37 protein-coding genes, 1 other RNA gene and 1 pseudogene are annotated in these 44,326 nt (G+C 67.8%); 22 read left to right on the top strand and 17 right to left on the bottom strand.

Annotation, left to right across the window (positions count from 1 at the left end; all coding sequences use genetic code 11):
• Nucleotides 1-233: 233 nt before the first annotated feature.
• Nucleotides 234-869 (top strand): inorganic diphosphatase, encoded by a 636-nt coding sequence (locus ACOZHM_RS19340; RefSeq protein WP_421570934.1) that lies wholly within the window; start codon nt 234-236, stop codon nt 867-869.
• Nucleotides 870-968: 99 nt separating this feature from the next.
• On the opposite strand, the gene ACOZHM_RS19345 is transcribed toward ACOZHM_RS19340, so the two are convergent.
• Entirely contained in the window at nt 969-2,045 is a 1,077-nt protein-coding gene (locus ACOZHM_RS19345; protein ID WP_421570935.1) for a catalase family protein, read from the bottom strand.
• 204 nt (nt 2,046-2,249) lie between these two features.
• Here ACOZHM_RS19345 and ACOZHM_RS19350 point away from each other — a divergent pair, with 204 nt between their 5' ends.
• Together ACOZHM_RS19350 and ACOZHM_RS19355 are read left to right on the top strand one after the other, a co-directional pair.
• A complete protein-coding gene (locus ACOZHM_RS19350) occupies nt 2,250-3,659 on the top strand; it encodes a cryptochrome/photolyase family protein (protein WP_421570936.1) in 1,410 nt (469 codons plus the stop codon).
• Between the two features lie 118 nt (nt 3,660-3,777).
• Entirely contained in the window at nt 3,778-4,473 is a 696-nt protein-coding gene (locus ACOZHM_RS19355) for an OmpA family protein (RefSeq protein WP_421570937.1), read from the top strand.
• A gap of 91 nt (nt 4,474-4,564) precedes the next feature.
• On the opposite strand, the gene ACOZHM_RS19360 is transcribed toward ACOZHM_RS19355, so the two are convergent.
• On the bottom strand, nt 4,565-5,587 hold the full coding sequence (locus ACOZHM_RS19360) for a LysR substrate-binding domain-containing protein (RefSeq protein WP_421570938.1): 1,023 nt from the start codon (nt 5,585-5,587) through the stop codon (nt 4,565-4,567).
• A 141-nt stretch (nt 5,588-5,728) separates the two neighbouring features.
• Between ACOZHM_RS19360 and ACOZHM_RS19365 the strand changes: the two genes are divergently transcribed.
• The 7 genes from ACOZHM_RS19365 to ACOZHM_RS19395 all read left to right on the top strand — a co-directional run bounded on the left by ACOZHM_RS19365 (nt 5,729) and on the right by ACOZHM_RS19395 (nt 13,925).
• A complete protein-coding gene (locus ACOZHM_RS19365) occupies nt 5,729-5,956 on the top strand; it encodes a hypothetical protein (RefSeq protein WP_421570939.1) in 228 nt (75 codons plus the stop codon).
• Nucleotides 5,953-6,726: an SDR family NAD(P)-dependent oxidoreductase gene (locus ACOZHM_RS19370; protein ID WP_421570940.1), complete on the top strand. Its 774-nt coding sequence runs from the start codon at nt 5,953-5,955 to the stop codon at nt 6,724-6,726. Before ACOZHM_RS19365 ends, ACOZHM_RS19370 begins: the two co-directional genes overlap by 4 nt.
• 91 nt (nt 6,727-6,817) lie before the next feature.
• Nucleotides 6,818-8,020, top strand: coding sequence for an efflux RND transporter periplasmic adaptor subunit (locus ACOZHM_RS19375; RefSeq protein ID WP_421570941.1), 1,203 nt, complete (start codon nt 6,818-6,820; stop codon nt 8,018-8,020).
• A gap of 130 nt (nt 8,021-8,150) precedes the next feature.
• On the top strand, nt 8,151-11,321 hold the full coding sequence (locus ACOZHM_RS19380; protein ID WP_421570942.1) for an efflux RND transporter permease subunit: 3,171 nt from the start codon (nt 8,151-8,153) through the stop codon (nt 11,319-11,321).
• Between the two features lie 25 nt (nt 11,322-11,346).
• A complete protein-coding gene (locus ACOZHM_RS19385) occupies nt 11,347-12,084 on the top strand; it encodes an SDR family oxidoreductase (RefSeq protein WP_421570943.1) in 738 nt (245 codons plus the stop codon).
• Nucleotides 12,078-13,508: an efflux transporter outer membrane subunit gene (locus tag ACOZHM_RS19390; RefSeq protein ID WP_421570945.1), complete on the top strand. Its 1,431-nt coding sequence runs from the start codon at nt 12,078-12,080 to the stop codon at nt 13,506-13,508. Before ACOZHM_RS19385 ends, ACOZHM_RS19390 begins: the two co-directional genes overlap by 7 nt.
• Before the next feature lie 150 nt (nt 13,509-13,658).
• Nucleotides 13,659-13,925, top strand: a complete 267-nt coding sequence (locus tag ACOZHM_RS19395; protein WP_421570946.1) for a hypothetical protein — start codon at nt 13,659-13,661, stop codon at nt 13,923-13,925.
• Between the two features lie 29 nt (nt 13,926-13,954).
• Here ACOZHM_RS19395 and ACOZHM_RS19400 read toward each other — a convergent pair whose 3' ends face one another.
• The 3 genes from ACOZHM_RS19400 to ACOZHM_RS19410 all read right to left on the bottom strand — a co-directional run bounded on the left by ACOZHM_RS19400 (nt 13,955) and on the right by ACOZHM_RS19410 (nt 23,555).
• Nucleotides 13,955-14,821 carry an endonuclease/exonuclease/phosphatase family protein gene (locus ACOZHM_RS19400; RefSeq protein WP_421570947.1) on the bottom strand — a complete coding sequence of 289 codons (867 nt, stop codon included), beginning with the start codon at nt 14,819-14,821 and terminating at the stop codon, nt 13,955-13,957.
• A 94-nt stretch (nt 14,822-14,915) separates the two neighbouring features.
• Nucleotides 14,916-15,641, bottom strand: coding sequence for a hypothetical protein (locus tag ACOZHM_RS19405; RefSeq protein WP_421570948.1), 726 nt, complete (start codon nt 15,639-15,641; stop codon nt 14,916-14,918).
• A 75-nt stretch (nt 15,642-15,716) separates the two neighbouring features.
• The gene (locus ACOZHM_RS19410; protein WP_421570949.1) at nt 15,717-23,555 is read right to left on the bottom strand and encodes a deaminase domain-containing protein; all 7,839 of its coding nucleotides are present in this window, start codon (nt 23,553-23,555) and stop codon (nt 15,717-15,719) included.
• Nucleotides 23,556-23,806: 251 nt separating this feature from the next.
• Between ACOZHM_RS19410 and ACOZHM_RS19415 the strand changes: the two genes are divergently transcribed.
• Complete coding sequence (locus tag ACOZHM_RS19415; protein ID WP_421570950.1) at nt 23,807-24,118, top strand: hypothetical protein; 312 nt, start codon at nt 23,807-23,809, stop codon at nt 24,116-24,118.
• A gap of 15 nt (nt 24,119-24,133) precedes the next feature.
• On the opposite strand, the gene ACOZHM_RS19420 is transcribed toward ACOZHM_RS19415, so the two are convergent.
• The 4 genes from ACOZHM_RS19420 to ACOZHM_RS19435 form a co-directional block, all read right to left on the bottom strand.
• The gene (locus tag ACOZHM_RS19420) at nt 24,134-24,712 is read right to left on the bottom strand and encodes a TetR family transcriptional regulator (RefSeq protein WP_421570951.1); all 579 of its coding nucleotides are present in this window, start codon (nt 24,710-24,712) and stop codon (nt 24,134-24,136) included.
• Entirely contained in the window at nt 24,709-25,053 is a 345-nt protein-coding gene (locus ACOZHM_RS19425) for a DMT family transporter (RefSeq protein ID WP_421570952.1), read from the bottom strand. The genes ACOZHM_RS19420 and ACOZHM_RS19425 overlap by 4 nt, the downstream gene beginning before the upstream one ends.
• 135 nt (nt 25,054-25,188) lie before the next feature.
• Nucleotides 25,189-25,581: a transfer-messenger RNA gene (gene ssrA, locus ACOZHM_RS19430) on the bottom strand.
• 112 nt (nt 25,582-25,693) lie between these two features.
• Nucleotides 25,694-26,050, bottom strand: a complete 357-nt coding sequence (locus tag ACOZHM_RS19435) for a hypothetical protein (RefSeq protein WP_421570953.1) — start codon at nt 26,048-26,050, stop codon at nt 25,694-25,696.
• A 217-nt stretch (nt 26,051-26,267) separates the two neighbouring features.
• Here ACOZHM_RS19435 and ACOZHM_RS19440 point away from each other — a divergent pair, with 217 nt between their 5' ends.
• Entirely contained in the window at nt 26,268-27,485 is a 1,218-nt protein-coding gene (locus tag ACOZHM_RS19440) for a hypothetical protein (protein ID WP_421570954.1), read from the top strand.
• A 61-nt stretch (nt 27,486-27,546) separates the two neighbouring features.
• Here ACOZHM_RS19440 and smpB read toward each other — a convergent pair whose 3' ends face one another.
• Nucleotides 27,547-28,050 carry an SsrA-binding protein SmpB gene (gene smpB / locus ACOZHM_RS19445; RefSeq protein WP_421570955.1) on the bottom strand — a complete coding sequence of 168 codons (504 nt, stop codon included), beginning with the start codon at nt 28,048-28,050 and terminating at the stop codon, nt 27,547-27,549.
• A 56-nt stretch (nt 28,051-28,106) separates the two neighbouring features.
• Here smpB and ACOZHM_RS19450 point away from each other — a divergent pair, with 56 nt between their 5' ends.
• Nucleotides 28,107-28,535: a type II toxin-antitoxin system RatA family toxin gene (locus ACOZHM_RS19450; RefSeq protein WP_421570956.1), complete on the top strand. Its 429-nt coding sequence runs from the start codon at nt 28,107-28,109 to the stop codon at nt 28,533-28,535.
• A gap of 3 nt (nt 28,536-28,538) precedes the next feature.
• Nucleotides 28,539-28,796 (top strand): RnfH family protein, encoded by a 258-nt coding sequence (locus ACOZHM_RS19455; protein WP_421570957.1) that lies wholly within the window; start codon nt 28,539-28,541, stop codon nt 28,794-28,796.
• Between the two features lie 99 nt (nt 28,797-28,895).
• Here the strand turns inward: ACOZHM_RS19455 and ACOZHM_RS19460 are convergent, their stop codons facing one another.
• Nucleotides 28,896-29,291, bottom strand: a complete 396-nt coding sequence (locus tag ACOZHM_RS19460; RefSeq protein WP_421570958.1) for an outer membrane protein assembly factor BamE — start codon at nt 29,289-29,291, stop codon at nt 28,896-28,898.
• Nucleotides 29,292-29,395: 104 nt separating this feature from the next.
• On the opposite strand from ACOZHM_RS19460, the gene fur reads away from it, so the two are divergent.
• Complete coding sequence (gene fur, locus ACOZHM_RS19465; RefSeq protein ID WP_014646807.1) at nt 29,396-29,812, top strand: ferric iron uptake transcriptional regulator; 417 nt, start codon at nt 29,396-29,398, stop codon at nt 29,810-29,812.
• 78 nt (nt 29,813-29,890) lie between these two features.
• On the opposite strand, the gene ACOZHM_RS19470 is transcribed toward fur, so the two are convergent.
• Nucleotides 29,891-31,120 carry an SGNH/GDSL hydrolase family protein gene (locus tag ACOZHM_RS19470; protein WP_421570959.1) on the bottom strand — a complete coding sequence of 410 codons (1,230 nt, stop codon included), beginning with the start codon at nt 31,118-31,120 and terminating at the stop codon, nt 29,891-29,893.
• Between the two features lie 94 nt (nt 31,121-31,214).
• Here ACOZHM_RS19470 and ACOZHM_RS19475 point away from each other — a divergent pair, with 94 nt between their 5' ends.
• Nucleotides 31,215-32,132: a LysR family transcriptional regulator gene (locus ACOZHM_RS19475; protein WP_421570960.1), complete on the top strand. Its 918-nt coding sequence runs from the start codon at nt 31,215-31,217 to the stop codon at nt 32,130-32,132.
• A 43-nt stretch (nt 32,133-32,175) separates the two neighbouring features.
• On the opposite strand, the gene recN is transcribed toward ACOZHM_RS19475, so the two are convergent.
• Complete coding sequence (gene recN / locus ACOZHM_RS19480; protein WP_421570961.1) at nt 32,176-33,840, bottom strand: DNA repair protein RecN; 1,665 nt, start codon at nt 33,838-33,840, stop codon at nt 32,176-32,178.
• A 153-nt stretch (nt 33,841-33,993) separates the two neighbouring features.
• On the opposite strand from recN, the gene hrcA reads away from it, so the two are divergent.
• From hrcA to ACOZHM_RS19510, 6 genes are all read left to right on the top strand, one after another.
• Complete coding sequence (gene hrcA / locus ACOZHM_RS19485) at nt 33,994-35,061, top strand: heat-inducible transcriptional repressor HrcA (RefSeq protein WP_421570962.1); 1,068 nt, start codon at nt 33,994-33,996, stop codon at nt 35,059-35,061.
• A gap of 82 nt (nt 35,062-35,143) precedes the next feature.
• The gene (gene grpE / locus ACOZHM_RS19490; RefSeq protein WP_421570963.1) at nt 35,144-35,656 is read left to right on the top strand and encodes a nucleotide exchange factor GrpE; all 513 of its coding nucleotides are present in this window, start codon (nt 35,144-35,146) and stop codon (nt 35,654-35,656) included.
• A gap of 158 nt (nt 35,657-35,814) precedes the next feature.
• Entirely contained in the window at nt 35,815-37,749 is a 1,935-nt protein-coding gene (gene dnaK / locus ACOZHM_RS19495; protein WP_421570964.1) for a molecular chaperone DnaK, read from the top strand.
• Nucleotides 37,750-37,910: 161 nt separating this feature from the next.
• Nucleotides 37,911-39,038, top strand: a complete 1,128-nt coding sequence (gene dnaJ / locus ACOZHM_RS19500; protein WP_421570966.1) for a molecular chaperone DnaJ — start codon at nt 37,911-37,913, stop codon at nt 39,036-39,038.
• 76 nt (nt 39,039-39,114) lie between these two features.
• Nucleotides 39,115-40,023 (top strand): pyridoxal kinase, encoded by a 909-nt coding sequence (gene pdxY, locus ACOZHM_RS19505; protein WP_421570968.1) that lies wholly within the window; start codon nt 39,115-39,117, stop codon nt 40,021-40,023.
• The gene (locus ACOZHM_RS19510) at nt 40,020-41,132 is read left to right on the top strand and encodes a prephenate dehydrogenase (protein WP_421570969.1); all 1,113 of its coding nucleotides are present in this window, start codon (nt 40,020-40,022) and stop codon (nt 41,130-41,132) included. Before pdxY ends, ACOZHM_RS19510 begins: the two co-directional genes overlap by 4 nt.
• A gap of 226 nt (nt 41,133-41,358) precedes the next feature.
• On the opposite strand, the gene ACOZHM_RS19515 is transcribed toward ACOZHM_RS19510, so the two are convergent.
• The 4 genes and pseudogenes from ACOZHM_RS19515 to ACOZHM_RS19530 all read right to left on the bottom strand — a co-directional run.
• On the bottom strand, nt 41,359-41,556 hold the full coding sequence (locus ACOZHM_RS19515; protein WP_421570970.1) for a hypothetical protein: 198 nt from the start codon (nt 41,554-41,556) through the stop codon (nt 41,359-41,361).
• 71 nt (nt 41,557-41,627) lie between these two features.
• On the bottom strand, nt 41,628-43,394 hold the full coding sequence (locus ACOZHM_RS19520) for an ABC transporter transmembrane domain-containing protein (RefSeq protein WP_421570971.1): 1,767 nt from the start codon (nt 43,392-43,394) through the stop codon (nt 41,628-41,630).
• Nucleotides 43,387-43,995 (bottom strand): IMPACT family protein, encoded by a 609-nt coding sequence (locus ACOZHM_RS19525; RefSeq protein ID WP_421570973.1) that lies wholly within the window; start codon nt 43,993-43,995, stop codon nt 43,387-43,389. Before ACOZHM_RS19525 ends, ACOZHM_RS19520 begins: the two co-directional genes overlap by 8 nt.
• A gap of 34 nt (nt 43,996-44,029) precedes the next feature.
• Nucleotides 44,030-44,326 (bottom strand): annotated as a pseudogene (locus ACOZHM_RS19530) (hypothetical protein); the annotation flags it as partial.

Raw genomic sequence — 44,326 nt, forward strand, 5'->3', positions numbered from 1 at the left:
CCCCCCCCCCCCCCCCCCCCCCCCCCCCCCCCCCCCCCCCCCCCCCCCCCCCCCCCCCCCCCCCCCCCCCCCCCCCCCCCCCCCCCCCCCCCCCCCCGCGCCCCCCCCCCCCCCCCCCCCCCCCCCCCCCCCCCCGCCCCCCCCCTCGGGTGCGCCCCCTGCCCCCCCCCCCCCCCCCCCCCCCCGCTACGCTGTAGAGCCGGGCTCTGCCCGGCTGATTCTTTGGAGACCCCATGCACGCCCACCGCCTTCTGCCCCTGACCGCCGTTGCCGTCGCACTGCTCCTGCTCAGCGGCGCCAGCCTTGCCGGCAATGCCGTACTTCACCCGTTCCTGGCTGCACAGCCAAAGGAAGCACCGGAAGAGGCCAACCTCGCGGTGGAGATTCCCGCCGGCAGCTTCACCAAGTACGAGATCAAGGAAGACGGGCTGGTCCACGTGGACCGCTTCCAGTCGATGCCGGTCGCATACCCGGCCAACTACGGTTCGATGCCGCGCACCCTGGCCGGCGACAACGATCCGCTCGATGCGCTGGTGCTGACCCGCGAGCCGCTGCACCCGGGCGTCATCGTGCGCTTCCGCCCGATCGGCTACCTCAAGATGGTCGACAAGGGCGAGAACGACGAGAAGGTCATCGGCGTACCCACCGACAAGATCGATCCGACCTACGCCAACATCCGCGACCTGCAGGACCTGCCGCTGATCGAGCGCCAGCGCATCGAGGCGTTCTTCCGCGTCTACAAGGACCTGCCCGAAGGCCGCAACCCGGTCCAGCTCAACGGCTGGGGCAACGCGGCGGAAGCAAAGGTGCTGATCCGCCAGTCCATGCAGCGCTTCGACGCACAACAGCGGCGCGCCAAGGGCGATTGATCGAGACCGGCTCGCTGACGTAGAGCCACCCCATGGGTGGCTGCCTGGTTCCGACACCGTGCGCAGCCACCCATGGGGTGGCTCTACGGGCGTTGTGCATCATCTTGGCTCGTGGATCGGGCAACGATTGAACGTGGACCGGAACTGGCGCGATGCGGCCATCACCACGCGGCGGGCGCGGTTGAGGTTGCCCAGCGGCTGGTGGGCGGCCAATGCATGCCACGGAGCGAAGGCCAGGCTGTCTTCGGTCGCCTCGGCGTCGGCACTCCATGAGGACTGCGCACCCACCACGAGGCGGCCGACCGGCAGATAGGGGCTGATCTCTTCCGGCCACACCACCGAGGCGTCTTCAATCGGCATCTTTTCAAGGTCGCGGCAGAGCTGCACCCGCAGTTCCCACTCGGCCACAGCACCGGGCTGCGCGAAGAACGCCGCCACTGCCTCGCGCTGCGTATCCGGTGCCGCGTCGAGCTTCTCCCCGGTCAGCGCCTTCAGCGCCGGCGACACCGGCACCCACGAGAACTTGGCCATGTACGGCCCGTAGCGGAACGGCACCTGGGTGAAGAACGTTTCGCCCAGTGGGTGATGCTGCGGTTCGCCACCCAACGCCTTGAGCGTGGCGCTTTGCCCGCCCACGGCTTCCAGTGCCGCTTCGGTGCCGCGCAGCGTGGCCGATAGCACCTGCTTGGTGCGCGGCATGCGTTCGGTGGTAGCCGCCAGCAATTTCGCCGACCGCAGGAAGCCGCTGATGCCCGGCGTGTTGAAGGCCGGGCCATTGACCATCAGGAAGTCCTGGCTGTGCAGTTCGTCGCCGCCTTCCACTCGCGGCCCCGGCACGTCCAGCAGCTTTACCGCCATCGCGCGCGGCGTGGACACGGTGTCCGGCAGTTGTTCGGCCGGGGGCGATGAAAGCCGCACCAACGCGTTGTACTCGGCCGGCGCGGCGAACAGGCCGTGGCGCAGCTCGGGTGCCAGTCCGTCCAGTACGCGGAAACGCCCGCGCAGCAGTGCGTGGCCCTTGGCGTGGACCGCACGGTGCGCATGGCCCTCGTGGTCGGCCACGACGCCGGCCATGTCGGTGAACACCTTCACCAGTTCGGCGATGGTGGCCTGCTCGTCCGGTTCGGGCCGTTCGACATCGGGGGAATAGGCCACGGCGGGCAGGAGAGGGGACATGGCGATGGCATCCGGAGGCTGGGAGGAGGGCACCCGCAAGCCGGTTGGCGGCCTTGGCTGCGCGTGGCTGGGGCACGTGGCCACCTTGTCGTGTGTGCCGTGCACGCCCGGTGCAGGCAGCATGCCGGGCGCGCGAAGAGCGCGTGCGGAGCCTTCACTGGTGGCCGCTATCATGTGGGCTCCTTTCAAGCGTAGGCGGTGTCCGTGTCGGTAGCTCTGGTCTGGTTTCGCCGCGATCTGCGTCTTCAGGACAACCCGGCGCTGCAGGCCGCGCTCGATTCAGGTCATGTCCCGGTGCCGGTATACATCCATGCGCCGGACGAGGAGGGCGCATGGGCGCCGGGCGGCGCATCGAATGCGTGGCTGCACCGGTCGTTGGCCGCACTCGACGCAGACCTGCGGGCGCGCGGCTCCGCGCTGGTGGTGCGCCAGGGCGACAGCCAGGCGCAGCTGCAGGCACTGATCGAGGAAACCGGTGCGGTCGCGGTGCACTGGAACCGCAAATACGAACCGGCCACCCAGCCGCGCGATGCCCGCATCAAGCGCGAACTGCGCGAACAGGGGATCGATGCGAACAGCCACAACGGCAGCCTGATGTTCGAGCCGTGGGACATCGCGACCCTGCAGGGCGGGCCCTACAAAGTATTCACCCCGTTCTGGCGCAACGCGCTGACCCGCATGCACCTGCCGGCGGCCCCTGCGCTGCCGGCCACGCTGCCCACGCATGACGTGCGGGGTGTGGCGCTGGAAACGCTGCAGCTGGCGCCGCAACTGGACTGGGACAAGCAGTTCTGGGAGCACTGGCAGCCCGGCGAAACCGGGGCCGACGAGGCGCTGGGGGTGTTCATCGACGGCGCGTTGAACGGCTATCGGCAGCAACGCGATCTGCCGGATCGTGTCGGCACCTCGCTGTTGTCGCCGCACCTGCATTTCGGCGAGATATCCCCGTGGCAGATCGTGCGGCGCCTGGAGACCGAACGCAGCGCCAGCCGCGATGCCGACATCGACGGCTATATCCGTGAGCTGGGTTGGCGCGAATTTTCCTACCATCTGCTGCATCACTTCCCGCAGACGCCCGAGCACAATCTCAACCCGCGCTTCGCGGGCTTCAACTGGGCCAAGCCGAACGCGGCGCAGCTGCAGGCCTGGCAGCAGGGACGTACCGGCGTACCGATCGTCGACGCCGGCCTGCGTGAGTTGTGGGCCACCGGCTACATGCACAACCGCGTGCGCATGATCGTGGCCAGCTTCCTGTGCAAGCATATGCGTCAGCATTGGCTGCACGGCGCGCGCTGGTTCTGGGACACGCTGGTGGATGCCGACCTGGCCAACAACACCATGGGCTGGCAATGGGTCGCAGGGACCGGGGCGGATGCGGCACCGTATTTCCGCATCTTCAACCCGGTCACGCAGTCGCAGAAGTTCGATCCGCAGGCCCGCTACATCACCCGCTGGGTGCCGGAGCTGGCGCCGTTGCCGGTGAAGGCGCGGTTCGCGCCGTGGCAGTCGCCGGCGTTGCTGGCCGAGCTTGCGCCCGGCTATCCGGCCGTGCCGCTGGTCGATCTGGCGGCGGGGAGAGAGGCGGCGCTGGCCGCCTATCGCCATACGGGCTAGCGACAGAAACCTGAATGAAATGCCGAATATGTGCGTGTTCATCATGCCGGCATCGCGTTTGCGTGTTTATGCTTCTCGCCGTTCGCACGCCGACCGCCGGCAACTTAGGAGAAAACACATGATCCGATCCGCACCCCGCAACGTGGCCCTGGCCCTGATGACCGCTGCCGCCTTGTCGGCCTGCGCCACCGGCGGTTCCTACGTGCAGAGCGACCAGTACGGCAACCCGACGCAGCAGAAGAGCAACACCGGCCGCAATGCGCTGATCGGCACCGCCATCGGCGTCGCCGCCGGCCTGCTGACCGGTGACAGCGCCACCGAGCGTCGCCAGCACGCGATGGTGGGCGCAGGTATCGGCGCGCTGGCCGGTGCCGGCGTCGGTGCGTATCAGAACAAGCAGGAGCGGGAGCTGCGTGAGCGTACCGCCAACACCGGTATCGACGTGCAGCGCCAGGGCGACAACATCGTGCTGAACCTGCCGGACGGCGTGACGTTCGACTTCGGCAAGTCCGCGTTGAAGCCGCAGTTCTATGGCGCGCTCAACGGGGTGGCCAGCACCCTCAACGAGTACAACCAGACCATGATTGAAGTGGTCGGTCATACCGACAGCATCGGCAGCGATGCGGTGAACAACAAGCTCTCCAAGGAGCGTGCCGATTCGGTGGCACAGTACCTGACCGGCCAGGGCGTGCAGAGCGTGCGCATCGAGACGCTGGGCGCCGGCAAGGCGTACCCGATCGCCGACAACAGCACCGATGCCGGCCGCGCCAAGAACCGCCGCGTCGAAATCCGCGTGATTCCGTTGCAACAATAAAACGCGCCCGCGCGTTTTATTGCATTGCGTCGGCAATGCCGGCGCAATGCGAAAATGCCGCCCCAATGGGCGGCATTTTTGTATCTCGATCCTACCCCGCCGTCACCGTCTCCAGAATCCGCTTCCCGGTCTCCTGCAGCTCCGCCTCCGCTTCCTTCTGCTGCTGCTTGGCAAACTTCGCGTTCGGGCACTGGGCCAGCATGTAGTTGGCGTCGAAGTTGAGCTTCTCCACCAGGAAGTCGACGAACGCGCGCACCTTGGGCGAGACCAGCCGGCCGCCGGCAAACACCGCGTTGAAGTCCACTTCCGGGCCGGTCCAGCCGGCCAGCACGCGGCGCACCATGCCCGATTCCACGAACGGCTTGGCCATCACGTCGCCGGTGAGCAGCAGGCCTTCGCCGCAGACCAGCGCGCCATTGAGCGCGGACGGATCGTTGGCCACCAGCAGCGGATTGACCGGGAAATCACGCAGGTCGCCACCGTTCTCGCCCAGTTGCCAGAAGAACCGGTTGTTGTTGAGGTTGCGCGCCTTGCGCATCGCCAGGATGCGGTGGAACTGCAGTTCATCCGGATGCAGCGGCTCGCCGTAGCGTTCGATGTAGGCCGGGCTGGCGAACACCTGCGTACGCAGGCTGCCCAGCTTGCGCGCCACCAGGTTGGAGTCGGGCAGGGTACCCACGCGCAGCGCCAGGTCGGCTTCGCCCGCGATCAGGTCCAGCTTTTCGTTGCCCAGGTGCATGTCCAACTGGATTTCCGGGTACTGCGCATGGAACTGACCGAGCAGCGGCGCGATCCAGGTGATGCCGATCGAATACGGCACGGTGAAGCGCAACCAGCCGCGCGGACCAGACTGCAGCTGGTTCACCGCACCCTCTGCCTCTTCCAGCTCGCGTGCGATGCGCTGGCAATGCTCGTGGTAGACCGAGCCGGCCTCGGTCAGGCCCAGCCGCCGGGTGGTCCGGTGCAGCAGGCGCGCGCCCAGGCGCGTCTCAAGCTCCTGCACCTTGCGGCTGACGGTGGTCTTGGGCAGGCCGAGCGCGTTGGCAGCCGCAATGAAGCTGCCTTGCTCGACCACCTTGACGAAGATCAGGGTGTCGTTGAGATCGTGGGCCATGGCGATGTCCAAATCGGGGTGGGGATAGGGTGCCCGAAAGATTGTGCCGGGTACGGGACGATTATTCCCCTTAATCCGGACTAATCAAGGGGGAGTTCGAGGACTAATCTGGCGCCATTCCCGAATTGGAGGACGCCAACCATGTGGTTGCAGAACATTCTTGGCCGCGTACTGAGCGGCCGCCAGCCCTCGCTGGATCTTGCCCTGACCGTTGAGAAGCGCCCTTCGGCCTTCTCCCACAAGGCTTTCCGCGAGTTCACTCCCCCCGCCAACATGCAGCGCGGTGGCAGCCTGACCCTGGGCGCCCGCAACGGTGGTCGACTGGGTCGAATTGGGATTATCCCGGTGTCGGGAGTTAAAGTCCCATGAGTGGGACGCTGGCCCCCGAAGTGCTGGTGCTGGGCGGCACCGGTAGCGTCGGGCAGGGCATCGTGGCTGCGCTGCTGGAGGCCGGCAGCCCGGTTCTGGTGGTCGGCCGCGATCCCCAGCGGCTGGCGGCCCTGCAGGAACAGTTCGCCGACGAGCCGGGGCTGGAGACCCTGCTCGGTTCGCTCGGCGACGATGGCTCGGCCCGCACTGTGGCCGAGCGGATGCTGTTGCGCCGTCGTCCGCTGGCGGCGGTGGTGGACGCAATGGGCGGCCCCTACAACCGCGGCCGGGTGACCGACCGCAGCGGCGACGCATTGTTGCAGGCGCTGCAGGCCGACGTGATGCCGCACGTGCACGCCGGCCGCCATCTGCTGCCGCTGCTGCGCGGCGGCGCGCATGCGCGCCGTTATGTGCTGGTAGGCGGCCCGGCGGGCTTCAAGCCCTGGGCCGGGCACGGTGAGTCGTCCATCACCATGTCGGCCACGCGCATGTACGCGCAGGTGCTGCACCAGGAAGCGCAGGCGCTGGGCGTGCGCGCGCAGATGCTGGAAGTGTGCAATCCGGTGTGCACGCCGACCAACGCCGCCAATGCCTGCATCGAATGGCCGAGCGCGCTGCTGGTCGGGCGCCGGCTGGTGTCGCTGCTCGACAACTGTATCGACAACCGCGCCATCGTCCGCTGCGACACCCGCGACGCCGAACTGCCGCGCGGGCTGCTGCATCGGGATTGGCCTCCCCCCCTGTCGCACAACACCGCCGGTGCCGCTTGACCTCTACCAAGGTTGAGGTCTCAAGCTTCGCCACCCACGCTGCCCAGCACGCCCGATTTCGTATCACCACCCCTACGTACGGATGCATGTCATGACCCCAATTTCCACTTCCTCTCGTTTCACCCGACGGCTGGCCATGGCCGGGGTGTCGATCCTCGCCGCGGCCGTGCTGGCCGCCTGCAGTGGCGGCCACGCCGAAGAAGCCGGCATGCCGCCGCCGCCGTCGGTGAGCGCCGCGCCGGTACTGATCAAGCCGGTCAGCCAGTGGGACGACTTCAGCGGCCGCGTTGAAGCCGTGCAGAGCGTCGAGCTGCGTCCGCGCGTGTCCGGCTACATCGACAAGGTCAACTACGTTGAGGGCGAAGAGGTGAAGAAGGGCGATGTCCTGTTCACCATCGACGCCCGCAGCTACCAGGCCGAGTACGACCGTGCCCGCGCCGAACTCGCCCGTGCCCGTACCCAGTCCACGCTGGCCCGCGGCGAATCGGAGCGTGCCAAGAAGCTGTCCGACCAGCAGGCCATTTCGACCGAGACCTGGGAGCAGCGCCGCGCCGCCGCCGACCAGGCCGGTGCCAGCGTGCAGGCCGCACAGGCCGCGCTGGATGCGGCGGCACTGAACCTGGAATTCACCAAGGTGCGCGCTCCGATCGATGGCCGTGCCGGCCGCGCGATGGTCACCGCCGGCAACCTGGTCACCGCCGGCGACAGCGCCAGCGTGCTGACCACGCTGGTCTCGCTGGACAAGGTCTTCGTGTACTTCGATGCCGACGAGGGCACCTTCCTGCGCTACGCCCAGATGGCGCGCAAGGGCGAGCGCCCGAGCGAGCGCGACAGCGACCTGCCGGTGAAGGTGGGCCTGTCGGGCGAGGAGGGCCATCCGCACGAAGGCAAGGTCGACTTCCTGGACAACCAGGTGACCCGCAGCACCGGCACCATCCGCGTGCGGGCGTTGCTGGACAATGCCGACCGCGCCTTCACCCCGGGCCTGTTCGCCCGCGTGCAGCTGCTCGGCAGCGGCGAGTTCCAGGCCATGCTGATCGACGACAAGGCCGTGCTCACCGACCAGGACCGCAAGTACGTGTACGTGGTCGACAAGGACGGCAAGGCGCAGCGCCGCGACATCCAGCTGGGTCGTACCGCCGAAGGCCTGCGCATCGTGCAGCAGGGACTGAAGGCCGGCGACCGGGTGATCATCGACGGCGTGCAGAAGGTCTTCATGCCCGGCATGCCGGTGCAGGCCAAGGCGGTTGCGATGCAGCCGGCGGCGGCTTCGGGTCCTGTTGCGTTGAATTGAAAGCAGCCGACTAACAGTCGGCTCTACCCCGTGTCTTTCAACGCCCCGTGGGGCACTGCTCCCGCTGTCGCCTGCGACAGCGGCAGGGGTGCTGCACGCCGGCGTTGGCGAAAACCCCAGGAATCCGCTAATGGACTTTTCCCGTTTCTTCATCGACAGGCCGATTTTCGCGGCGGTGTTGTCGATCGTGATCTTCGCCGCCGGCCTGATCTCCATACCGATGCTGCCGATCGGCGAGTACCCCGAAGTGGTGCCGCCGTCGGTCGTCGTGCGCACCGTCTACCCGGGCGCGAACCCGAAGGTGATCGCCGAGACCGTGGCCACCCCGCTGGAAGAGGCGATCAACGGCGTTGAGGGCATGATGTACCTCAAGTCGGTGGCCGGCTCCGATGGCGTGCTGCAGATGACCATCACCTTCCGCCCGGGCACCGACCCGGACGACGCGGCGGTGAAGGTGCAGAACCGCGTCGCCCAGGCGCAGGCGCGCCTGCCCGAAGACGTGCGGCGGCAGGGTGTGACCACCCAGAAGCAGTCGCCCACCTTCCTGATGGTGGTGCACCTGACCTCGCCCAACGGCAAGTACGACACGCTGTACCTGCGCAACTACGCCCGCCTGCACGTCAAGGACGCGCTCGCGCGCATCCAGGGCGTGGGTGATGCGCAGATCTTCGGTGGCGGCGACTACGCCATGCGTGCGTGGCTGGACCCGGACAAGGTGGCCGCGCGCGGCCTGACCGCCAGCGACGTGGTGCGCGCCATGCGCGAGCAGAACGTGCAGGTGTCGGCCGGCCAGCTCGGCGCCGAACCGATGCCCAACAGCCAGTTCCTGACCCTGATCAACGCGCAGGGCCGCCTGCGCAGCGAGCAGGAGTTCGGCGACATCGTGCTCAAGGCCGGTACCGACGGTGAAGTGGTGCGTCTGTCCGACGTGGCCCGTGTGGAACTGGGTGCAGGTGACTACACCCTGCGTTCGCAGCTGGATGGCAAGAACGCGGTGGGCATCGGCATCTTCCAGGCCCCGGGTGCCAACGCGCTGGAGATCCGCGATGCGGTGATCGGCACGATGGACGAGATGCAGAAGACCTTCCCCAACGACGTCAAGTACGAGGCGGTGTACGACACCACCATCTTCGTGCGTGACTCGATCAAGGCCGTGGTCTCCACGCTGCTGGAAGCCATCGCGCTGGTGGTGCTGGTGGTGATCCTGTTCCTGCAGACCTGGCGCGCCTCGATCATTCCGCTGATCGCCGTGCCGGTGTCCATCGTGGGTACGTTTGCCGCGCTGTATGTGCTGGGCTTCTCGATCAACACGCTGAGCCTGTTCGGGCTGGTGCTGGCGATCGGCATCGTCGTCGATGACGCGATCGTGGTGGTGGAGAACGTCGAGCGCAACATCGAGGAAGGCCTGACCCCGCTCGCCGCGGCACACCAGGCCATGAAGGAAGTGTCCGGCCCGATCATCGCGATCGCGCTGGTGCTGTGCGCCGTGTTCGTGCCGATGGCGTTCCTGTCGGGCGTCACCGGCCAGTTCTACAAGCAGTTCGCGGTCACCATCGCCATCTCCACGGTGATCTCGGCCATCAACTCGCTGACCCTGTCGCCGGCCCTGGCCGCGCGCCTGCTCAAGCCTCACGATGCCGCCAAGGATGCCCCGACCCGGATCATCGACCGCCTGTTCGGCTGGGTGTTCCGCCCGTTCAACCGCTTCTTCAAGTCCAGCTCGGAGAAGTACGAGCGCGGTGTTTCGAAGATCCTCGGTCGTCGCGGTGCGGTGTTCGTGGTGTACGCGGTGCTGCTGGTCGCCACCGGCTTCATCTTCAAGGTGGTGCCGCCGGGCTTCATTCCGACCCAGGACAAGCTGTACCTGATCGCGGGCGTGAAGCTGCCGGAAGGCTCGTCCATCGCGCGCACCGATGAAATGCTGCGCAAGGTGGCCAAGATCGCGCAGGAAACCGATGGCGTGGCCCACACCATTTCGTTCCCGGGCCTGAACGCGCTGCAGTTCACCAACACGCCCAACACCGGCGTGGCGTTCATTCCGCTCAAGCCGTTCAACGAGCGTCATGGCCGTACCGCCGCGCAGATCAATGCGGAGATCAACCAGAAGATCGCCGGGCTGCAGGAAGGCTTCGCCTTCGCGATGATGCCGCCGCCGATCCTGGGCCTGGGCAACGGCAACGGCTACCAGATGTTCATCGAAGACCGCGGCAACCTGGGCTATGGCGCATTGCAGACGGCGGTGAGCCAGATGCAGGGCGCGGTGGCGCAGACCCCGGGCATGGCGTTCCCGATCACCAGCTACCAGGCCAACGTGCCGCAGCTGGATGCCGAGGTGGACCGGGTCAAGGCCAAGGCGCAGGGCGTGCAGCTGACCGAACTGTTCGACACGCTGCAGACCTACCTGGGCTCGTCGTACGTCAACGACTTCAATGAGTTCGGGCGCACCTGGCAGGTGATCGCGCAGGCCGACGGCCAGTTCCGCAACAGCGTCGAAGACATCGGCAAGCTGCGTACCCGCAACGACCGTGGCGAGATGGTGCCGATCGGCTCGATGGTGACCGTCAAGGAAACCTACGGCCCGGACCCGGTGCTGCGCTTCAACGGTTACCCGGCGGCCGACCTGGCCGGCGAAGCCGACCCGCGCCTGCTGTCCTCGGCCGAGGCGATGAACAACCTGACCGCCATCGCCGCCAAGGTGCTGCCGGTGGGCATGACCACCGAGTGGACCGACCTGAGCTACCAGCAGGCCACCCAGGGCAAGGCCGCCTTCATCGTGTTCCCGGTGGCCATCCTGCTGGCGTTCCTGGTGCTGGCCGCGCTGTATGAAAGCTGGTCGCTGCCGCTGGCGGTGATCCTGATCGTGCCGATGACGCTGCTGTCCGCACTGTTCGGCGTATGGTTGACCGGCGGTGACAACAACGTGTTCGTGCAGGTGGGCCTGGTGGTGCTGATGGGCCTGGCGTGCAAGAACGCGATCCTGATCGTCGAATTCGCCCGCGAACTGGAAATGGGCGGCAAGGGGATCGTGGAAGCCGCGCTGGAAGCCTGCCGCCTGCGTCTGCGTCCGATCGTGATGACCTCCATCGCGTTCATCGCCGGCACCATTCCGCTGGTGCTCTCGCACGGCGCCGGTGCGGAGGTGCGTTCGGTAACCGGTATTACCGTGTTCGCCGGCATGCTGGGCGTGACCCTGTTCGGCCTGTTCCTGACCCCGGTGTTCTACGTGGCGCTGCGCAAGTTCGTGAGCCGCAATGGCGGCGGCAAGCTGGTCGCCCACGGCGAATCCACCCTCCATCATTGATCCCGACCCCCACGAGGACTTACCCATGAATACCGCTACTTCCAAGATCGCGCTGGTCACCGGCGCTACCCGTGGCATCGGCCTGGAAACCGTCCGCCAGCTGGCCCAGGCCGGTGTGCACACGCTGCTGGCCGGGCGCAAGCGCGACACCGCCGTGGCCGAGGCGCTGAAGCTGCAGGCCGAAGGCCTGCCGGTGGAAGCGATCCAGCTCGACGTGGTCGACGCCGCCAGCATCGCGGCTGCCGTGCAGGAGATCACTGACCGCCACGGCCGCCTCGACATCCTGGTCAACAACGCCGGCATCCTGGTCGACAACCCGGCGCTGGCCCCGTCGGCGCAGACCCTGGACACCTGGCGCAGCACCTTCGACACCAACCTGTTCGCGGTGATCGCCGTGACCCAGGCCTTCCTGCCGCTGCTCAACCAGTCGCCGGCCGGCCGCATCGTCAACGTGTCCAGCATCCTGGGCTCGCTCACCCTGCACAGCCAGCCGGGGTCGCCGATCTACGGCTTCGCCGTACCGGCCTACAACGCCTCCAAGAGCGCGGTGAATGCCTGGACCGTGCAGCTGGCCTACGAGCTGCGCGAGAGCACCACCAAGGTCAACACCGTGCACCCGGGTTACGTGAAGACCGACATGAACAGTGGCGAGGGCGAGCTGGAGATCGCCGACGGCGCACGCTCCAGCGTTGGCATGGCGCTGATCGGTGCCGACGGCCCCAATGGCAGCTTCACCTACCTGGGCGAGGTGCTGCCATGGTGATCCGTGTGTTGACCGCCGCCGTCGCCAGCGCGCTGCTGGCCGGCTGCGTCAGCGTCGGCCCCAACTACCAGGCACCGCCGGCGCAGCCGGTGGTCCTGCAGGGCGCGGCCGCGCCGGTTTTCAGCACCACCTCGCCGGTGGCCAGCTGGTGGGCGCAGTTCGATGACCCGGTGCTGGAACAGCTGGTGCATGACGCGCTGGGCGACAACCTCGACCTGCGCATCGCGATGTCGCGGGTGCGCGAGGCACGCGCGGTATTCGTCGAGCAGCGCCTGGACCAGCTGCCGCACGTCACCAGCGGCGGTAGTTACGACCGCCGCAAGCAGCCGGATCTCACCGCCAGCGGTGAGCGTGTCTTCAGCGAGACCTACCAGCTCGGCTTCGATGCCGGCTGGGAGCTGGACCTGTTCGGGCGCCAGCGGCGTGCCGCCGAAGCGGCGCGTGCCGACCTCGGCGCCGAGCAGGACAACCTGGCGGACGCACAGGTCACCGTGGCCGCGGAAGTGGCGCGCAACTACTTCGAGCTGCGCGGTACCCAGAAGCGCATCGACGTTGCCAAGCGCACGTTGGTGAACCTGCGCGACACCCAGAAGCTGACCGAGACCCGCTGGAACCTGGGGGCCGGCAGCGAGCTGGATGTGCAGAGCAGCCGCGCGCGGTTGAAGGCGATCGAAGCCGACATTCCGCTGCTGGAAGTGGCCGAGGTGCAGTCGCGGCATCGCCTGGCGGTATTGCTGGGCCAGCGTCCGGACGCGCTGGACGCGCTGCTGGAACCGCGTGACGTGGCCCCGTATGCCAAGGCATTGCCGTTGGGTGATACCACCGACCTGCTGCGCCAGCGTGCCGACGTGCGCGTGGCCGAGCGTCGCCTCGCCGCCGCCACCGCGCGGGTGGGCGTGGCCACCGCCGACCTGTTCCCGCGGATCAGCCTGAGCGGTTTCGTCGGTTTCCTGTCCGGCGATGCCAGCGGGTTGGTCAACGGCAACAACAAGGCCTGGTCGGTGACCCCGTCGATCAGCTGGGCGGCCTTCGACTTCGGCACGGTCAAGGCACGGCTGCGCGCCAGCAAGGCGCAGGCCGACGGTGCGGCCGCCGAGTATGAGAAGGCCGTATTGCTGGCGCTGGAAGATACCGAGAACGCGTTGACCCGTTACGCCAAGCAGCAGGCCCGGTTGGCGATTGTCGCCGAGCAGGCGCAGGCCGCACGGCGCGCCGAACAGCTGGCGCAGATCCGCTATCGCGAGGGTTCGGAGGACTTCCTGACCCTGCTCGATGCGCAACGTACCCAGCTGGCGGCGGACGACGCGCTGGCGGCGGCGGAATCCACCGTCAACGTCAGCGTGGTGGGTGTGTACAAGGCGCTGGGCGGTTGGGGCCAGCAGCAGGACGCGGCACCGCCTGCGGTGGCCGGCACGATGCGATGAGGTGATGCAGAGGGCGACTTGGGTCGCCCTCTGCCTGTTTTGTAATGGTTCGCCGCGATGGCGTACCGGGGAACCCCGCGCTGACGGCTTTGCCTCTGCCGGGGCCGACCGGCGCAGTGCTAAAAACACCGCCTGCCCGGGAGATGTGGAATGCAACGGAATTGCTGGAAGCCGTCACGCACGGTCCACGAAGTACATGTGCCGATCAACTCGGGTCTGTCGGCCAGCGTGATCGTGCTGCTGGTGGTGGCCGCGCTCGCTGTCAGTCTCGGGTTCGCGCGACTGCCGGATGGCCTGCTTGGCATCGGGGTAGTGGGCGTCGGCGTGTTCCTGGCGATCAGTGCGCGGATCTGCCAGGCCCGCGAACAGCACCAGGCCCTGTGCAGGGCGCTGGATGGGCTGCGACGTGTGCGGTGACGGCAACGGGATGCCTCCACCACTGCCGGTCAGCGCGATACCTTCGCCGGAAACACCAGCTCGGCCATCACCGGATAGTGATCCGACGGCACCACGCCGCCCGGCTTCTGGTCCAGCGTGCTGAAGCGGTTCACGCCGAAGCCGCGCACCAGGATCCAGTCGATCTCGGCCGTCGGCGTATCGCTGAAATTCTGGAACGTCAGGCGCGGTCCCTCGACCTTGCGCGCCAGCTTGCGTGCGTCGCCCAGCGTTTCCGTGAACGCTGCATACGTGGTGCCGCCCGGCTCGCTGTTGAAATCGCCGGTCACGACCACGGGAACGTCCTGCGGCAGCGCAGCCAGCCGCTGGCTGATCAGCCTGGCGCCCAGCACGCGGCGCGGCTCGTCTTCATCGCGGTAGGGCAGGTGCGTGTTGTACAGATAGAAGCGCTTGCCGTCGGCAGCACGCTGGAACAATGCCCAGGTGACCATGCGCGGCATCAGGTTGCCCCAGGTGATGCTGCCCGCAACGTCCGGCGTGTCCGACAGCCAGAAATTGCCCGACTCCACCACCTTCAGCGCGGCGCTGTCGTAGAACACGCCCATGTGTTCTTCATTGTCGCCAGGACCGCGCGGGTCGCCGAACCAGCGGTAGCCGGGCAGGTGCTGCACCAGGTAGTCGGCCTGGTTGGTCTTGAGTTCCTGGGTGCCGAACACTGCCGGGTGCTGCTCGCGCAGCAGCGTCACCATCGCATCCCGACGGTCCTCCCAGCGCTTGTTGGGTTCGGTATCCACCGGCGTGCGGACGTTGAACGACATTACCCGCAACGGCTCGGGGCCCTTGGCCAGGGCGGAGCCGAGCGGCAGGGCCACTGCGATCAGGGCCAGCAGGGCCGGGCGGCGAAAACGAGACAACATGGGAATCCCTCCATTCCGTGAAATCGTTTGCAGAGGGTGCCATGGAAAGGCAGGGCCTGGATATGCGGAGATTGGCGGCAGCGGCGCCGTTGGGTCAGCTGGCCAGCAGCAATACGCCAATGGTCATGTTGATCGCCGCACCCAGCGCGAGCACCCACAGCGTGGACAGAATCGTGTTGAGCCACGAGCGCTGCAGCGCCACCTTCAGCCAACCGGCCTGCACCACCACGAACCAGGCGGCAGACAGCAGCGCGGTGGCGATGCCTATCGTGGTGGAGAGTTCGCCGGGCAGGCGCACGAACACCATGCTGGTGGACAGCGCCACCGCGAACGGCGCGGTGAGGTAGCACTGCATGAAGAACGGGCGGCGCAGCGATTCGCGGGTCAGCGGAACGCGCTTGCGGCGCAGCAGATGTGCGGTCGCCACCAAGGGCCAGATCGCGAACGTGATCGAGCGGTACAGCAGCAGGCTTTCCTCGTTGCCCATCACCGTGCGCGACAGCTCGCTGGTGCCGACCACGGTCTGGTGCATCAGCAGTTCAACGCCATGCGCGGCCAGCACCGCCAGCATCAGGAACATCGGTGGGCTGATCGCATCGTCGAACTGGCGCTCGGCCTTCTCCTTCAGTTCGGTGTTCACGTACTGCGCCATGCGGCGCGGATGAACGATCACCCGGTACAGCGTGCGCGGGAAGAACAGGAACCAGGTGCAGAGCTCGTAGAGGAACTCTTCCAGCGAACGCAACAGCTTGAGGAAATCCATGACCACCTCGGGCGCGGGCAGGGTGGCCGCGCACGCGGCGGCCAGCGTGGCCAGCATGGCGCAGCGGCGGTGCCACGTACAAGGGGCGGCGGTGGCCCCGGCTGCGTCGCGTTGCGCAGCCGGGGCGAGGCCTTACGCTGCCTGCAGGCCGCGCAGCCACTGGCGGTAGTACGTGCGCAACGCGGGATCGGGTTCGGCGGGCGGTTGCGGCGCGGCGACGACGGGGGGCGGCAGTTCCACGACGGTGGTCCCCCGGTACTCGCGCAGGTAGCGGATGGAGAACGTTTCGGCGTTGGGCAGGCGATCGAACAGCTGCGGCAACGTCACGCCCCCGCAGGAGGGGCACATGCTGAGCAGCGAGAACAGCCGGAAGGAGGTGATCTCTGTCTCGTCGACGTCGGGATCATTGGCAATCGCATCGGCAATCGCCACCTCGGAGTCCTTGCCACGGAAGAACACGATTTCCTGTTTGTTGTCGTCCACATCGCGCAGCACCGGAAGACTGGTGTACGTGGGCTTGTTGGGCTTGCCGCGTACGGCCTGTCGTGCATTCACGTAGCGGATATCACCGCGCAGCCGCGAGGCGTCGCGCAGCGTTACCTGTGCAGCCTTTTTGCCATCGGAAAGGGCGTAGTACACCACGCGCCGACCGTCGCGGAGGATCACCTCGGCAAAGGCAAGGTTGACCCCATTGAGTTGATACATCAGCTGGCGGCTGGCCCCATTGGAGAGCAACGTGTTGGCACTCAATGGGGTCCAATCCGCTTGTTTCCCTGCGACGGGCAGCAACTGGTTGAGGATGTCGGTGATGCCCTGGCGCTCTTCGCGCGTGCCGGTGGCCAGCGATCGCCAGTCCGGAATCAGGGTGCGCGCCAGCCGCACGAAGATGCGTTGGGAGCTGGCGCCCGACAGCACGCCGTCGGCATAGCGGATCAACACATTCGCTCGGCCCGTATCCCGGCAGTCATCGCGGTAGGCCTCGTAGCTGGTGTACTGCTCCAGCGATTCGCCGCGGAAGTGCGCTTGCAGGTGACCGAACGCCAGTCGCGCGATGTTCTCGCGGTCCTGCTCCATCGCACCATACAGGCGTGCCATGCGGTATCTCTCCACCTCACGCAGGTAGGCATTGATCGCGCTGCGATCACTGGTGTGCGCATGCACGTCCGGCAGCGCCGGTTGCTCCTCGTCGGCAATCACCATGAAGCCCGGGTCGTGCGCGCGCGCGCCAGTTTCGGGCTGCTGCGCCGAACGCGGGGGCACCGCGGGCGGCGCGTCGCCGCCGCTCACCGGGGGGCAGGGCGCTTCGCTCAACCGGGTGAAGGTCAGCCCGGTTCCGCCGGTCATTTCGGCCGGCAGCGGGGCGCGGTAGAACACGCCCGTGTCCGGTTCCAGGTAGACGTGACCGTCGATCACCACGCCGCGCAGGCGCCGGCCGTCCGCCACGGTGGCCACCAGCGGCCCGACCAGGATCACCGGCATCTGCCGGTAGAGCGCATCGCGCTCGGCCGCGTCCACCGTATCCGGCAGACCCAGCGTGGGGTCGCGCGAGAGGGTGGCGGAAAGCTGCTGTGGGTACTCCACGGCCTGCGGTACGCCCAGTGCGTTCGATTCCCACGCCGACAGCGGAACCAGCGTGTTCACGGCCGGGTTGCGCCGGGTGGCCTGCACGATCCACTTCTGGACCTTGCCCTCGTGAACCATCAGCCGCACTTCGGTGCGGGTGCCGTCCGGCGCGACCACGTACTGCGGAACCAGCATGTATTCGCGACGGGACAGCGCGTGCCCGCCCAGCTCGGTGAGGGTGGGAGCTGCACCCAGTTTGGTCAGCGTATCGGGAACGAAGCGCAGGCGCAGTCCGGTCGAGCACGCGGCAGGTTCCAGGCCGCGTTTTGTGCGGCAGGTGCCGACCGGTTCCAGCGTGCCCGTTTCGTGGGGAAGCGGTTCGTGCGGGTGGCGTCGCAGCCACGGATCCGCGGCATCCAGCCGATACGTCACACCATGGACGACGACCTCCCACTGGGTGGGACTGCGCCGGGTGAACACGGCATCGTCGGTGCTGCCCAGGTTGATCTCCCGTCCATCTTCGGTTGCGTGTACCGGGAAGGCCTGGGGCAGGTGGTCGCCATGCCATTCGAGGTGGGGCAACGCCGGGCCGAAGGGGACCTTGGCGACCGCATCCCAGGGGTACCACTGCAGCCCGTCGGCGCTGACCGGATGGATGCTGCCGTCTGCCAGCCGGGCCAGACCCAGGGAGGGTGTTGCTTCAGTGAGCGCGTGCCATGTTGCGGCGTCGGTCTTCCCTGCAGCCAGCACGTACTCGGTGGTCATGGCAGCGTTGTCCAGCAACGTGCCGCCACGCAGGACCCGACGCAACCACGCGGCGGCATCCAGTGCGCTGTTGAACGCCGTGCTTCCCATCCAGAACGTCGCTCTGGCGACGTCCCGCAGTGCGAACACGCCACTCTGTTCTGCAAGGCCCGCCGCGAGTTTGAGCAGTGCGCTGCCGGCCTCCTCGCACAGGGCATGGATGCTGCGCACGCCGGCGCTGTCCAGCACGCGCACGGTACTGGCCACGAAGCCGCCGAAGGGCAGCAGGGCGAACCCGGCGTCGAGCGTACAGTCGAGCGCTGCCCCGCTGCTGTCCTGGTGGACGATTTCCTCGACGCAGCGGAAGAACGGCACGGCAAACTCCAGCAGCGCCAGGCGCAGCCGCCGGTCTTCCTCGTGCAGGTGTTCCAGGCCGGTCCTGCGCGCCAGCGCGGCCTGCTTCGTGCGTTCCAGGAACGGCTGCCACAGGTGGTTGGCGGCGGCCTTGGCAATCAGGTCCAGCTTGTCCGGACCGTCCCCCTGCACGGCAATCTCCGAGGGCACAAGAGTCACGTCGGGCAGGGCGCGCCAGCGCCCGGGATCCTGTTGGCGGGTAAGCTGGCCGCTCACGAACCCGTCGAGTTCGATCATCTCGCCGTGCTCACCGCTGCGCAGGCGGCGAATCACACCGGCGCTGGGAAACACTTCGAAATGCGCGTCGGGCAGACCGGCATCCGTCGCGATACAGCGCAGCACGATGCCCCGGTCGGCGTCGCGGCCGGCGTGCTGTACGCGCAGGGGAACGCAGGTGGCGTGCATCAGCACCTGGCGATCCTGCGCCGGCAATTCCTCCAGCAGCATGCCGATGATGCTGGCGAGACCGCCTTCGAGGCGCTGCTGATACAGCGTGAACGTGCGCTCGAACAGGGTGGCGGTCGTTGGTGCACCCACCACGCCGTAGGCATCGGACACCAGCAGTGCCTGCAGGCTGTCATAGGCGGTGACATGGGCGGCCACCGGGAAGGGATGGAAGAAGGCGGTCTGCGACGACTCGATCGCGACCTCGCGTTCAATCTCCTCCGAGGGGGCGATGCCATGTTCCACCAGGTAGCCTTCGGGCAGTTCGTCGGGGCGTTGCGCCCAGTACTTCGGGTCGACATCGGCCGTGGTCAGCGTGTGCGCGGCAATCTCCATGCGCTGCGGCGGTCGCGTATCCAGCTGCGCCACGTGCAGCGCATGCAGGCGCTGCCGGGCCTGCAGATGGTCCAGCGCGGTGCGTGCCTGTTCCGCGCTGACCACATCGGTACGCGTCGGCTCGATCACCTCCTCTGCGGTGGCATACAACACGGCGGACGGCAGCATGGCCTTGGCCCAGGCGTCGTGCAGGTCATCCAGATCACCCGCATGATGAGGTGGTCGTGCAAGTTGCGACGGCAGCGCGCAGACGTCGTCGAAATGCGCGCGCTCGGTGGCGCCGGGCTGCAGTGCGTCCAACAGGGTCGCGCCATGGTGGAACGCGGCGGCCTGCAACGAGCGGCCGTAGTACAGCCATTCGGGGATGCCTTCCACCAGCAGTGTCGGCTGCTGCAGTTCGCGCACCAGCATCCAGTACAGCAGGTCGTGTGCCGCGGCAGAGGCATGCGGCTGGCGTTCGGCAATCAGTGTCCTGATGCGGCCGGCCAGCGCCACATAGGTCTCTTCGAGGCTGGCCGGAGAGGCCAGCCGTTCGCGCATCGCCTCGATGTGCGTCATTCCGATGTACTGCTCCAGCATCAGGCGGGCCAGCAGTGCCTGTGCGCCGCGCGGCGAGGCGGCCTGGTCGGTGCCGCCGCCGTACCAGCCGAGCTGCGCCAGCAGGGGGCGGCAGTAGTTGGCGAACTGGCGGGTGCGGCTCATCAGCTCCCATTGCTCCGATGCCCGCAGCGCAGATCCCTCGGCGCTGCCGGGGTCCGGCTGCAGCAATGCGAAGCCGAACCGTTCCAACAACGCATCCGGTGCGTCCAGTTGGAGCGCAGTGGGGAAGGAGATGGGCGAAGGTTCCGTGAGGTTCGATAACACCGGGAACTGCAGCGGGGCGCGGGCCGTCGGGACCGCACGCCCGTCGGCGTCCAGCAGCGCTGTAGCGAAGGCCAGCGCCTCGGCAGCGTCCAACGCGGGATACAGCGCCGACAGCTCGATGGCCAGTGACAGCGCGGGCGCGCCGTCGAGCTCGTTGTTGGTCGCGATCCCTCGCGGCAGTTGCTGCAGCTGGGCCTCTACTGCCGCTGCCAACACCGCGATGCGGGTGGGCGTGGACAGGGGTGCCTGCTGATCGAGACGGGACACCGGCAGGCCACCCGGAACGATGGTACGCAGTACATCCCTAAGCGCCTGTTCACCCACGTCGCTGGCGAGCCATTCGTCCAGCGCGTGCGGCCCGTCGATGATCCGCGTCCAGTGTGCCGGAAGGTCCGTTGCGTTGCGCGCGCGCCACGTTGAGTCCATCGCCGCATGTATCCAGCGCACCAGGCCCTCGCGCGGGTTGGCCATGGTCGGGGTATGCCACGCGCTCGCAAGGGCGTCGGGCGGCTGCAGGGTCAGCCATTCGGCGGGGGACACCTGCCAGTCGGAGCCCCGCAGCAGTTCCGCGCGCCAGTCGCCGAGCGTGCCTGCCTCGTCTGCGTTTGCCAGCAGGCGGAAGAAGCGTCGGGCCAGGTCGGGACCGACGGCGTCGCTGTCGACCTCCAGCAATCGACCGATCAGCTGCCTGCTGCGCTCGCCGCGATGCAGGAGCAGGGTGGCGTGATCGAGTGCTGCGGCATCGGCAGGAAAATCCGAATGACCGAGCAGGTACTGCAGCACCGCCTGCGGCAAGGGCAGGTTTGCCGTGTCTGACGGCAGCAGGGCACGCAACCGCGTCGCGCCCCCCATCACCATGTTCGCATCCAGCCCGATACCGGGATCGGACGACAGCATCGTACCGGCGAGCTCAAAGAAGGCCGTGCAGGTCCGGTAGGCGCTCGCATAGTGCGGATCCACCTCGTCCATCGGCAGATGGACGCTCGTGTACAGGTGCAACAGCGGTTCGACCAGCGCGCGGGTCAGTACCCGCAGATCGTTGACGCCTGTACCGATCGGTGCATCGGTCGATACCTGCAGGTCGTGGTAGCGCCGGAGCGACGCCGCGACCTGCTGGATCAACACGCCAAGCTCCGTCTGCCATGGCGTCCCCTGCAACTTGGCGCGTCGATCAAGATGGTCGCGCCAGTCCTGCGGCGTGGGCGGTGCCTCACGCCACGCCCAGTGCTTTCCGAACCGGTAGTCGTCCAGCTTGCGCCGCAGCGTCACCATGATGTTGGCCAGCAACGCATCGGCCGAGGATAGGCTGGCAAACGTGGCCGGATCGAGGACGGGAGGTTCGCCCTGGACCAGCCAGGCGCGCACGTAAGGCTGGTCGGGCTTGAGTGCAAGCGGCACGCCTTGGGCATCGCGCAGGCGCGCCGCGTGGTCCAGCAGCATCGCCTCGGTCAGGGGGGCAGCGCTGCTGCTCGCGGCAGTCTGGCTGCGTGCAACGATCGGCTCGAACGCGCCCACGAAGGCGTCGGCGGGCGTGCCGTCCAACCCTTGCAGATATCCTACACACTGCGTGGCGATCCGTGAGAGCAGATGCATCGCAGCGCGATCCTCTTCCGTCCCCGTGCTGCGGGTGCGCCGCAGCAGATGCTGCAGCATGAGGGTGAAGGCATACACGCGGATGTCTTCACCACCACGTGCAAGATTGCGCCGGGCGCCTTCGGCGGCGGGGAGCTCACGGATGACATCGAACCAATGCAGGACGGGCGCGGAGGCGAAGAATCCTTCCAATACCTCGAACGACGGCGCGCGCTGATCCAGGGCAATGTTCGCGTGCGCGAACAGATCCTCCACGGCCACGCGCAGCCCAGGCAAGGTGCGCGGCGTCTGCCAGTCGAACGCATTCCACCAGGCCGTGCGCGGAATGCCGTCCAGCAGCGGCACGAGGACGTTCAGTGGCAGGTAGCCCTGCATCGGCACCATGAACTGCGCCGAAGCGCCGTAGGTCATGTGCGGGGTCTGGGCCTGGTTCAAGGTCGGCCGGCCCGGTTCGGTCAATGCGCCCGCCCGGGCACGCGTCGTCGTCCAGGTTTCGGCCGTCGTCGCGATGCGCTCGTCTGCAGATGCCGCTGCAGGCGGCGATGCGTCGGTAGGACGTACAGTGTCCGCCGCGTCGCCGCCGCGGTGCTGAAGCCCGAGGAATGCGCCGATGCCGCGCGTCTGTAGCCGACGCAGCCCGGCCACCCTCCAGGTCGCCTCACGGCACTGCCCGGGAACTGCCAGTGCCGTGCTGGCGGGCGGCCTGCCAAGCAGGGCGCGCGTCGTGGCCGCCTGCGTATCCATGCCGCTGTTGCGCTCTCCGGGCAGGGGTGTGCACAGTGCTGCCGACGCCGGGCGCATCCATGCGTCTGCACGACCGAATGCGTCGGCTGCTTCCGCTACGCGTTCGGGGGAGGGCAGGCGGGTACTGCCCAGTTCACGTGCGGCGACGGTCGCCGCGAATGTGGTATCCCATGCCGCGCCTGCCAACTGGTTCAGCTGCCACGGGCTGCTGAGCAGGCTCACCAGCGCGCGCGACACGCTGTCGTAGCGACCCAGTGGGGTCAGCGCTGGTGCTCTGTCCAGCTGAGCTTGACGGGCGACCTGCAACAGCTGCTCGGCGAGGGCATGGACCAGCAACGGCATATGCACGCCTTGCGCCGTGGAGGTTGCATCGTGGTGAGGTGAAGCCAGGCGCTGGAGCTGCGCGTGGATGGCCGCGATGGAGGCGGGATCCTGCGCATTTTTCGGGTCGCCACACGAAGCATCGAACACGGCGGGCAGGCCCGCACGCATATCCAGCAGACCACCATCGCGCTGTTCGTGCCGGCGGATCAGCCGCATCGCGCGTTGCATTGTTTCCGGCGAGGCGGACGGGGCCAGTTCGCGCAGCTGCCCTTTCACCCATGCATGCCGCTCCGCCGTCGTGCTGCGGGGCAACTGCGCACGCTGGTGCGCCAGCGCAAGGTCGCGGCTGTCCGCGCCGGGTGCGTCCTTGCGCCGCGCGTCGAGCCGTGCCTCCCATTCCGTGCGGCTGACATCGACGGGGCGGTACAGCGCGTCGCGGAGGCGTTGCAGTACCGGGTCGGCCTGCGCTGCGGCCGCGCCCAGTCGGGCGCGCTCGGCTACGCACTCCACTGTCCACGCCGGCGCCGGGAGCGACAGCGCACAACACAACACGCTGCGCCAGCTCGCCTGCTCTTCGGTATCTGTGACGGTCGGAAGCGCACAGCGCTTCGCCAGTTCCTCGGCCATGGCCCGGCCCATTTCGGTATCCGCAACGCCGCCGCGGATCAGCGCGTCCAGCAGCGCGGTATCGATGGTGGCGGCGTTCAGCGCGTTGCTCAACGAGGCCAGTGCATCGCGCGGCACGCTGACCAGCGCAAGCTGGGAGGTGGGTTGCCGAGCAACGCGCGCTGCACGTTCGAAGCGAAACTGCTGCAGCGACGACGGCCCGCCGTTGTGCACACTGCGCAGCCCGCTGTCGGCTTCGGTGCCGAGCGGGGAGGGCGCGTGCGACGACGGCGTTGCCGGCGCGCCGAGGAAGGAGGATGCAGGCGTCGTGCTGGGCATGTTGCGGAGCCGTGGGGGAGGGGGCGCAGAGGCTACGCAATGCATCCCCGCCCGCGCTCAGGTCCGCTGCGCTGTCGTCGTCGAGGCCGCGCGCGGTGAGACGGCAGGCCTTGCGCCACACGGATCTCCGCCGCTGAACGAAACGCCGCCTCGCATAGGCCGCGCTGTCGGGATCGGAATCGTTGTATCGAACGTGCCTATCTCTAGCGTAATCTGGCCTGTCCCCCACTGCCGTACGGCGGGTCCCTCCCATGGATTACCAGCTTGTCATCAAGTTCTGGAGAAAGTCGCTCGACGACGAGGCCTTCCTGGCCACGCTGGAGGCCGAGCTGAAAACGGCGATGGGCAGTGCGGCGACGCTGGACGGTTACGACGTCAGTGCGAAGGAGATCAACCTCTTCATGTTCACTGCCGACCCGCGCCCGGCCTTCCGCCGCGCCAAGGACGTGCTGGAACGGTTGGGCGTGCTGCACAGCGTATCGGCCGCCTACCGGCTGGTCGGCGGCGCGCAGTTCACCTCGGTATGGCCGACCCGCATGGCGCGCAAGTTCACGCTGCCCTGAGGGCGCAACCGCCACCTACGCTGCGCGCGTGAGGGTCAGGATGCAGGCGAGCAGGGCGTCATTCACTGTTGGCGCGCTCTGCGCCGCGGGCTCGCTGAGCATCTGAAGCCAGAACCCATCGGCGGCCAAGCGCGCCGCCCGGTACCGGGGGTCCACGCGTTCCGACGGAACGCTTTCCAACCGCTTGGCAAGCCAGTCTCGCCACAGCTGGGCAAACGCAGGCTCGACCAGCGCGGTCAACGAAAAGGTGGCCCAACGGCGGTCATCGGAGGTCATCGCCCCGGACGTCATCGCCTCGAAAGTGACGATCACGTAGGCCCGGGTGAATCTGCCCGCCTCGACCGGATCGCGCGCCATGCACGCATCCAGTTCACTGTCGAAGCGCAGCAGGCATTCCGCATACGCCGCTTCCAGCAATGCCTGGCGCGTGGGGAAGTGGTGGAACAACGCGCCCTTGCTCACGCTCGCGCGTGCCGCGACGCCGAGCACCGTGACGCTGGCCAGGCCGCCCAGCACCGCTTCCTGGACCACGGCGTCCAGCAGCGCCGCGCGTACGATGGCCGGCTGCTTGCGGCGTTTGAGGTCGGCGTTCAATGCGCTGCCGCCTTCGAAAACGCGTTGATCATGACCACGCCCGCAACGATCAGCCCCACGCCGGCGATGGCCTGCCAGTCCAGCGTCTGCTTGAAGACCGTCACACTGACGATAAGGGTCAACACGATCCCGACGCCGCCCCACAGGGCATAGGCGATGCCCAGCGGCAGGGTTTTCAGCGCGTGGCTGAGCAGATAAAACGACAGCCCATAGAGCAGGGCCATCGTGACCGTGGGCGCCAGCCGGGTGAACTGCTCCGTCTTCTGCAGCAGCATCGTCGCGGTGACTTCGGAGACGATGGCGCCGGACAGGAAGAGGTATGCCGTGAGCAAGGGGGACATGTATGCGCTTTCTTTAAATACCGACCGGACGGTATGTTAAGGTGCGTTGCGGTGAATGGCGCCTGAAAAAGCAAAAAGCCCAGGAACCCTCTACGAGGATTCCCAGGCTTCTTCGGACCCTTGCGGGCCCGTCATTGGTGGAGGTGGGCGGAATTGAACCGCCGTCCGAAGGCACTCCATCCCCGGTACTACATGCTTAGCTCACCGTTGAATCTCGCCCTGTGGCAGCACGGTGTGCAAAGCGCACCCCAGGACCAGCCCGCTTTAGGTTAGGTCGCGACTGACGGGCAGCCATCACAACCGATTCCATGATAATGACCCTACACCGACGAGCACGGACACAAGTGGGTTCGGGGCTCCGCCTAAGTTGGCAGAAGGTAACTCAAACAGCTGTTAGGCTGCGAGAGCGACCGGAGCGTAGTTGTCGTCGTTGGCAACTAAAAGTTTGCTGCTGGATTTACGAGGAAAGCTGCCCCCTCGGCATGCACCAAGTAACTTCACAACCCCCGTCGAAACCAATGCACCCCCGGTTTCTTCAAGAACTGCAAGCCGTCTGCGACCAGACGCTACTTGACGGGGCCGATCCTACTCCAATTCAGCTGAACAGTCACCTGAATCGTGGCGCCGGCCCTCAATCGGCTTACCTGCCTTCGCGCTGGCGCTTGCTGTCGGCCTGGTGCTTGGCCCGGACCTTGCGCTCGTGGTTCTTCTCGTTGCGCTGGGTCATGGCCTGTTTGCGGGCTTCGGGCTGGACCCGGGCCATCAATGCCTCGACCCGGGCGACCAGGCGGCGGTGCTCGAGCGAGTCGTAGGTCTGGCTCTCCGACGCCTCACGCTTGGCGTTGCGCAGCAGGTAGGTCAGCACCTTGAGCAGGGCGGCCGGGTCCATCGCGCGGGCCAGCTCGCCGAAGATCGACTCGTATGCGGCGACATCGGCCTGGAGCTCGGCGATCGGATCGGCGGTTACGACCGTCTCCTGGGGGATTTCCTGTGTCACGCAACGCTCCAGACTGAGTAATAGGCGGGGATTCTGACACTTGTAGGCCTGCGGCGGGAATCTTCGACAAGCCGACGCAACCTGCGGCCAAACCCTGTCCGCCGCCCGAGCCGATGCTGGGCCTGTCGTGGTTGCCTTCGGCAGCGCGATGCGGTGGCGGCGCGTGCACCCCCTAAGCAGGCGCCGCCGCCGCTCCTTCCACTGGCGGAGAACGAGCATGGGCATCATCGATGGACGGCCCCTGGGCCTGGGTGAGGTGGACGCGCGACAGGCGCAGCTGGAATCGGACGTGATCTTCGGCTGCGTGTTCCTGGGCCTGCTGCGCGATGCGCTGCAGGACGGGGTGGTGCTGCGGTGGGACCTGGAGTCGGGCGACCCCGCGGTCACCGCGACCCACGTCAAGGAACTGCAGCAGGTGCTGGGCCGGCTGCAGGACCTGACCGGCGTCGAGGCGCCGCGGATCGAGGCCGGACGCAGCCCGCAGTACGACGACGGGCGGGTGTCGCAGGTGGCCATCGCGGCGACGGCGCGGCCGCTGAGCCAGCAGGCGTCGGACCAGGCCCGCCAGCCGATCGAGTGGTCGCCGAAGGTGGCCAGCCATATCCGCACACTGCTCGATACCCATGAGCTGATGCGCCCGGACGCGCCCAAGGTGCCCGGCACCTTCGCCGGCATTGATGAGGAGTTCGGCGCCTACTACGGCATTGTCGACGCCGCCGACAATGTGCTGCCGAAGGTGATCAGCTCGGTGCGCCGGCTGATTCCCTATGCCGCCGAGGGCGGGCGCTGGAACCGGCAGGTGGCCTGCCACGGGCTGATCGGCTACGACGATCCACGCCGCGCCGGCACGGCCCGGCAGTCACCCAAGCAGGCCGGTTCGATCGAGCCGACCGAGCTGATCAGCCGCTGGGACGGGCAGGGGCAGGTATGTGGCTATTGCCACGGCATGATCTGGGCGGTGGCCGAGGTGCGCTGCGATTTCCCGAAGGGCCGCCCGTTCGAACTGGCGCTGGGTGCAAAAACCCACAAGCTCTCGTCGTGCTTCGGCTGCAGCACGTTCCTGCACGCCAATGGCTATGCGCCCAGTTCCATGCACCTGGGGCGGTCGGATTCGTGGGTGCCGTTGCCCGAGGGGCCGGACGCCACCGCGCCGTTCAGTACCAGTAAGGCCAAGGAAACCGCCGACCGCAAGGTGTTCGCGGGGTTGAACGGCACCTGGGCCGAGAAGGTATCCGGCTGGCTGACGTCCGGTGTGCACCGGGTGGTGGAGGCGCCGGAGGGGCAGTTCCCGTCCGGGGTGGTCAAGACCGCCTGGCGCGTGATGGAGGCCAGCAGCGAGCGCCGGCAGGCGCGCGCAGTGGCCAACCTGTTCCTGGATGCACTGACCGTGCACGAGAAAGACCTGACCCGGTTGAAGCGGTTCGTGGGTCTTTGAGCCAGACAGCCGGGCAGAGCCCGGCTCTACGGCGGCCGGGCAGGGCCCGGCGGTATGGGGATCAGGCGTCGCGGTTGTGGCGGCGCATGGTGCGCGACTTCTCGCGGGCCCAGTCGCGGTCCTTCTCGGCGTCGCGCTTGTCATGGGTCTGCTTGCCCTTGGCCAGCGCGACCTCGAGCTTGATCTTGTTCTTGCTCCAGTACATCGCCGTGGGCACGATCGTGTAACCGTCGCGCTGCACCTTGCCGATCAGCTTGTCGATCTCGTTGCGATGCAGGAGCAGCTTGCGGTCGCGACGGTCGTTGGCCACCATGTGGGTGGAGGCCTGGATCAACGGAGTGATCTGCGCGCCGATCAGGAAGATCTCGCCATCCTTGACGTAGGCGTAGGCGTCGATGATGTTGCCGCGCCCGGCGCGGATCGACTTGACCTCCCAGCCCTGCAGGGCCAGGCCGGCCTCGAACCGGTCCTCGAGGGAGTATTCGTACCGGGCACGCTTGTTGAGCGCGATGGTTTTGTTGGCCGTCGCGCTCTTTGCTTTATCCTTGCCGCTGTTCTTGCTCATTTCCGTATTGTCTCCGATTCGGGCCTCCTTGGTCGATTCGCCAGCCAAGCCATCGCATGCCAACTATCCGACGTAGTGCCCTGGTCGAACATTCGGCTGCCCGCATGTTCGACCTGGTCAATGATATTGATGCCTACCCGCGCCGCTTCCGGTGGTGCTCGGCCGCGCAGATTCTTGAATCCGGTCCGGACCGGCTGCTCGCGCGGCTGGACCTGGGCCTGGGGTCGTTCTCGACCTGGTTCATGACCGAAAACACGTTGCAGCGCCCGAATCACATCGATATGCAGCTGCGCGATGGTCCCTTCAAGCGCCTGCACGGTCGCTGGGAGTTTCATGCACTGGCTGAGGACGCCTGCAAGGTGACCCTCACCCTGGAGTTCGAGCCCAGCTCGCGCCTGCTCGGGCCGGCACTGGCACTCGGCTTCCAGGGCCTGGCCGACCGCATGGTGAATGACTTCGTCCGTGTCGCCGACACCCAGGACTGAGCGGTGATCCAGGTAGAGGTGGTGCTGGCCTGGCCCGACCGCGCGCTGTCATGCCGGTTGCAGCTGGCGGACGGTGCGACTGTGGGCGAGGCCGTGGCCCTGGCCGCGCTCGAAGGCACGCAGGCGTGTCCGGCCGTGGCGGTGCACGGGGTGCTGGCGCAGGCTATCCAGCCATTGCGTGACGGCGACCGGGTGGAGCTGCTGCGTCCGTTGCTGGCCGACCCGAAGGACAACCGCCGGCGACGGGCAAAGGCGCGGTAGTGCCGGGCTCTGCCGCGCCCCGTAGCCCTGACGCAGGGTGTTGATGAACGCGTCGCCACGCGCCCGGTCAATGAATCGCCGGGCGGTAAGCGAATCCGCTCAGCGCCCGCGCTGCTTCTTCTTGTCCTTGGGCAGGTTGCGGCCGAACTGGCGCACGGTGTCCTGGGCAAGCTGGGCGTCACGGTTCGGGAAGAAGTCGCCTTCCCAACGGGTCACCTGGTCATTCTCGAAGAAGACCACGAAGTTCTTCACCTCGGTACGGCCCAGGCGGTCGGTACGCTCGCTGGCGGTGTAATCCCAGCGCTGGGCGTGGAACGGGTCGTCGATGGAGGGTGTGCCGAGCAGGGCGTTGACCTGCTGCTTGCTCTGGCCGACCTGCAGCTGAGCGACGGTCTGCTCCCGGACCAGGTTGCCCTGATAGATGGGTTGCTTATAGATGATGCCGCAGCCCGTGGTGGACAGGGCAACGGCGGCGACCAGCAGGAGATTGCGCATCGGGGAATGGCGTTTTGGGAAATCCAGTCGATGATACACTCCGAACGTGTCGCCGCGACCCAATCCGAGGCAGCTGGCGCTAAATCGCCAATGAACGGAGACCTATGGAAACCCACGACCTGCGCAAAGTTGGCCTGAAGGTGACCCATCCGCGGATGCGGATCCTTGCCCTGCTTGAGCAGCGCAATGCCCAGCACCACCAGCACCACATGACCGCCGAAGACATCTACCGCCAGCTCCTGGAGCACGGTGACGAGATCGGCCTGGCCACCGTATACCGGGTGCTGACCCAGTTCGAGGCTGCGGGCCTGGTGCTGAAGCACAACTTCGAAGGCGGCCAGGCCGTTTACGAGCTGGACCGCGGCGGCCATCACGACCATATGGTGGACGTGGACTCGGGCAAGATCATCGAGTTTGAAAGCCACGAGATCGAAGAGCTGCAGCGCAAGATCGCCGCCGACCACGGCTACGAGCTGGAAGAGCACTCGCTGGTGCTCTACGTGCGCAAAAAGCGCAAATAACGGCGGAGCCGTTACGGTAGGTCCTGACCGTTGGTCAGGACGCTGCTGCTACGAAAACCCGGGCCAAGCCCGGGTTTTTCATTCCCCGAACACCGCCAGGTCCACCGCCTCGGCCATCGCCCGGTTGCCGGCATCGCCCGGGTGCAGGTGATCCCCCGAGTCGAAGGCGGCCGCCAGCCGGGCCGGGTCGGCCGGATCGCGCAGGGCGGCGTCGAGATCGATCACGTCATCGAACGGGGCCTCCTCGCGCAGCCAGGTATTGAGCTGGTGGCGCAGCGCGTCCTTGTCCGGGCGGTAGTAGTCGTCCAGCGGCGTGCCGGGCAGGGCACCGGCGAACGGGGTCAGGGTGGCGCCGATGACCCGTACGCCCCGGGCATGCGCCCGGGCGATCAGTGCCCCATAGCCGGCCTGGAGCTGCGCGAGGGTCGGTCGCGGCTGGTTGCGGGCGAAGGCCGTGCCCGGCCAGCTGATGTCATTGATGCCCACCAGCACCACCACGCTGGCCACGCCAGGCTGATCCAGCACGTCGCGCTGGAAGCGCGCCAGGGCGGATTCGCCCATTCCGTCACGCAGCAGCCGTCCGCCGGAAATGCCGGCATTGACGACCGCGATGCCCTGCGGCGCCAGGCGGGCGGCCAGGTGGTCGGTCCAGCGCTGGTCGCGGTCGAGGCTGGCGGTGGCGCCGTCGGTGATGGAGTCGCCGATCACCACCACGGTCCGGGACGTGGCAGGTGCCTCCACGTCGATCCCGGTCAGGAACAGCCGCGCGGTGGTGGCGGTGCCGTCGCGCAGCGCGGCGCGGGTGGTCTGGTCGCCCGGGGCGATCGCGCTGGTCTGCCGCCCATCCCAGTGGAAGGTCTGCAGCGGGGTGGGGCCGGGAACGTAGACGTCGACCTGCACGGCCTGCAGGTCGCGGGTGGGCAGGTGCAGCGGGTCGCTCAGGCGCTCCTGGCCGGGCGCGATGAGCGTGCCCGGCTGGCCGTCGAAGGACAGCGCCACCGGAACGGCGCCAGCGCTGCCGGCCACGCTGGCGGCGCCGACCCGCACTGGCGTGGTGCCGTAGGCATTGCTCAATCGCACCCGCAGGCGCGGCCCGCCCAGGCTGATCCGGGCGGTCTGGCGAAACGTCTGGTCGTTCAGCGCCGTGGGTATCCCCGCAGGAAACAGGAAATCCGCCCCCCACACCGGCTGCGGGCTGGCTTGCCAGCTGGCGACCCAGTGCAGGGGCGGGGCAGTGCCGGCAGTGGCTGGCGCTGCGGCGGAAAGGGTGAGCAGGGCGGCGGTGGCGAGGCCGGCGAATCGGTTCATGGGGGTCTCCCGTGGAAGGGATCGCCATCGTGCGCGGCCGCTCATCTGTGAACTAGACTGCCTACGGACAATCATCTGTGAACTGGATTCCCCAATGCCCGCGCCCGACATCAACCGCTCCGGCCAGCTGGAAATCTTCGTGCGTGTGATCGAGGCCGGCAGCTTCTCGGCGGCGGCGCGCGCGCTGGACATGAGCCCCTCGGCGGTCAGCAAGCTGGTGGCACGGCTGGAACAGCGGCTCGGCACGCGGCTGCTGCAGCGCTCGACCCGCCAGTTGCAGCTCACCCCGGAGGGCTGCGTGTTCTACGAACGCGGCCTGCAGGTGCTGGCCGACCTGGACGAGGCCGAACGCTGCGCCAGCGCCCATGCCGACCCGCGCGGGCGGCTGCGGGTGAACGCCAATGTGCCGTTCGGCCACCACTTCCTGTTGCCGTTGCTGCCGCTGTTCCTGGCGCGCCACCCGCAGGTGGACGTGGACCTGGTGCTGACCGACGAAGTGATCGATCTGCTGGAGCAGCGCACCGACGTGGCGGTGCGTGCCGGGCCGTTGAAGAGCTCCAGCCTGGTGGCGCGCCGGCTGGGTGCCACGCGGATGATGATCGTGGCGGCGCCTGCATATGCGGCCCGGCATGGTTTGCCGGAAGACGCGGCTGCGCTGATGGCGCACAACCGTCTGGATATCGGCCACGCACGTGCGCAGATGGGCTGGCCAGTGCGCGAACAGGGGCAGGTGCAGAGGGTGCCGACCGGTGGCAATGCACGCGCAAGCGATGGCGAGGCGTTGCGGCGGCTGGTGCTGGGCGGCGTCGGAGTTGCGCGGCTGGCGGCGTTCCAGGTGCAGGCCGATGTCGCCGCCGGCCGGCTGCTTCCGGTGCTGGAGCACGCCAACCCAGGCGACCTGGAAGACGTGCACGCCGTGTTCGTGGGACAGGGCGGGCACCTGCCGTTGCGGGTGCGCGCCTTCCTGGATTTCCTGGTGGAAAACGTGGACCTGGGCAGGCCGTTGGGGTGACCACCCACGGTAGGTACCCACCGTGGGTGGGTACGTACGCGCGTCAGGTTTCCTGCAAAAGTTTGCGCGCCGCCGCGCGGGCTTCCTTGCTGACTTCCACGCCGCCGAGCATGCGCGCGAGTTCTTCTTCGCGGGCCTTGGCATCCAGCTTCTCCACCGCGCTCTGGGTCATGCCCTCCACCGGGGCCTTGCTGACCCGGTAATGCGCGTGGCCCTTGGACGCCACCTGCGGCAGATGGGTGACGCACAGCACCTGGCGCTTCTCGCCCAGTGCGCGCAGTTTCTGGCCGACGATGTCGGCCACGGCGCCGCCGATGCCGGAATCGACCTCGTCGAACACCATGGTCGGCACCGCATCCAGGCCCAGTGCGGCGACCTCGATGGCCAGCGAGATGCGCGACAGTTCGCCGCCGGAGGCTACCTTGCGCAGGGCGCGCGGCGGCTGGCCGGCATTGGCCGCCACCAGGAACTCCACCCGCTCGGCGCCGTTCGGGTCCGGCTTGGACACGGCCTGCGGCTCGATGTCGATCAGGAACTGCCCGCCGCCCATGCCGAGCTCGCCGATCAGGGTGGTGGTGGTGTCCGACAGCGCCTTCGCGGCGGTGCGGCGGCTGGCGCTGAGCACCTCGGCCACGGTCTTCCACTGGCCGGCGGCGCGGTCGATCTCGCCCGCCAGGGCCTGCAGGCGCGCATCCGCGCCGCGCAGCTGTTCCACTTCGGCATCCATCGCGTCGCGGTGCTCGGCCAGGCCTTCCATCGGCACGCGGTGCTTGCGGGCGAGATCGTGCAGGCGACCCAGCCGGCGCTCGATGTCCTCGAACTGCTCCGGGTCGGCATCCAGGTCGTCGTGGATGCGGTCGAGCAGGGCCAGCGCCTCGTCCAGCTGGATGGCGGCGCTGTCGAGCAGGGCGTCGACCTCGCCCAGGCGGCTGTCGTGCTCCGCCACCCGGCTCAGGTCGTGGCGGGTCTGCTGCAGCAGCTGCAGTACCGAGACCTCATCGTCGCCATTGAGCCGGCCGACGGCCACGTCGCAGGCGCTGATCAGCGCGCTGGCGTGGGCCTGGCGGCGGTGGCTGCTGCCCAGGGTGGCGATCGAGGCCGGGTCCAGGTCTTCGCGGGTGAGCTCGCCGAGCTGGTGTTCCAGGTAGCCGATCCGGTCGCTGACGTCGCCCTGGCGCGACAGCGCCTCGGCTTCATCGACCAGCGCCTGCCAGCGTGCCGCGGTCTGGCGCACCTGGGCGCGCTCGGCATCGTTGCGGGCGAAGGCATCCAGCAGCGACAGCTGGGAGGGGCGCGACAGCAGGGCCTGCTGCTCGTGCTGGCCATGAATCTCGACCAGCATGGCGGCCAGCTCGGTCAGCTGCGACAGCGTCACCGGGCGGCCGTTGATGAAGGCGCGCGAGCCGCCGTCGGCACGGATGATGCGGCGCAGCTGGCACTGGTCGTCGTCGTCCAGTTCGTTGTCGCGCAGCCAGCGCCGCGCGGGGGCATCGTCGGCGGGCGCGAACTCGGCCGACAGTTCGGCGCGCGCCGCGCCGTGGCGGACCACGCCGCTGTCGGCGCGCAGGCCGGACAGGAACCCCAGCGCGTCGACCATCAGCGACTTGCCGGCGCCGGTCTCGCCTGAAACCACGGTCATGCCCGCGCCGAATTCCAGTTCGGTAGCGCGGACGACGGCAAAATCCTTGATCGATAGATGTCTAAGCATGGTCTTCGGTTCTCGAGCCGCGCAACGCTAGCATGCGCGGCGGGCGGCTCCAATCGGCATTCACTGATCGGCGGCTGCCGATCGGCCTGGCGGGCTCACTTGCCAACGCCCGGCCCAGCCATTATCTAATGTGGCGTCTCACAGGCTGATTCCATGCATCCCTCCGCGACCCACCTTGCCCCCCGTGCCCGCCACCTGCTGCGGACGCTGATCGCGCGCCACATCCAGGACGGCGAGCCGGTCGGCTCGCAGACCCTGGCGCGGCTGGCCGGGCTGGACGTCAGCCCGGCCACCATCCGCAACATCCTGGGCGACCTGGAGGACCTGGGGCTGCTCAGCTCGGCGCATGTCTCGGCCGGCCGGGTGCCGACCGCGCACGGCTACCGGGTGTTCGTGGACAGCCTGGTCAAGATGCAGCCGCCCGGCGAGGGCGAGCTGAGCCGGCTGCGCAGCGAGCTCTCCAGCGGTGCCGGCACCCAGGCGCTGCTGGGCAGTGCCTCGGAGCTGCTGTCGGCCATGAGTCATTTCGTCGGCGTGGTCGGCGCCCCGCGCCGCGAGCAGTTCGCCTTCCGCCACATCGATTTCGTGGCGCTGGATGCGCGCCGGGTGCTGGCCATCCTGGTGTTCGCCGACAACGAGGTGCAGAACCGGGTGATCGAGCCCCGCCGCAGCTGGGAGCCGGCCGAACTGGAGCAGGTGGCCAACTACCTCAACGCGCACTGCGCCGGCCGCCCGCTGGCCGAGATCCGCTCGCGGCTGCTGGTGGAGCTGCGCGAGGCGCGTTCGGAAATGGAGCAACTGCTGGCCCATAGCGTGGAGCTGGCCGAGCAGGCGATGGCGCCGCCGGCCGACGACATGGTGCTGGCCGGCCAGACCCGGCTCATGGGGGTGCAGGACCTGTCCGACCTGGACCGCCTGCGGGAGCTGTTCGACGTGTTCGCCAGCAAGCGCGAGATCCTGCAGCTGCTGGAGCGCACCATCCAGGCGCCGGGCGTGCGCATCTTCATCGGCGAGGAGACCGGGGTGATGCCGCTGGAGAACGTCTCGCTGGTCACCGCGCCGTACTCGGCCGGTGGCCAGGTGCTGGGCGTGCTGGGCGTGATCGGGCCCAAGCGGATGGCCTACGACCGCATGATCCCGCTGGTGGAAGCCACCGCGCAGGTGCTGGGGGCAGCGCTGGATGCGCCGGCCGGAGGCGGATTGTCCCGGGATCGGGCCTAAACGCGTCTCCGGCTCTTGAATCGGGTCCGGACGCCCACATAGGGGTGGGTGGAGGCGGAGAGTCACCGCCAAGGATCCGGAAATGAACCAAGATCAGCCTGATATCGCATCCCAGACCCCGGCCGCCGACGCCGCGGGTGAAACCCTGCAGCAGCAGCTCGACGCCCTGCACAACGAGCTGGCCCTGCTCCGGTCCGAGTCGCTGCGCGAGCGCGCCGACCTGGACAACCAGCGCAAGCGCGTGGCCCGCGACGTCGAACAGGCGCGCCGCTTCGCCAATGAGAAGCTGCTGGGCGAGCTGCTGCCGGTCTTCGACAGCCTGGACGCCGGCCTGAATGCCGCCGGCGCCGAGCCCAGCCCGCTGCGCGAAGGCCTGGAGCTGACCTACAAGCAGTTGCTCAAGGTCGCCGCCGACAACGGCCTGATCCTGCTGGATCCGACCGGCCAGCCGTTCAACCCGGAACACCACCAGGCCATCAGCCAGGTCGACGCGCCCGGCGCGGCGCCCGGCAGCGTGGTCCAGGTGTTCCAGAAGGGCTACCAGCTCAACGACCGCCTGCTGCGCCCCGCGCTGGTCGTGGTCGCCCGCGATTAGGTGCGTGGAGCCGGGCTCTGCCCGGCTGAATGAACAATACAGCCGGGCAGAGCCCGGCTCTACATCAGGGATGGCTTGAAAGTGTTCGCAGCGTCCCACACATCCCATTCATAACCCGGCAACTGCCGGATGTTCCCAACTTTTCAGGAGTCTCCCCCATGGGCAAGATCATTGGTATCGACCTCGGCACCACCAACTCGTGCGTGGCGATCATGGACGGCGGCAAGGCCCGCGTCATCGAGAATGCGGAGGGCGACCGCACCACGCCTTCCATCGTCGCCTACACCAAGGACGGCGAAGTGCTGGTGGGTGCCTCGGCCAAGCGCCAAGCCGTCACCAACCCGAAGAACACCTTCTACGCCGTCAAGCGCCTGATCGGCCGCAAGTTCACCGACGCTGAAGTCCAGAAGGACATCGCGCACGTGCCTTACGGCATCCTGGCCCACGACAACGGCGACGCCTGGGTCCAGACCAGCGATGCCAAGAAGATGGCGCCGCAGGAAATCTCCGCGCGCGTGCTGGAAAAGATGAAGAAGACGGCCGAAGCCTACCTGGGCGAGACCGTGACCGAAGCCGTGATCACGGTGCCGGCTTACTTCAACGACAGCCAGCGCCAGGCGACCAAGGACGCCGGCCGCATCGCCGGTCTGGAAGTCAAGCGCATCATCAACGAGCCGACCGCGGCTGCCCTGGCCTATGGCCTGGACAAGGGTGACGGCAAGGACCGCAAGATCGTCGTGTACGACCTGGGCGGCGGCACCTTCGACGTCTCGATCATCGAAATCGCCAACGTCGACGGTGAGAAGCAGTTCGAAGTGCTGGCCACCAACGGCGACACCTTCCTGGGCGGCGAAGACTTCGACAACCGCGTCATCGAATACCTGGTGGACGAGTTCAACAAGGACCAGGGCATCGACCTGCGCAAGGATCCGCTGGCCCTGCAGCGTCTGAAGGACGCCGCCGAGCGCGCCAAGATCGAGCTGTCCACCAGCCAGCAGACCGAAGTGAACCTGCCGTACGTCACCGCCGACGCCTCGGGTCCGAAGCACCTGAACATCAAGCTGACCCGCGCCAAGCTGGAAGCGCTGGTGGAAGAACTGATCAAGAAGTCGATCGAGCCGTGCCGCATCGCGCTGAACGATGCCGGCCTGCGTTCGAGCGACATCAGCGAAGTGATCCTGGTCGGCGGCCAGACCCGCATGCCGAAGGTGCAGCAGGCGGTCACCGAGTTCTTCGGCAAGGAACCGCGCAAGGACGTCAACCCCGACGAGGCCGTGGCACTGGGCGCGGCGATCCAGGGCGGCGTGCTGGGCGGCGACGTCAAGGACGTGCTGCTGCTGGACGTGACCCCGCTGTCGCTGGGTATCGAAACCATGGGCGGCGTGTTCACCAAGATCATCGAAAAGAACACCACCATCCCGACCAAGGCCTCGCAGGTGTTCTCCACCGCCGAGGACAACCAGTCGGCCGTGACCGTGCACGTGCTGCAGGGTGAGCGCGAACAGGCCCGCTACAACAAGTCGCTGGCCAAGTTCGACCTCTCCGGCATCGAGCCGGCCCCGCGCGGCCTGCCGCAGGTGGAAGTGTCCTTCGACATCGATGCCAACGGCATCCTGCACGTGTCGGCCAAGGACAAGAAGACCAACAAGGAACAGAAGGTCGAGATCAAGGCCGGTTCGGGTCTGTCCGAGGACGAGATCGCACGCATGGTCGCCGACGCGGAAGCCAACCGCGAAGAAGACAAGAAGTTCCACGAGCTGGTCCAGGCCCGCAACCAGGCTGACGCGCTGATCCACGGTACCCGTACCGCGATCAAGGAACACGGCAGCAAGGTCGGTGGCGACGTGATCGGCAACGTGGAATCGGCCCTGGCCGACCTGGAAACCGCGATGAAGGGCGACGACAAGGCGCAGATCGAAGCCAAGTCGAAGGTGCTGGAAGAGGCTGGCCAGTCGCTGTTCGCCGCCTCGGCCGCGGCCGAGCAGGGCGGTGCCGCCCCGGGTGCCGATGCCGGTGCCGGCAACAACAGCGGCGCGAACGACGATGTGGTCGACGCCGAGTTCACCGAGGTCAAGGACGACAAGAAGTCCTGATCCGGACATGACGCGGGACGTTGCGCAGGCAACGTCCCGTTGTCGTTTCCACCGGGTCCTGACCGCCGTACCCCGGTGTGCCGGGGCGCCCGACGAAAGAGCGGACCTGGTTCCGCTCTTCCGCTTTGACGAATCCCGACTTCCGGATACTGATTCACACCATGAGCAAGCGCGATTACTACGAAGTGCTGGGCGTGTCCCGCACGGCCAGCGAAGAAGAACTGAAGAAGGCCTATCGCCGTTGCGCGATGAAGCACCACCCTGACCGCAACCCCGGCGACAGCGCCGCGGAAGCGGCCTTCAAGGAGTGCAAGGAAGCCTACGAAACCCTGTCCGACGCCAACAAGCGCCGCATGTACGATGCGCACGGCCACGCCGCGTTCGAGCACGGCATGGGCGGCGGTGGCGGCCCGGGCGGCCCGGACATGGGCGACATCTTCGGCGACATCTTCGGCAACATTTTCGGGGGCGCGGGCGGTGGCCAGCGCCAGGCACGTCGCGGCGCCGACATCGGTTACGTGATGGAGCTGGACCTGGAAGAAGCGGTGCGCGGCATCGAGCGCCGTATCGAGATTCCGACCCTGGCCGAGTGCGACGACTGCCATGGCAGCGGTTCGGACGATGGCAAGGTGGAAACCTGCAGCGTCTGCCGTGGGCAGGGCCAGGTGCGCATCCAGCGTGGCATCTTCGCCATGCAGCAGGCCTGCCACAACTGCAACGGCCGTGGCCAGATCATCCAGAACCCCTGCAAGACCTGCCATGGCAACGGTCGTGTGGAAGAAGACAAGGTGTTGTCGGTGAAGGTGCCTGCGGGCGTCGATACCGGCGACCGCATCCGCCTGGCCGGCGAGGGCGAGGCCGGTCCGGCCGGCACCCCGCCAGGCGACCTGTATGTGGAAGTGCGTGTGCGCGAGCATGCGATCTTCCAGCGCGATGGCGACGACCTGCACTGCGAAGTACCGATCCGCATCTCGCAGGCCGCGCTGGGCGACACCGTGCGCGTGGCCACCCTGGGCGGCTATGCGGAAATCCGCATCCCGGCCGAAACCCAGACCGGCAAGCTGTTCCGCCTGCGCGGCAAGGGCGTGCGTTCGGTGCGCAGCCGCAGCGAGGGCGACCTGTACTGCCGCGTGGTGGTGGAGACCCCGGTCAACCTGACCACCGAACAGCGCAAGCTGCTCGAACAGTTCGAGACCACGTTCACCGGCGAAGAAGCGCGCAAGCACTCGCCGAAGTCGGCGACCTTCATCGACGGCGTGAAGGGGTTCTGGGACCGCATGACCTCGTAATCGATCGTTTCACCTGCAACACAAAAACACCGGGCGTGCCCCGGTGTTTTCGTGTCTGCGGCGTTAAAATCGAGGCATGAACGATACCCTCGAAAGCCACCTGGTCCACGGGCGCCGCCAGCGCCCGGACGGCCCGTCGCCGGTCGACGTCATTTCGGTCCAGTCGCAGCTGGTGTACGGCCATGCCGGCAACAGTGCGGCAGTGCCGCCGCTGCGCGCGCTGGGCGTGCGTGTCGCCGAAATCCCCACCACGCTGCTGAGCAATGCGCCGTTCTATCCGACCACGCGTGGCCGCGTGCTGCCGGCCGACTGGTTCGCCGAACTGCTGCTGGGTACGACCGAGCGCGGCCTTCCCGCGCGCGCAAAGATGCTGGTCTCGGGTTACTTCGGCAGCGTCGGCAATGGCGCCGCCTTTGCCGACTGGCTCGACACCGTGCTGCCGGCCTCGCCGCAGCTGCGCTACTGCCTGGACCCGGTGATCGGCGATACCCACACCGGCCCCTACGTGGAGCCTGGCCTGGAAAAAATCTTCGCCGAACGCCTGCTGCCGCATGCGTGGCTGGTCACGCCGAACGCCTTCGAACTGGGCCGCCTGACCGGCCTGCCCAGCCTGGCCGAGGCCGACGCCGTCGCAGCCTCGCAGGCATTGCTGGCACGCGGGCCGGAGTGGGTGCTGGCGCACAGCGTCGGCGGCGAGCCGGGACAGCTGGTCACGCTGGCGGTCAGCCGCGATGCGATCTGGCGCTGGTCCTCGCCGCACCTGCCGGTGGACGTCGCCGGTACCGGCGATGTGCTGATGTCGCTGCTGGTCGCCTTCCTGCTGCGCGGTGAGCGCTTCGAACAGGCGCTGTCGCGCTCCATCTCGGGCGTGCACGCCGCGCTGGAAGCGACCCTGGCCAACGACCACGAAGAATTCGATGTCCTGGCCGCCGCACCGGCCGCGCTCGCCCAGCCCCATCGTTTCCTCGCCGAGCGGCTGGCGTGAGTCTGCAACCGGTCGTCGGCATCGTCGGCAGTGCGGGTGCCTATGGGCGCTGGCTGCGCTTGTTCCTGCAGCAGCGAATGGGCCTGGAAGTGATTGGCCACGACCCGGCCGACCCGCAGTCGGAGGATCCGGAGGCATTGTTGTCGCGTGCGCAGGTGCTGATCTTCTCCGCGCCGATCCGCCACACACCGGCGCTGATCGCCGACTACGTGGCCCGCTCGGCAGGTCGCGAGGCCGGTCGCCTGTGGCTGGATGTCACCTCGGTCAAGAGCGAGCCGGTGGCCGCCATGCTCACCTCGCAGGCCGAGGTGGTCGGGCTGCACCCGATGACCGCGCCGCCCAAGGCACCCACGCTGAAGGGCAGGGTGATGGTGGTGTGCGAGGCGCGCCTGTCGCAGTGGCAGCCGTGGCTGCAGTCGCTGTGCGCCGCGCTGGAGGCCGAGTGCGTGCGCGCCACGCCCGAACACCACGACCAGGTCATGGCGCTGGTGCAGGCGATGGTGCATGCCACCCACCTGGCCCAGGCCGGCGTGCTGCGCGAGTACGCCCCGCTGCTGGGCGCGCTGCCCGAGCTGATGCCGTACCGCTCGGCGTCGTTCGAGCTGGACACGGCAATCATCGCCCGCATCCTGTCGATGAACCCGGCGATCTACGAAGACATCCAGTTCGGCAACCCGCACGTGGCGCCGATGCTGGATCGATTGCTGGCACAGCTGCAGGAGCTGCGCGCACAGGTGGGGCAGGGCGACGACGCCGCGCGCACCGCGTTCCGCGAGCAGTTGTTGCGCGACAACCGCGAGCACCAGGGGCCGGCGCTGCTCGCGGCCGGCAACTACACTTTCGAACGGGTCGGCTACCTGCTGGCCGACCTGACCGAGCGCAATGCGATCAGCGTGCACCTGCCCGAAGACCGCCCGGGCTCGCTGCGCGAGCTGCTGCATGTGTTTGAGCGCCACGGCGTGAGTCTGGCCTCGATCCATTCATCGCGTACCCCGGGCGGCGAGGTGCACTTCCGCATGGGCTTCGTGGCCGGCAGCGACCTGGAGGCGATGCAGCGGGCGGCGGTGGAGATCGATGCGAGCGGCCTCGGGCACGTGCTGCCGCGCTGATGCATTCCCGCATTCATCCACAGGGGGTGTGGATGAACTGCGGACAAGCATGTGGATAACCGCGCGCAGCCCCCGGCTGGCAAGGCTGTCAAGATGGATGGCGATTAATTGACCAGTGCACATTGCCGCGCGACGCGGCGTCGCACCGCACGACCAACGGTCGTGCGCTACCGTTGGTCGGTACGCAATCGGTAGGCATCGACCGTTGGTCGATACGCGTCGGGGGTCAGGTACTCAACGTGAGTTCGCCACCGCTGGTCCGGAATGCGCGACCGTCGCGCACCAGGCGGCGGCCATCCGCCAGCTCATAGCGGACGTGCGGATCGGCTGCGGTACCGGCATCGCCGGACTGCTCATCCTTGAACTCGATGATGACGTAGTCATCGCCATTGGCATCGGTGGCGGGGAATTGGCGGAACGACATGCAGCACCTCCTTCAGCGACAGGGACATGGGGCGTGAGCACCATGCAACCTGGGCCGTTAGCGGTGCGTCATCAATCGATGAACTGCAGTTTGGCCAGTTCAGCGTACAGGCCGCCTTCGGCCAGCAGCTGCGCGTGGGTGCCCTGTGCGACGATCCGGCCGTGGTCCATGACCACGATCCGGTCGGCCTTGAGCACGGTGGCCAGGCGATGCGCGATGACCAGCGTGGTGCGCCCGGCCATCAACCGCTCCAGCGCCTGCTGCACCGCGCGCTCGCTCTGCGCGTCCAGCGCACTGGTGGCCTCGTCGAGCAGCAGGATCGGGGCGTCCTTGAGCAGGGCGCGCGCGATCGCAATGCGCTGCTGCTGGCCGCCGGACAGGCGCGCGCCACGCTCGCCGAGCTCGCTCAGATACCCCTCGGGCAAGGCCGCCAGGAACTCATCGGCTTCGGCCGCTTCGGCCGCACGCTGAACATCCTCGTTGCTGGCCTCCAGCCGGCCGTAGCGGATGTTCTCCAGCGCACTGCTGGCGAACAGCGTGGGTTGCTGCGGCACCAGCGCCATCTGCGCACGCAGCAGCGCCGGATCGACCTTGCGGACGTCGATGCCGTCCACCTGCACGCTGCCTGTGGCCGGGTCGTGGAAACGCAGCAGCATCGACAGCACCGTACTCTTGCCGGCACCGGAGGGCCCCACCAGCGCGACCGTCTCGCCGGGCCGTACGTGCAGGTTGAAGTGCTCCAGCGCGGCCGTGTCCGGGCGCTGCGGGTAGTGGAAGACCACATCGTCGAAACGGATCTCGCCACGCAGCGGTTGCGGTAGCGGTAGCGGATCGGTCGGGGCGGTGATCTCGATGTCTTCGTGCAGAAGCTCGGCGATCCGGCCCATGCCGCCCGACGCACGCTGCAGTTCATTCCACACTTCCGCCAACGCGCCAACCGAGCCGCCGCCAATCAGCGCGTACAGCACGAACTGGCCCAGGGTGCCGGCCGTCATGCGGCCGTCGTTGACGTCATGCGCGCCGAGCCATAGCACGCCCACGATCGCGCCGAACACCAGCACGATGGCGGTGGCGGTCACCAGCGACTGCGCACCGATGCGACGTCGTGCGGCGCGGATGGATTCGGCCAACGCGGCATTGAAGCGGTTGCGTTCGTAGGGTTCTCGCGCGTGCGCCTGCACCGTTCGTACCGCCCCCAGCGTTTCGGCGGCCAGGCTGTTGGCATCGGCGATGCGGTCCTGGCTTGCGCGCGAAATGCCGCGCACGCGCCGTGCGCCGATGATGATCGGCAGGACCGCCAGCGGAATGCCTACCAGCGACCACGCCGCCAGGCGCGGGCTGGTCACGAACAGCATCACCAGGCTGCCCACCACCGTGACGCTGCTGCGCAGGGCCACGGACATGGTGGAGCCGATCACGCTGCGCAGCAGTTCGCTGTCGGCGGTCAACCGCGAGACCAGTTCACCACTGCGGCTGCGGTCATGGAAGCCGGCGCCCAGCGCGATCAGGTGCGCGTACAGGCGGCTGCGCAGGTCAGCCACGACCTTTTCGCCCAGCAGCGAGACGAAGAAGAAGCGCGCGGCCGTGGCCAGCCCCAGTACCAACGCAACCAGGAACAGCAGCGCGAAGGCGCGGTTGATCTGCCCATTGCTGTTGAAGCCGTGGTCGATCATCAGCTTGACCGCCGGCGGCAGGCTCAGCGTTGCCGCCGACGAGACCGCCAGCGCCACCAGCCAGGCACTGAACAGGCCCGAGTGACGGCGCACGAACGGCCACAGCGTGCCCAGGCTGCCGAGTCGGCGCAGCGTGGGGGCGGGCGGGGAAGCGGGGTCAGTCATGGACAAGGCCTGGTTCGGTGCGCGGATGGATCCGGATACGGTTACGGGTGGCGTCGCGCAGGCGGGTTTTCAATGGCTCGACCTGGTCGGCAGGCAGGCGCACGTGCAGTTCGACCCCCACCGTGGTGAAGGTTTCGCCCAGTTTCTCGGCCCCGTGGGCGGCGAGCGCCGCATGCAGCGTACCCGTGTCCTCGAAGCCGGCCTGCACGCTCAGCTCCGACAGCGCCACCAGCGGCAGGCGCGGCGCGGTGCGCAGGCATTCGGCGGCGGTGCCACCGTAGGCGCGTACCAGGCCGCCGGCGCCCAGCTTGATGCCGCCGTACCAGCGGATCACCACCACCATGACGCGATCGAACCCCTGGCCGTCGATCGCTGCCAGGATGGGGCGCCCCGCGGTGCCGGCGGGTTCGCCGTCGTCGCTGGAGCGGTACTCGTTGCCGTAGCGGTATGCCCAGCAGTTGTGGGTGGCGTCGGCCACGGCGACCTGCTGCAGGAAGGCCAGCGCATCGGCGACCGCGACGATGGGCGCCGCATGGGCGACGAAGCGGCTGTGCTTGATGTCCAGGCTGTGGCTGACGGCGGTGGCGAGCGTATCGGACATCCCGCTCATTCTAGTGGGGATGCCGCGTCGCGGCTCACGGATCGAGCAGCTGGCGCAGGTCGCGCGGCACGCGCACCTCCGGATACTGCTGCACGTAGCGCTCCAGGCTGGCGCGCGCGGTCTCCATGTCGCCGGCGTCGCGGCGCTCGCGGATGCGCGTCAGCCACTGCCTGCGTGGCAGGGCGGCGTCGGCGTCGACGGCAGCGTCGAGCGCTCGCGTCGACAGCGCGCCGCTGGCCGGCGCCGATGCTGTGCGCCCCATCACGCCCGGGGGGGCCGGCGGGGGGGCCGGGCCCACTTCGGCGTCCTCGGCGGCCACCAGGTCCTGCAG

The sequence above is a fragment of the Stenotrophomonas sp. PD6 genome (genome assembly GCF_049199305.1).
Taxonomy (GTDB): domain Bacteria; phylum Pseudomonadota; class Gammaproteobacteria; order Xanthomonadales; family Xanthomonadaceae; genus Stenotrophomonas.

Bases quoted from the DNA above. Each gene is read 5' to 3' on its own strand.
- grpE (WP_421570963.1), top strand. From the start codon at position 35,144: ATGAACCAAGATCAGCCTGATATCGCATCCCAGACCCCGGCCGCCGAC.
- ACOZHM_RS19400 (WP_421570947.1), bottom strand. From the start codon at position 14,821: ATGTTGTCTCGTTTTCGCCGCCCGGCCCTGCTGGCCCTGATCGCAGTG.
- ACOZHM_RS19375 (WP_421570941.1), top strand. From the start codon at position 6,818: ATGACCCCAATTTCCACTTCCTCTCGTTTCACCCGACGGCTGGCCATG.
- ACOZHM_RS19360 (WP_421570938.1), bottom strand. From the start codon at position 5,587: ATGGCCCACGATCTCAACGACACCCTGATCTTCGTCAAGGTGGTCGAG.
- ACOZHM_RS19405 (WP_421570948.1), bottom strand. From the start codon at position 15,641: ATGCTGGCCACGCTGGCCGCCGCGTGCGCGGCCACCCTGCCCGCGCCC.
- hrcA (WP_421570962.1), top strand. From the start codon at position 33,994: ATGCATCCCTCCGCGACCCACCTTGCCCCCCGTGCCCGCCACCTGCTG.
- ACOZHM_RS19355 (WP_421570937.1), top strand. From the start codon at position 3,778: ATGATCCGATCCGCACCCCGCAACGTGGCCCTGGCCCTGATGACCGCT.
- pdxY (WP_421570968.1), top strand. From the start codon at position 39,115: ATGAACGATACCCTCGAAAGCCACCTGGTCCACGGGCGCCGCCAGCGC.
- smpB (WP_421570955.1), bottom strand. From the start codon at position 28,050: ATGAGCAAGAACAGCGGCAAGGATAAAGCAAAGAGCGCGACGGCCAAC.
- ACOZHM_RS19460 (WP_421570958.1), bottom strand. From the start codon at position 29,291: ATGCGCAATCTCCTGCTGGTCGCCGCCGTTGCCCTGTCCACCACGGGC.
- dnaJ (WP_421570966.1), top strand. From the start codon at position 37,911: ATGAGCAAGCGCGATTACTACGAAGTGCTGGGCGTGTCCCGCACGGCC.
- ACOZHM_RS19365 (WP_421570939.1), top strand. From the start codon at position 5,729: ATGTGGTTGCAGAACATTCTTGGCCGCGTACTGAGCGGCCGCCAGCCC.
- ACOZHM_RS19520 (WP_421570971.1), bottom strand. From the start codon at position 43,394: ATGACTGACCCCGCTTCCCCGCCCGCCCCCACGCTGCGCCGACTCGGC.
- ACOZHM_RS19345 (WP_421570935.1), bottom strand. From the start codon at position 2,045: ATGTCCCCTCTCCTGCCCGCCGTGGCCTATTCCCCCGATGTCGAACGG.
- dnaK (WP_421570964.1), top strand. From the start codon at position 35,815: ATGGGCAAGATCATTGGTATCGACCTCGGCACCACCAACTCGTGCGTG.
- ACOZHM_RS19370 (WP_421570940.1), top strand. From the start codon at position 5,953: ATGAGTGGGACGCTGGCCCCCGAAGTGCTGGTGCTGGGCGGCACCGGT.
- ACOZHM_RS19385 (WP_421570943.1), top strand. From the start codon at position 11,347: ATGAATACCGCTACTTCCAAGATCGCGCTGGTCACCGGCGCTACCCGT.
- ACOZHM_RS19415 (WP_421570950.1), top strand. From the start codon at position 23,807: ATGGATTACCAGCTTGTCATCAAGTTCTGGAGAAAGTCGCTCGACGAC.
- ACOZHM_RS19390 (WP_421570945.1), top strand. From the start codon at position 12,078: ATGGTGATCCGTGTGTTGACCGCCGCCGTCGCCAGCGCGCTGCTGGCC.
- recN (WP_421570961.1), bottom strand. From the start codon at position 33,840: ATGCTTAGACATCTATCGATCAAGGATTTTGCCGTCGTCCGCGCTACC.
- ACOZHM_RS19380 (WP_421570942.1), top strand. From the start codon at position 8,151: ATGGACTTTTCCCGTTTCTTCATCGACAGGCCGATTTTCGCGGCGGTG.
- ACOZHM_RS19515 (WP_421570970.1), bottom strand. From the start codon at position 41,556: ATGTCGTTCCGCCAATTCCCCGCCACCGATGCCAATGGCGATGACTAC.
- ACOZHM_RS19340 (WP_421570934.1), top strand. From the start codon at position 234: ATGCACGCCCACCGCCTTCTGCCCCTGACCGCCGTTGCCGTCGCACTG.
- ACOZHM_RS19410 (WP_421570949.1), bottom strand. From the start codon at position 23,555: ATGCCCAGCACGACGCCTGCATCCTCCTTCCTCGGCGCGCCGGCAACG.
- ACOZHM_RS19475 (WP_421570960.1), top strand. From the start codon at position 31,215: ATGCCCGCGCCCGACATCAACCGCTCCGGCCAGCTGGAAATCTTCGTG.
- ACOZHM_RS19470 (WP_421570959.1), bottom strand. From the start codon at position 31,120: ATGAACCGATTCGCCGGCCTCGCCACCGCCGCCCTGCTCACCCTTTCC.
- ACOZHM_RS19525 (WP_421570973.1), bottom strand. From the start codon at position 43,995: ATGTCCGATACGCTCGCCACCGCCGTCAGCCACAGCCTGGACATCAAG.
- ACOZHM_RS19450 (WP_421570956.1), top strand. From the start codon at position 28,107: ATGCCAACTATCCGACGTAGTGCCCTGGTCGAACATTCGGCTGCCCGC.
- ACOZHM_RS19440 (WP_421570954.1), top strand. From the start codon at position 26,268: ATGGGCATCATCGATGGACGGCCCCTGGGCCTGGGTGAGGTGGACGCG.
- ACOZHM_RS19425 (WP_421570952.1), bottom strand. From the start codon at position 25,053: ATGTCCCCCTTGCTCACGGCATACCTCTTCCTGTCCGGCGCCATCGTC.
- fur (WP_014646807.1), top strand. From the start codon at position 29,396: ATGGAAACCCACGACCTGCGCAAAGTTGGCCTGAAGGTGACCCATCCG.
- ACOZHM_RS19395 (WP_421570946.1), top strand. From the start codon at position 13,659: ATGCAACGGAATTGCTGGAAGCCGTCACGCACGGTCCACGAAGTACAT.